50 protein-coding genes, 1 other RNA gene and 3 pseudogenes (1 of these 54 only partly in view) are annotated in these 56772 nt (G+C 64.2%); 26 read left to right on the top strand and 28 right to left on the bottom strand.

Features of this window, described 5'->3' with window-relative positions; translation table 11 throughout:
* Positions 1 to 116: the 5' portion of a TauD/TfdA dioxygenase family protein gene (locus ABIA96_RS17235; protein WP_354138248.1), read on the bottom strand. 772 nt of this gene lie to the left of the window's left edge; the window shows 116 of its 888 coding nt (coding positions 1-116); the start codon lies at positions 114 to 116; its stop codon lies off the left edge, out of view.
* Between the two features lie 112 nt (positions 117 to 228).
* Entirely contained in the window at positions 229 to 1008 is a 780-nt protein-coding gene (locus ABIA96_RS17230; protein ID WP_354138247.1) for an SDR family NAD(P)-dependent oxidoreductase, read from the bottom strand.
* Positions 1009 to 1107: 99 nt separating this feature from the next.
* Between ABIA96_RS17230 and ABIA96_RS17225 the strand changes: the two genes are divergently transcribed.
* Positions 1108 to 1845, top strand: coding sequence for an SDR family NAD(P)-dependent oxidoreductase (locus ABIA96_RS17225; RefSeq protein ID WP_354138246.1), 738 nt, complete (start codon positions 1108 to 1110; stop codon positions 1843 to 1845).
* Between the two features lie 60 nt (positions 1846 to 1905).
* Positions 1906 to 2280: a CsbD family protein gene (locus tag ABIA96_RS17220; RefSeq protein WP_354138245.1), complete on the top strand. Its 375-nt coding sequence runs from the start codon at positions 1906 to 1908 to the stop codon at positions 2278 to 2280.
* Positions 2281 to 2430: 150 nt separating this feature from the next.
* Here the strand turns inward: ABIA96_RS17220 and ABIA96_RS17215 are convergent, their stop codons facing one another.
* Positions 2431 to 4089: an SGNH/GDSL hydrolase family protein gene (locus ABIA96_RS17215; protein ID WP_354138244.1), complete on the bottom strand. Its 1659-nt coding sequence runs from the start codon at positions 4087 to 4089 to the stop codon at positions 2431 to 2433.
* A 149-nt stretch (positions 4090 to 4238) separates the two neighbouring features.
* The gene (locus tag ABIA96_RS17210; RefSeq protein ID WP_502918830.1) at positions 4239 to 5642 is read right to left on the bottom strand and encodes a lytic murein transglycosylase; all 1404 of its coding nucleotides are present in this window, start codon (positions 5640 to 5642) and stop codon (positions 4239 to 4241) included.
* 220 nt (positions 5643 to 5862) lie between these two features.
* On the opposite strand from ABIA96_RS17210, the gene ABIA96_RS17205 reads away from it, so the two are divergent.
* The gene (locus ABIA96_RS17205; protein WP_354138243.1) at positions 5863 to 6738 is read left to right on the top strand and encodes a UTP--glucose-1-phosphate uridylyltransferase; all 876 of its coding nucleotides are present in this window, start codon (positions 5863 to 5865) and stop codon (positions 6736 to 6738) included.
* Between the two features lie 38 nt (positions 6739 to 6776).
* Here the strand turns inward: ABIA96_RS17205 and ABIA96_RS17200 are convergent, their stop codons facing one another.
* Positions 6777 to 8273: a GGDEF domain-containing protein gene (locus tag ABIA96_RS17200; RefSeq protein ID WP_354138242.1), complete on the bottom strand. Its 1497-nt coding sequence runs from the start codon at positions 8271 to 8273 to the stop codon at positions 6777 to 6779.
* A gap of 144 nt (positions 8274 to 8417) precedes the next feature.
* Here ABIA96_RS17200 and ABIA96_RS17195 point away from each other — a divergent pair, with 144 nt between their 5' ends.
* Entirely contained in the window at positions 8418 to 8681 is a 264-nt protein-coding gene (locus tag ABIA96_RS17195; RefSeq protein WP_354138241.1) for a DUF7662 domain-containing protein, read from the top strand.
* A 150-nt stretch (positions 8682 to 8831) separates the two neighbouring features.
* Here the strand turns inward: ABIA96_RS17195 and ABIA96_RS17190 are convergent, their stop codons facing one another.
* Together ABIA96_RS17190 and ABIA96_RS17185 are read right to left on the bottom strand one after the other, a co-directional pair.
* The gene (locus ABIA96_RS17190) at positions 8832 to 11708 is read right to left on the bottom strand and encodes an EAL domain-containing protein (protein WP_354138240.1); all 2877 of its coding nucleotides are present in this window, start codon (positions 11706 to 11708) and stop codon (positions 8832 to 8834) included.
* 153 nt (positions 11709 to 11861) lie between these two features.
* Positions 11862 to 12860: an NAD(P)H-quinone oxidoreductase gene (locus ABIA96_RS17185; protein WP_354138239.1), complete on the bottom strand. Its 999-nt coding sequence runs from the start codon at positions 12858 to 12860 to the stop codon at positions 11862 to 11864.
* 117 nt (positions 12861 to 12977) lie between these two features.
* Here ABIA96_RS17185 and ABIA96_RS17180 point away from each other — a divergent pair, with 117 nt between their 5' ends.
* A complete protein-coding gene (locus ABIA96_RS17180) occupies positions 12978 to 13169 on the top strand; it encodes a DUF1192 domain-containing protein (RefSeq protein ID WP_354138238.1) in 192 nt (63 codons plus the stop codon).
* A 498-nt stretch (positions 13170 to 13667) separates the two neighbouring features.
* Positions 13668 to 14177, top strand: a complete 510-nt coding sequence (rcdA, locus tag ABIA96_RS17175) for a protease adaptor protein RcdA (protein ID WP_354138237.1) — start codon at positions 13668 to 13670, stop codon at positions 14175 to 14177.
* Positions 14178 to 14575: 398 nt separating this feature from the next.
* Here rcdA and rpmE read toward each other — a convergent pair whose 3' ends face one another.
* A complete protein-coding gene (gene rpmE, locus ABIA96_RS17170; protein WP_007599895.1) occupies positions 14576 to 14803 on the bottom strand; it encodes a 50S ribosomal protein L31 in 228 nt (75 codons plus the stop codon).
* Between the two features lie 202 nt (positions 14804 to 15005).
* On the opposite strand from rpmE, the gene ABIA96_RS17165 reads away from it, so the two are divergent.
* Positions 15006 to 16832, top strand: coding sequence for an ABC transporter ATP-binding protein/permease (locus tag ABIA96_RS17165; RefSeq protein ID WP_354138236.1), 1827 nt, complete (start codon positions 15006 to 15008; stop codon positions 16830 to 16832).
* A gap of 16 nt (positions 16833 to 16848) precedes the next feature.
* On the opposite strand, the gene ABIA96_RS17160 is transcribed toward ABIA96_RS17165, so the two are convergent.
* The 4 genes from ABIA96_RS17160 to ABIA96_RS17145 all read right to left on the bottom strand — a co-directional run bounded on the left by ABIA96_RS17160 (position 16849) and on the right by ABIA96_RS17145 (position 19671).
* Complete coding sequence (locus ABIA96_RS17160; RefSeq protein ID WP_354138235.1) at positions 16849 to 17085, bottom strand: hypothetical protein; 237 nt, start codon at positions 17083 to 17085, stop codon at positions 16849 to 16851.
* Positions 17086 to 17152: 67 nt separating this feature from the next.
* Positions 17153 to 17599, bottom strand: coding sequence for a GNAT family N-acetyltransferase (locus tag ABIA96_RS17155; RefSeq protein ID WP_354138234.1), 447 nt, complete (start codon positions 17597 to 17599; stop codon positions 17153 to 17155).
* Entirely contained in the window at positions 17599 to 18627 is a 1029-nt protein-coding gene (locus tag ABIA96_RS17150; RefSeq protein ID WP_354138233.1) for a peptidoglycan -binding protein, read from the bottom strand. The genes ABIA96_RS17155 and ABIA96_RS17150 overlap by 1 nt, the downstream gene beginning before the upstream one ends.
* A 24-nt stretch (positions 18628 to 18651) precedes the next feature.
* Positions 18652 to 19671, bottom strand: coding sequence for a flagellar motor protein MotA (locus tag ABIA96_RS17145; protein ID WP_354138232.1), 1020 nt, complete (start codon positions 19669 to 19671; stop codon positions 18652 to 18654).
* Positions 19672 to 19854: 183 nt separating this feature from the next.
* Between ABIA96_RS17145 and ABIA96_RS17140 the strand changes: the two genes are divergently transcribed.
* Positions 19855 to 20664 carry a DUF1295 domain-containing protein gene (locus ABIA96_RS17140; RefSeq protein WP_354138231.1) on the top strand — a complete coding sequence of 270 codons (810 nt, stop codon included), beginning with the start codon at positions 19855 to 19857 and terminating at the stop codon, positions 20662 to 20664.
* Positions 20661 to 21697: pseudogene (locus ABIA96_RS17135) on the top strand (SAM-dependent methyltransferase). Before ABIA96_RS17140 ends, ABIA96_RS17135 begins: the two are co-directional and overlap by 4 nt.
* Here ABIA96_RS17135 and ABIA96_RS17130 read toward each other — a convergent pair.
* Together ABIA96_RS17130 and ABIA96_RS17125 are read right to left on the bottom strand one after the other, a co-directional pair.
* Positions 21694 to 22053 (bottom strand): addiction module antidote protein, encoded by a 360-nt coding sequence (locus tag ABIA96_RS17130; RefSeq protein ID WP_354138230.1) that lies wholly within the window; start codon positions 22051 to 22053, stop codon positions 21694 to 21696. The pseudogene ABIA96_RS17135 and the gene ABIA96_RS17130 sit on opposite strands and share 4 nt — an antisense overlap.
* 4 nt (positions 22054 to 22057) lie before the next feature.
* Complete coding sequence (locus ABIA96_RS17125) at positions 22058 to 22279, bottom strand: type II toxin-antitoxin system RelE/ParE family toxin (RefSeq protein WP_354138229.1); 222 nt, start codon at positions 22277 to 22279, stop codon at positions 22058 to 22060.
* Between the two features lie 300 nt (positions 22280 to 22579).
* Between ABIA96_RS17125 and ABIA96_RS17120 the strand changes: the two genes are divergently transcribed.
* The 4 genes and pseudogenes from ABIA96_RS17120 to ABIA96_RS17105 all read left to right on the top strand — a co-directional run bounded on the left by ABIA96_RS17120 (position 22580) and on the right by ABIA96_RS17105 (position 28689).
* Positions 22580 to 23770 (top strand): efflux RND transporter periplasmic adaptor subunit, encoded by a 1191-nt coding sequence (locus ABIA96_RS17120; protein WP_354138228.1) that lies wholly within the window; start codon positions 22580 to 22582, stop codon positions 23768 to 23770.
* A gap of 6 nt (positions 23771 to 23776) precedes the next feature.
* On the top strand, positions 23777 to 26932 hold the full coding sequence (locus tag ABIA96_RS17115; protein ID WP_354138227.1) for a multidrug efflux RND transporter permease subunit: 3156 nt from the start codon (positions 23777 to 23779) through the stop codon (positions 26930 to 26932).
* A gap of 253 nt (positions 26933 to 27185) precedes the next feature.
* Positions 27186 to 28305 (top strand): annotated as a pseudogene (locus tag ABIA96_RS17110) (AAA family ATPase).
* A 132-nt stretch (positions 28306 to 28437) separates the two neighbouring features.
* The gene (locus ABIA96_RS17105) at positions 28438 to 28689 is read left to right on the top strand and encodes a hypothetical protein (protein ID WP_354138226.1); all 252 of its coding nucleotides are present in this window, start codon (positions 28438 to 28440) and stop codon (positions 28687 to 28689) included.
* 78 nt (positions 28690 to 28767) lie between these two features.
* Here ABIA96_RS17105 and ABIA96_RS17100 read toward each other — a convergent pair whose 3' ends face one another.
* The 8 genes from ABIA96_RS17100 to tkt all read right to left on the bottom strand — a co-directional run bounded on the left by ABIA96_RS17100 (position 28768) and on the right by tkt (position 38363).
* Positions 28768 to 29553 carry an inositol monophosphatase family protein gene (locus tag ABIA96_RS17100; protein ID WP_354138225.1) on the bottom strand — a complete coding sequence of 262 codons (786 nt, stop codon included), beginning with the start codon at positions 29551 to 29553 and terminating at the stop codon, positions 28768 to 28770.
* A 107-nt stretch (positions 29554 to 29660) separates the two neighbouring features.
* On the bottom strand, positions 29661 to 30767 hold the full coding sequence (locus ABIA96_RS17095; protein ID WP_354138224.1) for a tetratricopeptide repeat protein: 1107 nt from the start codon (positions 30765 to 30767) through the stop codon (positions 29661 to 29663).
* A gap of 8 nt (positions 30768 to 30775) precedes the next feature.
* Positions 30776 to 31444 carry a thiamine phosphate synthase gene (locus ABIA96_RS17090; protein ID WP_354138223.1) on the bottom strand — a complete coding sequence of 223 codons (669 nt, stop codon included), beginning with the start codon at positions 31442 to 31444 and terminating at the stop codon, positions 30776 to 30778.
* 3 nt (positions 31445 to 31447) lie between these two features.
* Complete coding sequence (locus ABIA96_RS17085; RefSeq protein WP_354138222.1) at positions 31448 to 32473, bottom strand: class I fructose-bisphosphate aldolase; 1026 nt, start codon at positions 32471 to 32473, stop codon at positions 31448 to 31450.
* Positions 32474 to 32735: 262 nt separating this feature from the next.
* A complete protein-coding gene (gene fba, locus ABIA96_RS17080; protein ID WP_354138221.1) occupies positions 32736 to 33803 on the bottom strand; it encodes a class II fructose-bisphosphate aldolase in 1068 nt (355 codons plus the stop codon).
* Between the two features lie 48 nt (positions 33804 to 33851).
* Positions 33852 to 35048, bottom strand: a complete 1197-nt coding sequence (locus ABIA96_RS17075; protein ID WP_354138220.1) for a phosphoglycerate kinase — start codon at positions 35046 to 35048, stop codon at positions 33852 to 33854.
* A gap of 152 nt (positions 35049 to 35200) precedes the next feature.
* Entirely contained in the window at positions 35201 to 36208 is a 1008-nt protein-coding gene (gap, locus tag ABIA96_RS17070) for a type I glyceraldehyde-3-phosphate dehydrogenase (protein ID WP_354138219.1), read from the bottom strand.
* A 169-nt stretch (positions 36209 to 36377) separates the two neighbouring features.
* Positions 36378 to 38363 carry a transketolase gene (tkt, locus tag ABIA96_RS17065; protein WP_354138218.1) on the bottom strand — a complete coding sequence of 662 codons (1986 nt, stop codon included), beginning with the start codon at positions 38361 to 38363 and terminating at the stop codon, positions 36378 to 36380.
* Between the two features lie 412 nt (positions 38364 to 38775).
* Here tkt and ABIA96_RS17060 point away from each other — a divergent pair, with 412 nt between their 5' ends.
* The 5 genes from ABIA96_RS17060 to ABIA96_RS17040 all read left to right on the top strand — a co-directional run bounded on the left by ABIA96_RS17060 (position 38776) and on the right by ABIA96_RS17040 (position 41479).
* Positions 38776 to 39096: a DUF4164 domain-containing protein gene (locus ABIA96_RS17060; RefSeq protein WP_502918824.1), complete on the top strand. Its 321-nt coding sequence runs from the start codon at positions 38776 to 38778 to the stop codon at positions 39094 to 39096.
* Entirely contained in the window at positions 39093 to 39476 is a 384-nt protein-coding gene (locus tag ABIA96_RS17055; RefSeq protein ID WP_354138216.1) for a cell division protein ZapA, read from the top strand. The genes ABIA96_RS17060 and ABIA96_RS17055 overlap by 4 nt, the downstream gene beginning before the upstream one ends.
* 344 nt (positions 39477 to 39820) lie before the next feature.
* A non-coding RNA gene (gene ssrS, locus ABIA96_RS17050) (6S RNA) lies at positions 39821 to 39981 on the top strand.
* Between the two features lie 99 nt (positions 39982 to 40080).
* Positions 40081 to 40677: a 5-formyltetrahydrofolate cyclo-ligase gene (locus ABIA96_RS17045; RefSeq protein WP_354138215.1), complete on the top strand. Its 597-nt coding sequence runs from the start codon at positions 40081 to 40083 to the stop codon at positions 40675 to 40677.
* A complete protein-coding gene (locus ABIA96_RS17040; protein WP_354138214.1) occupies positions 40655 to 41479 on the top strand; it encodes a TIGR00282 family metallophosphoesterase in 825 nt (274 codons plus the stop codon). The genes ABIA96_RS17045 and ABIA96_RS17040 overlap by 23 nt, the downstream gene beginning before the upstream one ends.
* A 289-nt stretch (positions 41480 to 41768) precedes the next feature.
* On the opposite strand, the gene ABIA96_RS17035 is transcribed toward ABIA96_RS17040, so the two are convergent.
* The 5 genes from ABIA96_RS17035 to ABIA96_RS17015 form a co-directional block, all read right to left on the bottom strand.
* Positions 41769 to 43112 carry a c-type cytochrome gene (locus ABIA96_RS17035; RefSeq protein WP_354138213.1) on the bottom strand — a complete coding sequence of 448 codons (1344 nt, stop codon included), beginning with the start codon at positions 43110 to 43112 and terminating at the stop codon, positions 41769 to 41771.
* Positions 43109 to 45286 carry a xanthine dehydrogenase family protein molybdopterin-binding subunit gene (locus ABIA96_RS17030; protein WP_354138212.1) on the bottom strand — a complete coding sequence of 726 codons (2178 nt, stop codon included), beginning with the start codon at positions 45284 to 45286 and terminating at the stop codon, positions 43109 to 43111. Before ABIA96_RS17030 ends, ABIA96_RS17035 begins: the two co-directional genes overlap by 4 nt.
* Positions 45287 to 45294: 8 nt before the next feature.
* Complete coding sequence (locus ABIA96_RS17025; RefSeq protein WP_354138211.1) at positions 45295 to 45759, bottom strand: (2Fe-2S)-binding protein; 465 nt, start codon at positions 45757 to 45759, stop codon at positions 45295 to 45297.
* Between the two features lie 690 nt (positions 45760 to 46449).
* A complete protein-coding gene (locus ABIA96_RS17020) occupies positions 46450 to 47874 on the bottom strand; it encodes a methyl-accepting chemotaxis protein (RefSeq protein ID WP_354138210.1) in 1425 nt (474 codons plus the stop codon).
* 106 nt (positions 47875 to 47980) lie between these two features.
* Positions 47981 to 49723, bottom strand: a complete 1743-nt coding sequence (locus tag ABIA96_RS17015; protein WP_354138209.1) for a methyl-accepting chemotaxis protein — start codon at positions 49721 to 49723, stop codon at positions 47981 to 47983.
* Between the two features lie 207 nt (positions 49724 to 49930).
* On the opposite strand from ABIA96_RS17015, the gene ABIA96_RS17010 reads away from it, so the two are divergent.
* From ABIA96_RS17010 to ABIA96_RS16975, 8 genes and pseudogenes are all read left to right on the top strand, one after another.
* Positions 49931 to 50677 (top strand): YebC/PmpR family DNA-binding transcriptional regulator, encoded by a 747-nt coding sequence (locus tag ABIA96_RS17010; RefSeq protein ID WP_354138208.1) that lies wholly within the window; start codon positions 49931 to 49933, stop codon positions 50675 to 50677.
* Positions 50678 to 50755: 78 nt separating this feature from the next.
* Complete coding sequence (ruvC, locus tag ABIA96_RS17005) at positions 50756 to 51283, top strand: crossover junction endodeoxyribonuclease RuvC (protein ID WP_354138207.1); 528 nt, start codon at positions 50756 to 50758, stop codon at positions 51281 to 51283.
* The gene (gene ruvA, locus ABIA96_RS17000; protein WP_354138206.1) at positions 51280 to 51897 is read left to right on the top strand and encodes a Holliday junction branch migration protein RuvA; all 618 of its coding nucleotides are present in this window, start codon (positions 51280 to 51282) and stop codon (positions 51895 to 51897) included. The genes ruvC and ruvA overlap by 4 nt, the downstream gene beginning before the upstream one ends.
* Positions 51898 to 52022: 125 nt before the next feature.
* The gene (gene ruvB / locus ABIA96_RS16995) at positions 52023 to 53081 is read left to right on the top strand and encodes a Holliday junction branch migration DNA helicase RuvB (RefSeq protein WP_354138205.1); all 1059 of its coding nucleotides are present in this window, start codon (positions 52023 to 52025) and stop codon (positions 53079 to 53081) included.
* A gap of 129 nt (positions 53082 to 53210) precedes the next feature.
* A complete protein-coding gene (locus ABIA96_RS16990) occupies positions 53211 to 54128 on the top strand; it encodes a metallophosphoesterase (RefSeq protein ID WP_354138204.1) in 918 nt (305 codons plus the stop codon).
* A 51-nt stretch (positions 54129 to 54179) separates the two neighbouring features.
* Positions 54180 to 54371, top strand: coding sequence for a type II toxin-antitoxin system VapB family antitoxin (locus tag ABIA96_RS16985; RefSeq protein ID WP_354138203.1), 192 nt, complete (start codon positions 54180 to 54182; stop codon positions 54369 to 54371).
* Positions 54368 to 54739, top strand: coding sequence for a type II toxin-antitoxin system VapC family toxin (locus ABIA96_RS16980; RefSeq protein ID WP_354138202.1), 372 nt, complete (start codon positions 54368 to 54370; stop codon positions 54737 to 54739). The genes ABIA96_RS16985 and ABIA96_RS16980 overlap by 4 nt, the downstream gene beginning before the upstream one ends.
* 8 nt (positions 54740 to 54747) lie before the next feature.
* Positions 54748 to 54828, top strand: a pseudogene (locus tag ABIA96_RS16975) (acyl-CoA thioester hydrolase); the annotation flags it as partial.
* Here the strand turns inward: ABIA96_RS16975 and ABIA96_RS16970 are convergent.
* Complete coding sequence (locus ABIA96_RS16970; protein WP_354138201.1) at positions 54807 to 56510, bottom strand: recombinase family protein; 1704 nt, start codon at positions 56508 to 56510, stop codon at positions 54807 to 54809. The pseudogene ABIA96_RS16975 and the gene ABIA96_RS16970 overlap by 22 nt on opposite strands.
* Positions 56511 to 56772 lie beyond the last annotated feature (262 nt).

The raw sequence follows: 56772 nt of genomic DNA, 5'->3' as shown, positions 1-56772 counted from the left end.
TTGTCCATGGCGGCTTCGACTTCGCGCGCCTCATCCGGTGTGAGAGGCTTTCGCAGGTCGAGGCCCGAAACCTCGCCGACAAAATGCTTCTGAAGTTGCCGGATGGCGATCGTCATGGCGTCTCTCCCGCGAACCGCGAGCGGTTGGTCCGCTCTGCTGGTGAAAAAGCTACTCCGGCATTCGGCGTTGTCAACGCTCGCCGCGCATATCTCTTGAGCGTTATGACACTCACGCGTTCCTCGCCATCAACCCACCATCGACCGGAATCACCGCGCCGGTGAGGAAGGATGCCGCCGGCAGGCACAGGCTCAGCGTGATATGCGCGACTTCCTCGGGATCGCCGTAACGACCGAGTGCGGTGCGGCGCTTGGCGTAGATGGTCTTGTGCTCCTCGGAGATGCGGTCGGTGATGGCGGTGCGGATCGGCCCGGGGCAAATGCAGTTGACGGTAATGCCCTCGCGGCCGAGCTCGACCGCGAGCGAGCGGGTGAGGCTGGCGACGCCGCCTTTCGCGGCCGAATAGGGGCTGTGCAAGGCAGTGGCACCGAGTGCCTCGGTCGAGGCGACGTTCACAATGCGCGGAGACTTCGATTTGCGCAGATGCGGCAGCGCGGCGCGGATGATGCGCGGATGCGCCGTCAGCATCACGGCGATGCCCTTGGCCCAGGCGTCCTCGTAAGCCTCGTCATCGATCGCAACGCGCACGGAGATACCGGCATTGTTGATGACGATATCAAGTCCACCGAAATGCGCGGCGACATCGCCAACCACGCGCTTGATCTCGCCGCCGTCGGCGACGTCCAGCTTCCAGGCCTTCGCAGAAGCTCCGCTTGCCGCGATCTCCTTCGCGACCGCATGCGCGCCTTGCTCGTCATAGTCGGTGACGGCGACGTTCGCGCCCTCAGACGCGAACACGCGCGCAGTGGCGCGGCCCATGCCGCTGGCCGCGCCGGTGACGAGAGCGGTCAGGCCCTTCACCGAGCGACTGAGCTGCTTGAATTCGGACATGCTGTTTCCTCGCGGTCGGTTGTTTCTTGTTATGAGATTGACAAGGCTGGCATCGATCCGCAGACAGGTCAAACAAGCAAAATAAAATGGGAGGTCGCGATGGCGAACGAGCTCGATTTCACTGGCAGGCAGGTTCTTGTCGTCGGTGGTTCCAGCGGTATCGGCAACGGCATTGCGCAAGCCTTTCGTGCGAAAGGCGCAGCTGTTGCGGTGTGTGGCACGCGCGCTCGTGCAACGGAATATTTGGCGGAGGAGGGCTCCGATCTCACCGGTCTTGCTTACGCGCAGCTCGACGTCAGCAATGCCGGTGCCATCGAAGCGTTCAAGCCGTCGTTCGACCGGCTCGATATCCTGGTGCTCGCGCAAGGCGCGGTGCTCTATCGTCGCGGCGAATTCGAGATGAGCGGCTTCCGCAAAGTCGTCGAGGTCAATCTGATGAGCCTGATGGCGTGCGGGACGCGATTTCATTCCATGTTGCGGGATTCCAAGGGCGCGCTGATCATGGTGTCCTCGACTGCGGCCTATCATTCCACCATGGGCAATCCCGCCTACAATGCCTCGAAGACCGGCGCGGTCGGATTGACGCGGACCTTGGGCGAAGCCTGGGCGGAAGACGGTATCCGCGTCAACGGTATCGCGCCCGGTCTGGTCGACACCAAGATGACGAAAGTGACGACCGACAATCCCAAGCGGCTCGAAGGCGCATTGTCGCGCATTCCGCTGCGGCGATTGGGCACGCCGGCCGACATGGCGGGCGCGGCGCTGTTCCTGGCGTCACCTCTGTCGTCGTACATTATTGGGCAAACGCTGGTCGTCGATGGTGGACTCATTCTCTAGGCGATTGGAACTGCGCTGCTCCTGATCGGTTACTTGGGCAGACCCCCGAGGAGGAGCATCATGGACAAGGACAGGATCGTCGGATCGGCCAAGGAATTCGCTGGACGTGCGGAAGGCGCGGTCGGTGATCTCGCTGGCGATACACAGACACAGGCGTCAGGCAAGGCGCGGGAAGCCGCCGGCACCGTGCAGAATCTCTACGGCCAGGCCAAGGATGCCGTGCGTGACGCCACGGACACCGCCACGAGCTACGCCAAGGATGCGTATGACAACAGCGGCGACACCTTTCGTGACGGTACGCAGGCGATTTCGAAGAAAGTGCAGGACAATCCGCTCGGCGCGCTGCTTGTTGCCGGCGGTATCGGCTTCGCGCTTGCGCTGCTGATGTCGCGCCCCGGGCGTCGCCCGCCTCCGCGCTGGCGCTATTACGGCTAAACGAGCGAGCTGCAAAGTTCGTGCCCCGGACGCAATGCGGCGTGAAACGCGGCGTTGCAGAGCCGGGGCACATTATTGTGAAGCACGAACTGGGTCCCGGCTCGGCGCATCAGTGTTACGCGCTGCAGCGCGTCCGGGACACGAGGCCAACTACCGCACCACCTCCGCCGCGCGCCCGACATTGCCGGGCGGACGCAGAATCGCGGGATTGCGCGGGGTGGGCGCCAGTTGACGCGGCGCCGGCTGCGGCGAGCCGAAGCCGAAGAAATCGCGAATTGACGGCGTGGCCTGTGCGGGCTGCTGCGGCGGCGCCGGCCTCTTCGGCGCGAGCTTTGGCGGTGCGATGGCAGCGGCCGCACCGGGCATGCCGGGAGCAGCAGCGCCACCGCTAGGTGTGGTCGCCGCCACCGGCGTATCGCCCTTGGCCTGCTCGCGACCGACTTCGCGGCGCGGCCAGGAATAATCATCGGCACGGCCCGCAGGCGCTGCCAGCGGCTCGCCGTTGACCAGCGTCCTAGCTGCGAGTGCATCGACGGCGGCAGGGCGCGTGCCCGGTCCACCCAGCAATTGATCGGTCGAGATCGAGGCCGCAACCAGCGGCACGATCGGGCCGGCCAGCGGCCGCGGCGCGGGCTTGCCGGGCTCGGCATTGGTGTCGGGCGTCGCCGGCTCGCTCGGCAGCGCGATCGGGCCGGAGCGGCCCGCCAGCAGGCGCGTGATCTCGCGCTCGACATAATGCGCGAGTTTTCGCGCGCCGGCCTTCGTGAAATAGACGCCGTCACCGCTGCGCAGCTGGCGGATCTGGCCTTCGAAATCCGGACCCTTCTGCAGGAAGCGGCCGGCTTCGTCGACAAAGCCGTCCCAGACGTCGACATAGGTGATGCCGGCCTTCGCTGCGCCCTCGCGATAGAGCGAATCCAGGAACAGCATGTCCGCGGTGCCCTTCGGGCCGCGGATTGCGGGCAGGCCGACCCAGAGCACCGGCACGCCCTTGGATTTGAGGACATTGGCGAGCTCCTCGATCTTCTTGCCGTAGAGCTCGACCCAGTGGTCGTCGCGGAATTCATAGAGGCCGTTCGGGTTGCGCGCGGTCTTTTCAGGCGCGGCCGCCGGCGTATCGGCGTTATCGGCGTCGTCCTGCGGCAGATCGGTGTCCGCCGGCTTGTCATCGGGCTTGGCGGCGGTGTCGGGCTTGGCGTCGCCCGGCTTTCCCGCGGGCTTGGCGCGCGCGCCCTTCTCGTTCTTCTTGTCCTTGTCGGATTTGTCGGGCGCAGCTTCGCGGATCGCGATGCGATCGTTGAGGCCGAGCATGACGACGATCACGTCGGGCTTCTCGGTCTCGAGAATGCCTTTCGCCGCGGCGGCCCAGTCCGAGGGCTCACCCTTCGGCTGGTACTTGATCAGGCCGGACGTCGTCCTGTGCTTGCGGATCACGCCCATGTCGGGCTGCTCGGTGTAGGCGTCTTCCAGACCATAGGCGAGCCAGTCGGCCATGGCGTCGCCGATCACCAGCACGGTCTTGTCCGGAATGGTCTCGCGCTTGGCCGGCGAAGGCGCGCGCGAAAAATCCTGGCGCGGGGCCTGCTGCTGTTGCTGCTGCTGGAATGGCGCGAAGAAATCGCCGCCGAACCATCCGCCGCCACTGCGTTGAGGGGCCTGGCGCTGCGGCGGGCCGCCGAAGCCGGGGAAGTTGAAAAACTGCGCCGAAGCCGGCCCCGCGATCGAGATCAGGATCGCAAGCGCTGTCCCCAGCGCGATCAGCGGGCCGGTCTCGGTCAGCGCCTTGAAAAAGGATTTTGGCTTCGACATGCGATCTCGGGCGCGCGCAACAGGGTCTGGATTTGCCTCAATATAATAACGGAATCGGGCGCCAAACGGGCAAATTCTCTTGCAGATTCGTGAGGCAATGCACCGGGGATCGGCCAGAATCCCGGGTCAGGGTTACTTTCGGCGCGATTTTACCGCCCGCGAAGCCGTTCCAGCACGTCGGAGGAGGCAAATCCGTCTGCGGGGACCCCGATCGAGGCCTGGAAGCTGCGGAGCGCCTCCCGGGTCTGGCCGCCGAACTGGCCGTCCGGGGTGCCCTTGTAGAAGCCGCGCTGCACCAGCAACTGCTGGAATTCAAGCCGCTCACCCCGCGACAACTCCCGCTCCTGCCGCGGCCAGGGCTGCACGAAGGGCTGGCCGCCGCGCAGGCGGTCGGCGAAATGACCGATCGCCATCGCATAGGCCTCGGCCGGATTGTATTTCATGATGACGCGGAAATTCTGCAGCATCAGGAAGCCGGGTCCCTGCGCGCCGGCGGGCGCCAGCAAATAGGCCTTTTCCGCCGGATGCGGGAAGGGCTGGTTGGTTGCGCGCTTGAGCCCGAGCTTCTCCCATTGCGCGATCGTCATCGCCTTGGCGCGATCGGCCAGCATGTAGTTGAAGCCCTGCGGCACTGCGACCTCGTAACCCCAGGTCTGGCCGCTCTGCCAGCCGTCCTTCTTCAGATTGTTGGCGGTCGACGCGATCAAGTCGGTGGGATTGTCGACGACGTCGCGCCGTCCGTCGCCGTCGCCGTCCACGGCGAAGCGCTTGAATGCGGTCGGCATGAACTGCGTCGGGCCGAACGCGCCGGCCCAGGAGCCGCGCATTTGCTCAGGCCTGAGATCGCCGCGATTGAGGATTTCCAGCGCCGAGAGGAACTCGTCCTTGAAATAAGCCTGGCGGCGGCCGACGCAGGCGAGCGTCGCAGTCGATTGCAGCACGCTGCGGTCGCCCATCTGCGTCGAGTAATTGGATTCGATGCCCCAGATCGCCGCGATGATGTAGCGGTCGACGCCAGTGGCCTTCTCGGTGGCGTCGAACTGCGCCTTGTATTTGGCGAGGACTTCCTTGCCCTTGGCCAACCGATTGTCGTTCACGAGAATGTCGAGATAGTCCCAGATCGACTTGGTGAATTCGGGCTGCGAATCCATCAGGTCCATGATGCGCAGATCGGGCGAAAGGCCTGCGGTGAAGCGCTGGAAGTTCTCCCGTGTGATGTTGCGGCGTGCGGCATCGGGCCACATCCCCGCGACACAATTGTCGAAATTGGACGCGGCTTCGCGGATCGCGGCCGCCGTCATCAGCGGATGGCCGGAGGCGCCGTCCTCGCCGCTCCACGGCTGAACTCCCGTCTGCGCACCACCGGGGCCGGGCGGGGCTTGCGAGGGCGCGGGGTTCGAGCCGGAAAAAATTCCGCCGAACAGGTTCGACAGGCCGTTTTGCCCTTGTTGCCCTTGGGCCTGCGCGGACACAGGGAACAGGAGCGCGGCCGCAAGCATTGTTGCGCCGGCTACAGATCCACCGCGTTTTGCCACTCCTGCCACCGATTGCATCATGTCCCACCCGTCCAGCCAAAAATCAGCCATCAGGAGGCCTCGTTACGGTTGCCAATATCTTAACAAAGGTGAAATTTCGGTGGCGGCCTTTTCTCAATTCCAGGTTTTCTCAGTTCCAGGGGCCGAGCCCTACATCCGCCTTTGTTACCGGCTGCAAACCGGCTAGCAAGATGCCATTGCTTCTTTCACGTGCGCCCCAAGGTATTCGATCAATCACATGAAAATCCGCAAAGCCGTATTCCCCGTCGCCGGCCTCGGCACCCGCGTTTTGCCCGCCACCAAGGCAATGCCGAAGGAAATGCTCACCATCGTCGACAAGCCGCTGATCCAGTACGTCTATGACGAGGCGAGGGAGGCCGGCATCGAGCACTTCATCTTCGTCACCGGCCGCAACAAAAATGTCATCGAGGATCATTTCGACCGGATGTTCGAGCTCGACTCGACGCTGGCCGCGCGCGGCAAGAAGGCCGAGCAGGACGTTCTGGCGCAGAACCAGCCGGAAGCCGGCGCCGTCAGCTTCACCCGCCAGCAGGCGCCGCTCGGTCTTGGACATGCGGTCTGGTGTGCGCGCGACATCGTCGGCAACGAACCGTTCGCGGTGGTGCTGCCCGACGAACTGGTGCTCAATTCGCCCGGCTGCCTGAAGCAGATGGTCGAGACCGCCGGCAAGCTCGGCGAGAAATCCAACGTCATCGCGGTCGAGGCGGTGCCCGACCATCTCACCCATCAATACGGCATCTGCGGCGTGGGCAAGCGCACCGGCAAGATGTTCGAGGTCGACGGCATGGTCGAGAAGCCGGCCAAGGGCACCGCGCCCTCCAACCTCTCGATCACCGGCCGCTACATTCTCCAGCCGGAGATCTTCAAGATCCTGGAGACCCAGGAGCGCGGCGCTGGCGGCGAAATCCAGCTCACCGACGCCATGATCGGCCTCGCCAAATCGCAAAAGTTCTACGGCGTCGAGTTCGAGGGCGAGCGCCATGATTGCGGCTCCAAGCCCGGCTTCCTCCGCGCCAACATCGCCTACGCGCTGCAGCGGCCGGAATTGCGCGAGGGGCTGATCGCCGAGATGAAGAAGTATCTGGGGCAGTAGCGCCCCTCGTCATTGCTGACGGCGGCGAGCGTCGCTCCTCACGCCACCAGCGACAGCTTCGGCAAGCTTGCCACCACCGACTGATTACGCCCGCCGGCTTTCGCCGCATAGAGCGCCTTGTCGGCGGCGGCGACCAGCACGGCCCAGTCCATGCCGCTGGCAGGCGCGAGGCTGGCGATGCCGCAGGAGACGGTCGATCCGGCCCCGCCGTCGGACCAGCCCAGCACCTTGGCCCGGATGGTCTCGGCGATCTTGAAGGCGTCGGTGGCGGATGTGTTCGGCAGCAGTACGGCGAACTCCTCGCCGCCATAGCGCGCGGCGCAGTCGCCGGCGCGCTGCACCGAATCGGAGATGCAGATGGCGATGCCGACCAGCACCTGGTCGCCGGCCTGGTGGCCGAAGGTGTCATTGTAGGCCTTGAAGTGATCGGCATCGATCATCAGCAGCGCGACCTGCGTCTTCTGGCGCATGGCGCGGCGCCATTCGATGTCGATGACATGATCAAACTTGCGGCGGTTGCGCAGGCCCGTGAGCGCGTCCGTCGTCGCCATCTCCTCGAGCCTGCTTTCGGCATCCGCACGGCGGCCGATCTCGCGGGCGAGCACGATGGCCGAGCCCAGCACGAACAGAGCGAGCACCAGAACCACGGCGCCGATGCGATAGGCTTCCTTCTGCCAGAGCGCGAATACCGCGCCGAGCGGCTTGCCCGCCACGACGAACAGCGGACCGGAGCCGCTGCTGCGCACGTAGAGACGCGGCGTTACGTCCACCGGCCCTCGACCGGCATAGGATCCGCCGGCCTTGAGATTGTCGGCCTTCCAGTCCTGCTGCGTCCCCAGGTTCTTGCCGATGATGTCCAGATCGAACGGTCGCCGCATCATGATGGTGCGGTCGCGCTTGAGCACGGTGATGGTGTCCTCGGGGTCGAGGCTCAGCCGCTCGAACAATTCGTGGAAATAGGTGAAGCGGATCGAGCCGGCGACGACACCCATGAAGCCGCCATCGGTATCGCTGAGACGCCGGCTCAACACGATGGCGTAGGCGCCCCGGAACAGCATCGGGCGGCTGATGAAGAGGCCGGCGTTGGAATTATCGCGGTGGACCCTGAAATATTCCTCACTGCCACGATTTTCCGGAACCGGATCGAGCGTGGAAGCATCGATCGTCAGATCGCCGTCGGCATCGAACACCTGGATGGCGCCGAAATGCTTTGCGGTCGTGGCGTGGTCGAACAGGATGAGCTGGCGGATCGGCTTCGAGACCGTGTTGATCTCGGGCAGCAGCACGTTGCTGGCGACCGCCTTCAGGGCCAGGTCGTAGATATCGATGTTGCGGCTGATGTCGGCGTCGATCGACGTGGCGAGGTTTTCCAGCGTCTGGCGGGCGAGCGCCTCCTCGCCGCGGCGCATGTCGAGCATGACGTTGACGCAAATGGCCGAAAAGCCGATCACGGTCACGACGGACGAAATGATCAGCAGCTTCGCCGAAATACGCCAGGGCCGGCGGGCCGTGGCTTCGCGCCATCCAGACAGCATCTTTTGCTCCCGACCCTAACGGATGCGCCTGAAATCTTGCGTAGTGTTTAAGCCGCGACGGCGCCGCTGCAATGAGTTAAGGATTGGTTTCCGTTCGCCTCGCTTTTGCGCAGATCAGGCCGCGGACAAATGTAGAGGACGGCGGTGAACGATTACGACGCGTTACGCGATTACCTGCTGAGGCAGAAGCAGATGGAATTCCTGCTGAGCTTTGAAGAGATCGAGGAGATCATCGGCGCAGCCCTGCCGCGGGCGGCGAATCGCGCCTCATGGTGGGACACCTCGCGCAGCCCGGATATCAAGATGCCGCAGCGCGAAGCCTGCCTCGCCGCGGGCTTCAAGGCCATGCGGATGCCGGACGGCCAGACGGTGCGATTTACGAAGCAGAAGAAGGACGGGCGGAGATAGCGCAGCGAGTGGCGGTCTCTCCCTATCCAACAGTCTCGTAGGGTGGGCAAAGCGGAGCCTGCCCACGACTTCTGTTGGTGTGTCGGATAGATGGTGGGCACGGCGCAAGTGCGCCTTTGCCCACCCTACGATACCGGATTCGCGACGAGATCAGCTCGCCGCCTCGAGCCGCACTTCCGTCAGCAGCCGCATCGCCGCGTCCGCATCCATCGGCTCGCCGAAGGCGAAGCCCTGCGCGTATTCGCAGCCCAATTGATACAGCTCGACCGCGTCGGAATCGGTCTCGGCGCCTTCCGCCACCACGTCCATGCCGAGATCATGCGCGAGCGCGATGATCGACTTCAGGATCACCGGCCGCGTGCCGCGATTGGTGGTGCGGACGAAGGACTGGTCGATCTTGATGGTGTCGAACGGGAAGCGCTGGAGATAGGCGAGCGACGAATGGCCGGTGCCGAAATCGTCGAGCGATAATCCGGTGCCGAGCTCGCGGATCCGCGTCAGCATTTGCGCCGCGTGCTCCGGATTCTCCATCACCAGCGATTCCGTCAATTCCAACTTCAGCGTGCCGCGCGCCACCGAGGAGCGCGACAGCACGGTGCGGATGTCGTGGATCAGGTCGTGGCGCAGCAACTGCCGCGAGGAGACGTTGACGCTGGCGAAGATCGGCTCGCGCGAGCGCATCGCGCGCTGCCAGATCGAGAGCTGCTTTGCGGTCTGGTCGAGCACGAACATGCCGAGATCGATGATCAGGCCGGTCTCTTCCGCGATGGTGATGAATTCCGACGGCGCCATGCGGCCGAGCTTCGGGTGATCCCAGCGCACCAGCGCCTCGAAGCCGGCGACTGAACGGTCCTCCAGCCGCACGATCGGCTGGTACAGGATGGTGAGCTCCTGCCGCTCGATGGCGCGGCGCAGTTCGCTCTCCAACGTCAGGCGATCGGTTTTGCGAGCGCGCATCGCGGGCTTGTAGACGTCGATACGGTCGCCGCCGATGCGCTTGGAGTGATACATCGCAAGCTCGGCGTCCTTGATGATCTCGTCAGTCAGTTGAACTTGCGGATCAGAAAGGGCGAGACCGATCGAGGCGGTCAGGAAGATCTCGCGATCGTTGAAGGCGATCGGGGCGCGGATGGTCTTGCGGATGGTTTCGGCGAAGGCGGTGATGCGGGCCGGGTCCTGCTCCGACAACAGGATCAGGCCGAACTGGTCGCCGGCAAGCCGCGCCAGCGTATCCTGCGGCTTCAGGATGCGGGTGAGGCGGCGGGCGAGCGTCAGCAGGATGGAATCGCCGACGGCGATGCCGACGGAATCGTTGACCTGCTTGAAGCGGTCGAGGTCGATCACCATCAGCGTCGGCCGCAGCGTCGGCATGGTCTTGGCGAAATGCGCGACGGCGCCGAGCCGGTCCATGAACAGCTTGCGGTTGGGCAGGCCGGTCAAATTATCATGCACGGAATCGTGCAGCAGGCGTTCCTCGGCGTTGCGCAGCTCGGTGACGTCGGTGAGCGTGCCGACCACGCGCGAGACCTCGCCGTCGGAGCCGACCACCGGGCGCGCCTTCAGCGCGAACCACATGAAATGGCCGTCAGGGGTGCGCAGGCGGAAATCCTGCACCAGGCGGCCACGGCGCTGGTCGAGCACGCTGTCGAGCGCGGCACGGAAACGGTCCTGGTCGAGCGGATGCAGCACTTCGAGCCAGGATGCCGCCGGGCCTTCCAGCGTGCCGCGCTTGAGGCCGAGCAGGGCTTCGGTCTCGGGGCTGGTGAAGACCTTGTCGGCGGAGACGTCCCAGTCCCAGATCAGATCGCCGGAACCGGCCAGGGCCAGGGCGCGCCGCTCGATGTCGGAGACGACGCCGGTGGTGGCGCCGCCGCCGGCGAAGGCGTGCTGCATCACCGTGAAGCCGATCAGCATCACGATCAGCACGAGGCCGCCGAGCAGCGCCGGGCCGACGATGTCGTTGGTGACGGAACCGGCGACCGTCATGCCGGCCGCGACCACCCAGACCACGAGGAGGAACCAGGTCGGGATCAGCAGCACCGCGCGGTCGAAGCCGTGGGTGGAGAGATAGACGATCAGCGCGAAGCCGGCGAAGGCGATCAGCACCAGCGAGATGCGTGCGATGCCGGAGGCGACAGCCGGATCGAATAAAGCGAGCGCCACCAGTGACCCTAGGAACGCAAGCCAGCCCACCGTGATGTGGGAATAGCGCACATGCCATCGACTGAGATTGAGATAGGCGAACAGAAACACGAGCAGCGTTGCCGCCAAGATCGCTTCACCCGCCGCGCGCCAGATGCGCTCGGCGTTGTTCGACATGTCGAGCACCTTGCCCCAGAAGCCGAAATCGACGCCGATATAGACCAGCACCGCCCAGGCCAGCGCCGCGGCCGCCGGGAACATGATGCTGCCCTTGACGACAAAGAGGATGGTGAGCACCAGCGCCAGCAGGCCTGAGATGCCGATCACGATGCCCTGGTACAGCGTGAACGAGTTGACCTTGTCCTTGTAGGCTTCGGGCTCCCAAAGATAGAGCTGCGGCAGCTTGTCGGTGCGCAGTTCCGCGACGAAGGTGACGACCGCGCCGGGGTCGATCGTGATCCGGAACACGTCGGCGGTCGGGCTTTCCTGCCGCTCGGGCCGGTCGCCGGTCGAGGGCGTGATGGTCGCGATGCGCGACAGGCCGAGGTCGGGCCACAACAGGCCTGAGGACACGATACGGTAATGCGGAGCGACGATCAGACGGTCGAGCTGGTCGTCGGTGTTGTTGGCGAGTGCGAACACCACCCAGTTCTGGCCGCCTTCGCGGGCGCGCACCTCGATGCGGCGAACGATGCCGTCGGTGCCTGGCGCGGTGGAAACCTGGATGCGGTCGGCGTCGCTGCGCTGATGCTCGAGCACGCCGGTGAGGTCGATCGCCGGCGCGTCGCTGCGGACGCTGACGGCGTCAAGCGCGCGTGCAGGGGACGCGGCGACAAGAATCATGAGGCCCAGCGCGATGGGCGCGAGGCACCTGATCAGACGCAAGGTCAGTTCTCCGCGTTCGACGCAAACTTCGTGTGCAAGGCTGGCTCGTAAAGACGATTTCATACCGAACAGATGTGGTTCGGCGCGTCGCGATAGATGCCACGAAAGCGAGGAAAATCAAAGGGTTTCCGCCTGGCTTGGTAGGCCAGCGGCCTAGACCTCCAACACAATTTTGCCAATATGTGCGGAGGTCTCCATGCGCCGGTGGGCGTCGAATGCCTTTTCCAGCGGGAAAGCGCTGTCCATCAGCGGCTTGACGCGGCCTTCGCGCAGGAGCGGCATCACTTTCGCCTCGATCGCGGCGACCATCGCCGCCTTGTCCGCATTACTACGGGGACGCAGGGTCGAGCCGGTATGGGTCAACCGCTTCACCATCACCTTGGCGATGTTGACGCTGATCTTGGGGCCGTTGAGGGTCGCGATCTGCACGATGCGGCCGTCGACCGCGGCGGCGTCATAGTTGCGGTCGACATAGTCGCCGGCGACCATGTCGAGGATCAGATTGACGCCGACCTTGTCGGTCTCTTCCTTCACCACCGCGACGAAATCCTCGGTCTTGTAGTTGATGGCGCGGTCGGCACCGAGCTTGAGGCAGGCGTCGATCTTGTCCTGCGATCCCACGGTGACGAACACTTTTGCGCCGAACGCCTTGGCGAGCTGGATCGCCATGGTGCCGATGCCGGAGGAGCCGCCATGGATCAGCAGCGTCTCGCCGGCCTTCAGGCCGCCGCGCTCGAACACATTGTGCCAGACCGTCATCAGGGTTTCCGGCAGCGCGCCGGCTTCCGTGATCGACAGGGCCGGCGGCACGCTCATGGCCTGGGCGTCCTGCGCGATGCAATACTGCGCATAGCCACCGCCGGCGACGAGCGACATGACCTTGTCGCCGATCTTGTGGCGCTTGGCATTGCTGCCGACGGCGACCACTTCACCGGCGATCTCGAGGCCGGGCAGGTCGCTGGCGCCGGGGGGCGGCGGATAGGCGCCGGAGCGCTGCGCCACGTCGGGCCGGTTGACGCCGGCGGCCTGCACCTTGACCAGGATTTCGTCGGGACCGGGCTGCGGCAGCGCGCGTTGTTCCGGCACCAGCACCTCCGGTCCGCCGGGCTTGGAGATGGCGACCACGGTCATTTGCGCGGGCAGCTTGTCCATGATGTGTCCTTGAGCAAAGGTGCGAGAGGGAAACGGGGCCTTTGCTTAGCCAGCGCGGTCGGGGCTGGCAACCGCCTCAGCCGTGTGGTCCGGTCCGCGAACGCAGGAGGAACGACGATGCCGATGGAAGACGACGACCGCCCGCGCAAGAAGGTCACCCATGAGATCGGACAGGATCTCTCACTGTTGTCGGTCGAGGAACTGACCGAGCGCGTCGCCCTGCTCAAGATCGAGATCGTGCGATTGGAGGACGCCGCCAACAAGAAGCGCGCCTCGCGCGATGCGGCGGATAGTTTTTTCAAGTCGTAGCCGCTGGACTTTCCACTCGTGTCCCGGACGCGGTGCGGCGTGCGACGCTGCGCCGGGACCCATGTCTCTCCAGGCAGCCTCCATCAAAAGTGCTGGGCCCCGGCTCAGCAGTGCAGGACTTCGTGCCACACCGCGTCCGGAGCACGAGACACGGCTCGGCCGCTGACCGACACGGCTAACGAACCCTCAAAATAATCGCTCATTTACTCGCTATTAAGCTTTCCGGTTTATGACTGGAACTGTCCTCGTTTGGACACCGAGTGGCTCCTGTCCACTCTGTTTGACGCCTCCCTGTTATCAACTTTAAAAGCCGCCGGTCTTCCGGCGGCTCTTTTTTCGTTCTTTTGGCTCTCACTCAAGTTGAATTTCGAGGAATGACCCGCGGAAACCATATCCGCGCTTGTCGCTGGACTCCGCGATCCCAGCGCGCAATGATTTGTTCATCATAAGCCGGCGTCCAAGCCGGACAGGTAAACAGTTGCGTAAGGGGCGTTAACCATGGAACGTTTGCAGGCCGACGGCGCTCTCGTTCAACTCAGCGAGCGGTTCACCAATTCCGCCGCGTTCGGCGTCCTGTTCCGCGAGGGCATGGATCTCGTCGAGGAGACCGCGGCCTATCTCGACGGCGACGGCCGCAACGAGGCCAAGGCGCTCGATCGCGCGGTCAGCCTCACCTATGCGACCGAGAGCATGCGGCTGACCACGCGCCTGATGCAGCTCGCCTCCTGGCTGCTGCTGCACCGCGCGGTGAAAGAAGGCGAGATGACGCTGGTCCAGGCCAGTCGCGAGAAGACCAAGGTCAAGCTCACCGCCGCCGATCCCGGTGCTTCTGACACCATCGAGAAGTTGCCGCCGCAGCTCCAGGACCTGATCCATCGTTCGATGAGCCTCCAGACCCGCGTGCGCCGCCTCGACACCACCATCCACACCCCGCCGGCCGATATGCCCGCGATCGGCAACCCGCTGGTGCCGCATCTCAACGCGCTGAAGGCCGCGTTCGAGCGATAAGGTCCAGCCTCCCGTCATTGCGAGCGCAGTCTTGTAGGGTGGGCAAAGGCGCAACGCGCCGTGCCCACCATCTCTCTTTCAGATTGCGATAAAAGTTGGTGGGCACGCTTCGGCCGTCGCTCTTCGAGCTATGGCGGATCAGTCGCTTTGCCTACCCTACGGGACCTTGGTCTCGTTCAACGACACGCCCACAAAACCAACACCGTCACCCTGAGGTGGCCGCTTCTTCAGCGGCCCTCGAAGGGCGACGCCCCGGCTGCGGCCGTTCATCCTTCGAGGCCTCCGCTCCGCTTCGGCACCTCAGGATGACGGGGCAGAGAGCGGCGCGGATAGCCCCACAAACAAAAACGCCCCCGGTCTCCCGGGGGCGTTTTTCGTCTCCAGCCTCGAGGGCCGGATCAATCCTTTTTGAGGAAGCCCGAAAACTTCTTCTGGAAGCGCGAGACGCGGCCGCCGCGATCCATCAGCTGGGCATTGCCGCCGGTCCAGGCCGGGTGCGACTTCGGGTCGATGTCGAGATTCAGCGTGTCACCTTCCTTGCCCCAGGTGGAGCGGGTCAGGTACTCGGTTCCGTCGGTCATCACGACCTTAATCGTATGATAATTCGGGTGAATCTCGGCTTTCATGGCAATTCCTAGGGCGACCGGCGCCGCGCGCTTGAGTGATGATCGATGACGGATTTGGCGGCTCTATAACCCACGGAGCCCCCTAAAACAAGCCATTGTGGGGACAGGAGAACCGGGCGGTCCCCTGAGGGACATCCCGGATTTGCCACGACCGATCCGCCGGCCTATCTGGAGCACACTTATCTCTTTTTGGTCGGATCTCATGAGCGCAGTAGAACGGCTTGAAACCGGGCCTGTAGAAGACGCGTCGATCGAAGTCGAGCTGATCGAGCAGCCTGAGAAAGGCCGCGCCAGGCTGCGGCCGCTGATGGCGCTTGCGCCTTACGTGGCCCGCTATCGCGGCCGGGCGGCGCTCGCCTTTGTCGCGCTGACGGTTGCCGCATTGACCACGCTGCTGGTGCCGGTCGCGGTCCGCCGGATGATCGATTTCGGCCTGACGCCGGAAGGCATCGCGCTGATCAACAGCTACTTCTCGGTGATGATCGCTGTTGTCGCCGTGCTCGCGCTCGCGAGTGCGTCGCGCTATTACCTCGTGATGACGATCGGCGAACGCATCGTCGCCGATCTCAGGCGCGACGTGTTTGCGCATCTGCTCTCGCTGTCGCCGGCGTTCTTCGATTCCGCGCGCAGTGGCGAATTGGTGTCGCGGCTCACCGCCGACACCACGCAGATCAAGTCCGCAGTCGGCGCCTCCGTCTCGATCGCGCTGCGCAATCTCATGATGTTCTTCGGCGCGGCAGCCATGATGGTGATTACCAGTCCCCGTCTCTCGGGCTTCGTGCTGCTTGCGATCCCGCTGATCGTGCTGCCGCTGGTCGCCTTCGGGCGCTGGGTGCGGCGCCTGTCGCGCAATGCGCAGGATACGCTTGCCGATGCGTCCGCCTATGCCGGCGAGCTGGTCGGCGCGATCCGCACCGTGCAGGCCTATACCAGCGAAGGGCTCGCCACGAAGCGCTTTGGCGGCGAGGTCGAGCAGGCCTATGAGGCGGCGCGCACCTCGACCCAGGCGCGCGCGGTTCTCACCGCCATTGTCATCTTCATCGTGTTCGCAAGCGTGGTCGGGATCCTCTGGATCGGCTCGCATGACGTGCTCACCGGCGCGATCACGCCGGGCCGGCTCGGCCAGTTCGTGCTCTATGCGGCCTTCGCGGCGGCAGGCCTCGGCCAGCTCAGCGAAGTCTGGGGCGAGGTGTCGGCTGCGTCCGGCGCCGCCGAACGCCTGTTCGAGATCTTGCACGTGCAGCCGGACATCAAGCCGCCGGCGTCGCCGCGCGCGCTGCCAATGCCCGGCCGCGGCGAGGTCGGCTTCGATCACGTCAGCTTCGCCTATCCCGCGCGTCCCGATGTCAACGTGCTCGACGCCGTGTCGTTTGCGGTGCGGCCCGGCGAGAAGGTCGCGATCGTCGGCCCGTCCGGCGCGGGCAAGAGCACGATCTTCCATCTGCTGCTGCGCTTCTACGATCCGCGCAATGGCGCGATCTCGCTCGACGGCGTTCCCGTCAAGTCCGCCGACCCGCGCGATTTCCGCTCCCGTATCGCGCTGGTGCCGCAGGAATCCAACGTGTTCGCGGCGAGTGCGCGCGAAAACATCCGCTTCGGCCGGCCCGATGCGAGCGATGCCGAGGTCGAGCGTGCCGCCGAGCTCGCGCATGCCGCCGAGTTCATCCGCCGCCTGCCCGAAGGTTTCGAGACCCCGCTCGGCGAGCGCGGCGTGATGCTCTCCGGCGGCCAGCGCCAGCGCATCGCGATCGCGCGCGCGATCCTGCGCGATGCACCGCTGTTGCTGCTCGATGAAGCGACCTCCGCGCTCGACGCCGAAAGCGAGACGCTGGTGCAGACCGCGCTGGAGGAACTGATGAGCCACCGCACCACGCTGGTGATCGCGCACCGCCTCGCCACCGTGCTCTCCTGCGACCGCATCCTGGTAATGGACCAGGGCAAGATCGTCGAGCAGGGCACGCATGCGGAGCTCGTCGCTGCAAACGGGCTTTATGCGCGGTTGGCGAGGTTGCAGTTCGAGGGGGCGTGAGGCAATTCGCCGGATCTCACTGGCACTTCGGCGAGCCCATCGGCACGTTCGGCCAAGGCCAGTTCTTCCAGCTCCCGCCCTCGCCGATACAGGCTGACGACGCAGGGTCCTTTGCTGGAGCCGGACTTTCCGTCGGAGCAGGGGGATTCGGTGGCGGCGCGAGGCGCCGGTCGACATAGATCGTCGACACATAGCCGGCGAGGATGACGCCGAGAAACACCGAAGACCCCTTGGCCAGATCGCTCAGCCGCATCGATCCTCTCCATCTGCTTGCCTGATATCACGCTAGCAAACCGCGCCACGCTTTTACGTAGTTGAAGTCACGGCCGCCACGCCATCTTCAGCACAGGCCGTCCCGATGTCGGGTTCACATCCTCGCCGGCATGGGCAAACCCGTTGCGCTCGTAGAAGCGGACGGCGCGGGCGTTGTCCTTATTGACCAGCAGTGTGACGCTCGATGGTGACAAGCGCTTGGCTTCGTCGACCAAAAGTCTCGCAGCATCCGAGCCCCAATGATCGGGATCGACCACGAGCTGGTCGAGATAGCCGTCGCCATCGATGGTGACGAAACCGGTCAGCGCGCCGTTTTGTTCCGCAACCACGATCGACGCCTTCGGCACCAGATCCTTGCGCCAGCGCTCGCGCCACCAGTCGAGCCGCGCGGCAAAATCGATCTGCGGATAGGCCTGCTGCCAGGTGCGATGCCAGAGGTCGATCGTCGCCGCTTCGTCGGCGTCCACGTAGGGGCGGAGGCGGAGCGCGCTCACTACCGCTCCGTCAGCTTCAGCTCGATGCGGCGGTTGCGCTTGTAGGCGTCCTCGGTGTTGGCGGTGTCGAGCGGCTGGAATTCGGCAAAGCCCGCGGCGACCAGGCGCTGGGCGGGCACGCCGAGCGTGATCAGATATTGCACCACCGAGATCGCGCGCGCCGACGACAGGTCCCAGTTCGACTTGAAGTTCGCGCCGCTCACGGGACGCACGTCGGTGTGGCCGTCGACGCGCAGCACCCAGGCGATCTCGTTCGGAATCTTCTTGTCGAGCTCGATCAGCGCGGCCGCCACGGTGTCGAGCTCGGCGCGGCCCTCCGGCAGCAGCGTTGCCTGTCCGGTGTCGAAGAACACTTCGGACTGGAACACGAAGCGGTCGCCGACCACGCGGATGTCGGGGCGGTCGCCGAGGATCTTGCGCAGCCGGCCGAAGAATTCAGAGCGGTAACGCGACAATTCCTGCACCCGCTGCGCCAGCGCGACGTTCAGGCGTGAGCCGAGATCGGCAATGCGATTTTGCGATTCCTTGTCGCGCTTCTCGGAAGCGTCGAGCGCCTCTTCGAGTGCCGCCAATTGCCGGCGCAGCGCGCTGATCTGCTGGTTCAGCACCTCGATCTGCGCCAGCGCCCGCGCCGAGACCGCCTTCTCCGAGTCGAGCGCCTTGCCGAGCTCGGAGATCTTGCCCTGCGCGTCGTTGCCGGCGGCAGCCAAGCCGTCATAGAGGCCCTTGATGCGATCGCGTTCGCTCTCGGCCGAAGCGAGGCCCGCTTTGAGCGACGAGACCTGGTCGTCGAGCGTCAGCTTGCCGAGCTTCTCCAGCGAGAGCAGCTCGTTGAGCTGGGCGATCTTGGCGTTGAGCTGCTCGAGCGCCTTGTCCTTGCCGGTCACCTCCTGCGACAGGAAGAACTGTACGACCAGGAACACCGACAGCAGGAACACGATCGACAGCACCAGCGTCGACAGCGCGTCGACGAATCCGGGCCAGTAGTTGAAGGCGCCTTCGCTGCGGCGGCCGCGGGCTAGAGCCATGCTCGCCTCTCAAATGCTGATTGCTTAACTCTTCTCGGGCTGGCGCGCGATGCGCTCCAGCAGGCGGCGGATCTCGCGGTTCTGTTCGCCCTGGCCGTCGGCCCATTCGCGGATCATCTGCTGCTCGGTCCGCATATGCGAGACCAGCGCCTGGATCGCTTCCGCAAGGCTTGCCATCGACGCGGTGGTGCTGCGGCTTGCGGTGCCTTCCTCGAGCACGGAACGCAGCCGCTCGACCGCGGCCTGGAGCTCACCGCTCGCAACACTGCTGCCGCTCGACGCGACGGCCATCTCGCCGCTGCCGTATTCGCGTACGGTGGTGGCGAGCCAGTCTTCGAGGTCGGTGTAGAAGCGGTTCTGGGCCTGGCTCGATTGCAGATCGAGGAAACCGAGGATCAGCGAGCCGGCGAGGCCGAACAGGGAGCTCGAGAACGAGATGCCCATGCCGCCGAGCGGGGCGGCCAGGCCCTCCTTCAGCGTGTCGAACAGCGCGCCGGCATCGCCGCCGACCTTGAGGCCGTCGATCACCTTGCCGACCGAGCCGACCGTCTCGATCAGGCCCCAGAAGGTGCCGAGCAGGCCGAGGAAGACCAGCAGGCCGGTCATGTAGCGGGAGATATCGCGGGCCTCGTCGAGGCGGGTTGCGATCGAATCGAGCAGATGCCGCATGGTTGTTTGCGTGATGGTCATCCGCCCGGTGCGCTCGCCGCCCAGGATCATCGCCATCGGCGCCAGCAGCTTTGGGTGCCGGGCCGGCGCCAGGCCCGGGTCGGCGATGCGGAAATTATTGACCCAGGACACTTCAGGATAGAGCCGGATGACCTGGCGGAAGGCCAGCACGATGCCGATGAACAGCACGGCCCCGATCAGCGCGTTCAGCCCGGGATTGGCGAAGAAGGCCTGGATGATCTGCTTGTAGAGCACCACGCCGACCAGCGCGCACAGCACCAGAAAGACCAGCATCCGCACCAGGAAGACGCTGGGGGACGACAGTTTTGTATACTCGATGTCGAGGGAAGAGCGGGGCGAGGCGCCTGACGGCATGGCCGGTATCATCCGTTACGAAAGCTTGCTTGCCTCCGCACTATGGCACAGCGCCGGGCCAAAAAAAGCGCTGGATGTGCGGATTTCGGGACGTGCGCGGGAACCCAACACTGAAACCCGGCTTTGATATCCACGTATTTTGCAAAAGTTCAGTATTCCACAGACTTAGCTCGGATTTTTTGCATGGCGATGTTTCTCGGGGCACTGGCGGCCATCGCGCTCTCGCTTGCGGTCCTGATGGCGCTCGCCTGGGTGGTGCAGCAGCGCACCGGCAATTCCGGCTGGGTCGATACGATCTGGACCTTTTCGGTCGGGCTGGTCGGCGCAGGCAGCGCCCTGTGGCCGATGGCGGGCGAGGTGCCCAATGCCCGGCAATGGCTGGTCACTGGCCTCGTCGCGGTCTGGTCGATCCGGCTGGGATCGCATATCGCGATCCGCACCGCAGGGATCACCGATGACCCCCGCTATGCCGCTTTTGCCGCGGAGTGGGGGCTGAATGCCCCCTGGCGGATGTTCATCTTCCTGCAAAACCAGGCGCTGGGTTCGGTGCCGCTGGTGTTTGCGATTTTCGTCGCTGCGCATGTTCCCGTATCAGCCCTGCGCATTCAGGACGTCCTTGGTGCGGCGATCCTGCTGATCGGAATCGCCGGCGAGGCGCTGGCGGATGCGCAGTTGCGCCGCTTCCGGCACGACCCTGACAATCACGGCAAGGTCTGCGATGCCGGACTGTGGCGCTGGTCGCGCCATCCCAATTATTTCTTCGAATGGCTTGGCTGGCTCGCCTATCCCGTGATCGGCCTTGCGGCCGGATATGCGTGGGGCTGGGCCAGCCTGCTTGCGCCGGTCTTCATGTACTGGATCCTTGTCCACGTCACCGGCATCCCGCCTCTGGAGGCGCAGATGCTGCGATCGCGCGGCGAGCGCTACCGCGCCTATCAATCCAGAACCAGCATGTTCTTTCCGCTGCCGCCCAGAGAGGGAATGGCCGCATGAGCGTCGTGTCCACGATCATCGGGACTGCCGAACGCGTGCCGCTGCCGGATCTCGTGGTCCGCGCCGCCATCCAGCGCCTGTGTTCGCGCACCGCAACGCGCCTCGCCACGCATACCGCGACCGACGATGCCGCCTTCGCCGGGCGGATGATGATAAGGCCGATCGCCGAGCACACCAGCGCGGCCAACACCCAGCATTACGAAGTGCCGCAGAGCTTTTTCGCGCAGGTGCTGGGTCCGAACCGCAAATACTCCTCCTGCTTCTACAAGACCGATGCGACGACGTTCCAGGAGGCCGAGGAGGAAGCGCTGCGCCAGACCGTCGAGCATGCCGGTCTGGCCGACGGGCAGACCATCCTCGAACTCGGCTGCGGCTGGGGCTCGCTGTCGCTGTGGATCGCGCGGCAGTTTCCGCATGCCAGGGTCACCGCGGTGTCGAACTGGCAATCGCAGCGCGCCTATATCGAGGACATTGCGCAGAGCCGTGGCCTGCTCAATTTGCGCGTCGTCACCGCCGACATGAACGTGTTCGCGCCGGAGGGCCAGTTCGACCGCATCGTCTCGATCGAGATGTTCGAGCACATGATGAACTGGCGCAAGCTGATGACGCGCGTGCGCGCTTGGCTTGCGCCGGAGGGGCGCTTCTTCATGCACATCTTCACCCATCGCGCCGGCTCCTATGCGTTCGACCGCGCCAATCGCGAAGACTGGTCGCGCAGCACTTCTTCACCGGCGGCGTGATGCCGAGCCATCAACTCGTTCGTCAATATGCCGATATCTTCGCCATCGAGAAGGAATGGCGTTGGAGCGGCTCGCATTATCAGCGCACCGCAATGGACTGGCTCGCTAATTTCGATGCGCATCGCGACGCGATCGAAGCCTCCTTGCGCAATGTCTATGGCGAGGACACCGCATTGTGGATGCGGCGCTGGCGCTGGTTCTTTCTCGCCACCGCCGGCCTGTTCGGCTACGCCGACGGAACCGAGTGGGGCGTGAGCCACTACCGGATGAAGGAAGCTGACTGTCGAGCCTAAGCGGCCTTGCGGGCTCGCGTCTTCGCTGACCTCCGCGGCTTGCCGAGCTTGCCGAGCTTGCCGGGCTGTCTGGGCAAAGGGCGTGCAGTCAGGCCTAAGCCAAGCGCGCGCAATACCCCCAGCATTGTTGAGAACTCCGGATTTCCGGCCTCGCCGAGTGCCTTGTACAGCCCCTCGCGGCTCAGCCCCGTAGATTTTGCGATCTCGCTCATGCCGCGGGCACGCGCAACCGTATTCACAGAGTCACGGATGAATGCCGCGTCGCCAGTCTCCAGCGCTGCTGTAATGAATTCGGCTTGTGCTTCCGGCGTATCCAAATATTCCGCCGCATCAAATGGTGTTGTTCTCAGCGCCATTGCACTACTCCAGTTCCGCAAGCATCGCCCGTGCTCGCTTGATGTCCGCATGTTGCTTTCGCTTGTCGCCACCGCAGAGCAGGATGACCGTCGCAGTTCCGCGTTGCACCGCATAGAGACGATACCCCGGGCCGTAGTCTATTTTGAATTCAACATCGACCACGATGGCGCTGTAATCCATAGTTAACAGCGAGGCAAGACTGGGTGAGCGGACGTCAAACGCCATATGTGATGGCACTGTCCAAATGCTGAGTAGAGAGAGTGTGCAGCTCACCGATTCAACCTGAAGCCATTCCGCTCTCGGTTGCGATGTTCTGTCGCAGCGCGGCGCGATGGAACCCGACTCACAATCCGGTGAATCCTGGAAAGCTCTGTTGTTAAAGTGCGGTAGCCTGATGTGACATAGGGCCGCCGCCGCGCTCATTGCATTGCAGCAACTACCATTTATTTTCGATTTCAAATCAGACTCTCCGAAGCAATTCGAGAGTCGAGATCAATGTGCAATTCAACCGGGGCAACTTTACTCATGTCAGGACTTCGTGCGCGATCCGCTTTCGTAGCAGTGATGCTGGCGGCCGCGGCGCCGCTTCTTGCGGCCTGCGATGAATCGAATTCCGCGATCGTCCAGGCCCAGCCCACTGACCCCGATGTGAGCATTGTCACGATCAGGCCGCAGCCGCGCGCTGTGGTCCGGGAGCTGCCCGGTCGGATTGCTCCGACTCGCGTTGCCGAGGTTCGGCCGCGAATTTCCGGTGTCGTGGTCGAGCGCCTGTTCCACCAGGGCAGCGAAGTGAAAGCGGGTGAGCCGCTCTACCGCATCGATTCGCGGCCATTCGAGGTCGAGGTGATGTCGAACGAGGCGGCGCTGGCCAAGGCGCAAGCGCAGCTTCACCAGGCTCAACAGCATGCCCGCCGTATCGCGACCCTGACGAGCCAGCGTGCAGCCCCCGAGGCCGAGAACGAGAAAGCCGTCGCATCCGAGCGGCAGGCCCAGGCCGAGGTCGAGGGACGCAAGGCCGATCTTGCGCGAGCCAAGCTCAATCTCGACTATGCGACCGTGCGGGCGCCGATCGACGGCGTAGTCGGAGCGGCGCTGGTCACCGAAGGCGCGCTGGTCGTACAGAACGAGACCAATCTCGCCACCATCCAGCAGCTCGATCCGGTTTACGCCGACTTCACCCAGTCGGTCACGGAACTCAATCAGCTTCGTCGTGCCTTCGAAAGCGGCGACCTCGAGCGCATCGAAGCGGGCGCCGCCAAGGTGCGGCTCGTGCTCGACGACAATTCGGCCTATGCGCTGAACGGCAAACTCCTGTTCTCCGACGCCAGGGTCGAAGCCAATACCGGTCAGGTGACGCTGCGCGGCGAGTTCCCCAATCCCAAACGTGAATTGCTGCCGGGCATGTATGTGCGCGTGCGCATCGATCAGGGTCTCGACTCCGACGCGATCGCAGTGCCGCAGCAGGCGGTCCAGCGCAATGGCGGCGGCGGTAGCGAGGTGTTCGTGGTCAAGGACGACAACCGCGTCGCCGTGCAGCCGGTGCGTACCGGCTCGGTGCAGGACGGAATCTGGTTCGTCACGGAAGGGTTGAAGGCCGGCGACAAGGTCGTGGTCGAAGGATTCCAGAAATTCGCGGCCGGCGACAAGGTCAGGCCGCAATCCTGGGCCGAGGCCGACGCGACCGTGGAAAGCCAACGCGCGCAACTCGTGCAGTAACGCGCCATGGCGAGCTTCTTCATCGACAGGCCGATCTTCGCCTGGGTGGTTGCGCTGTTCATTTGCTTGATCGGCGCGATCTCGGTCCCGCTATTGCCGATCGCGCAATATCCGATCATCGCGCCGCCCTCGATCTCGATCTCGACGAGCTACCCGGGCGCGTCGCCGGAAAATCTCTACAACAGCGTCACGCGCCTGATCGAGGAGGAGCTCAACGGCGCCTCCGGCATCCTCAACTTCGAATCGACCAGCGACTCGCTCGGCCAGGTCGAGATCATCGCCAATTTCCAGCCCGGCACCGATACAAGCGCGGCGTCCGTCGAAGTGCAGAACCGCATCAAGCGCGTCGAGGCGCGGCTGCCGCGCGCGGTGATCCAGCAGGGCATCCTGATCGAGGAAGCATCCAGTGCGGTCCTTCAGATCATCACGCTGAATTCGACCGATGGCAGCCTCGACGAGGTTGGGCTGGGCGACTTCATGATCCGCAACGTGCTCGGTGAAATCCGCCGCATCCCCGGCGTCGGCCGTGCCACACTGTATTCGACCGAACGCAGTCTTCGCGTCTGGGTCGATCCGGCCAAGCTCGTCGGCTATGGCCTGACCGCTGACGACGTCAACAAGGCGATCGCCGCGCAGAATGCGCAGGTGGCCTCGGGCAGCATCGGCGCCGAGCCGTCGACCGCGAGCCAGCGCACCTCCGCGCTGGTGCTGGTCAAGGGCCAGTTGTCTTCGCCGGATGAATTCGGCGCCATCATCCTGCGCGCCAATGCCGACGGCTCGACCGTGCGGCTGCGCGACGTCGCGCGCATCGAGGTCGGCGGCCTCAGCTATCAGTTCAACACGCGCCTGAACGGCAAGCCGACCGCAGGTCTTTCCGTGCTGATGTCGCCGACCGGCAACGCGCTGGCGACCGCGAGCGCGGTCGAGGAGAAGATGAAGGAGCTGTCGCGCTTCTTCCCGGCCAACATCTCCTACGAGATTCCCTACAACATCACGCCGGTGGTCGAGGCCTCGATCAAGAAGGTGCTGACGACGCTGGTCGAAGCCGTGGTGCTGGTGTTCGTGGTGATGTTCCTGTTTCTCCAGAACATCCGCTACACCATCATTCCGACCATCGTGGTGCCGGTGGCGCTGCTGGGCGCCTGTACCACGCTGCTGCTTGCGGGCTACTCCATCAACATGCTTTCGATGTTCGGCATGGTGCTCGCGGTCGGCATCCTCGTCGACGATGCCATCGTCGTGGTCGAGAATGTCGAGCGCATCATGACGGAGGAAGGCCTGCCGCCGAAGGAAGCGACGCGGAAAGCGATGTCGCAGATATCGGGCGCCATCATCGGCATCACGCTGGTGCTGATGGCGGTGTTCGTGCCGATGGCGTTCTTCCCGGGCTCGGTCGGCATCATCTACCGCCAGTTCTCGGTGACCATGGTTGCGGCGATCGGCTTCTCCGCGTTCCTGGCGCTGTCGCTGACGCCGGCACTGTGCGCGACGCTGCTCAAACCCGTCGCGGCCGGCCACGGTCATGCGAAGAAGGGCGTATTCGGCTGGTTCAACCGCATGCTCGAAGGCGGCAAGGAAGGCTATTCGCGCACCGTCGGCTTCTCGCTGAAGCGCACCGGCCGCTTGATGCTGGTCTATGTCGCGCTGCTCGCCGGCCTGTCCTGGGCTTTCGTCAATCTTCCGGGCGGCTTCCTGCCGGTCGACGACCAGGGTTTTGTCACCACCGACGTCCAGACGCCGTCGGATTCGTCCTACGGCCGCACCGAGGCCGTGATCGAAAAGGTTGAAAAATATCTGGCGCAGCGACCCGGTGTCGACAACGTCACCTTCCTCACCGGGTTCAGCTTCTCCGGACAGGGCATGAACACCGCGCAGGCCTTCATCACCTTGAAGGACTGGTCGGAGCGCGGGCCCAAGGAGTCCGCTGCTGCTGTTGTCGCCGACATCAACCGCGATTTGTCGTCGTCGGTTCGCGACGCAAAGATCTCGGCGCTGCAGCCGCCGCCGATCGACAATCTCGGCAACTCGTCGGGCTTCTCGTTCCGTCTCCAGGATCGCGGCCAGAAGGGCTATCCGGCCATGATGCGCGCCGCCGACCAACTGATCGCGGAGGCCAATGCGAGCGCGGTGTTGCAGAAGGTTTATATCGAAGGCCTGCCCGAGGCCGGCGTGGTCAATCTCGTGATCGACCGCGAAAAGGCCGGTGCCTTCGGCGTCACCTTCGAGGACATCAACAACACGATCTCGACCAATCTCGGCTCGAACTACATCAACGACTTCCCGAACCGCGGCCGCATGCAGCGCGTCGTGGTGCAGGCCGACGCCCGCGACCGCATGCGGACCGAGGACATCCTCAATTACAACGTCAAGAACAGCCGCGGCCAGCTCGTGCCGTTCTCGTCCTTTGCCACGGTGGAATGGGCGCGCGGGCCGACGCAGATCGCCGGCTTCAACTATTATCCGGCGGTGCGCATCTCCGGCGAAGCCAAGCCCGGCTTCACCTCGGGCGATGCGATTGCCGAGATGGAGCGGCTCGCCGGCAAGCTGCCGCGCGGCTTCGGCTATGAATGGACCGGGCAGTCGCTCCAGGAAAAACTGTCGGGCTCGCAGGCGCCGTTCCTGCTCGCACTCTCCGTGTTCGTGGTGTTCCTGTGTCTGGCCGCACTCTATGAGAGCTGGACCATTCCGCTCGCGGTGCTGCTCACCGTGCCGCTCGGCATCGTCGGCGCGGTCGGTGCGGCCATGCTGCGCGGCCTGCCCAACGACGTCTATTTCACCGTCGGCTTGATCACCATCATCGGCCTCGCCGCGAAGGACGCGATCCTGATCATCGAGTTCGCCAAGGACCTGCGCAAGGAAGGCAAGCCGCTGGTGGAGGCCACCTTGGAGGCTTGCCGCCTGCGCTTCCGCCCGATCCTGATGACCGGCCTTGCCTTCATCTGCGGCGTGCTGCCGATGGCGATTGCCCACGGCGCCGGCGGCGCCAGCCAGCAAGCGCTCGGCTCCGTCGTGATGGGCGGCATGATCGCGGTGGTGATCCTGGCGCTGCTGATGGTGCCGGTGTTCTTCGTCTCGGTGCAGCGCGTGCTGGGGGGCGACCGGGAGAAGACGAAGGAGAAGGCCGAGGCGTATGGGCCGGCCGCTCCAGCGGCCGGCCACTGACACTTCTCCCGTCATTCCGGGGCGCGTGCAGCGCGGACCCGGAATCCATCGGGCCGCAAGCACAGTCGATGAATGGATTCTCAGGTGCGCAATTGCGCACCATAGCTCGCGCCAAGAGGCGCGCCCCGGAATGACAAGCAGAAAGGTTGCTTTCCCTGAAATGTCAATCCAGACTACACCTCTGGATTGAAGGATGTGCATTCGCCCCTAAACCGCGAACGCACACATACACCCTGCCGATTGAGAGCATGTGATGCGTCCGACCGACATTGCGATCTCCAACTATCGCTCGATTCGGCGGCTCTCCATCCCAATCCATCCCCTGTCCGTCTTTGTGGGGGAGAATGGTGTCGGCAAATCCAATCCCTACAAGTCCTTGTCGCTGTTGCGCGACGCGGCGACCGGTCGGATCACGCGCACGATCGCCGACGAAGGCGGATTGAATTCGGTCTGCTGGTCGGGCATCCGCAAACGCGGCGAGGATGGACGCCTGCAACTGTCGGCCAGATTCGATCGCCTGAAATATTCCATTGAGATCGGATTTCCCAGCCCCATCGCGGCGGCGTTTGCCGGCGAGCCGATGATCAAGGCCGAAAGTATCGAGGCGACGCAGGGCAAACGGACGGTCCTATTGATGGAGCGGAAGAATTCGCTCGTCAGCGTTCGTGGCGAGAGTGGCGCATGGAGCAGCCACAAGGACGCGGTGCTGCCGTCCGAGCCGGCGCTTGCAGGTTTTTTCGATGGCAAGGAATGCGCCGAAATCGATTTGATCAATGCTGGGCTGGCGATTTTACCACGACTTTCGCACCGATCCGGCGTCACCGATACGAAAGCCCTGTCTGGCGATCACGACGCCCTCGCTCAGTGCCGATGGAAGCGATTTGGCTGCAGCGCTGGCGACCCTCTACACCATTCGGGAAGACGCCACCGATCTGCAGGACGCAATCCAGGATGCATTCCCGGGCGCCGAACTCCGCGCATGGGAAGCGAACGGCCTGTGTGAATTTGATCTGCAACTGGAAGATATGCCCCGGCCGTTCAAGGCGCATGAATTATCCGATGGGACGCTGAAATACATTTGCCTGCTCGCGGTGTTCATGGGCTATCGGCTTCCGCCGTTCATCGCGCTGAACGAGCCCGAGACCAGCCTGCATCCGTCGCTGCTGGCGCCATTGGCCCGGCTGATCGCCAAGGCATCGAGCCGCGCCGACATCTGGATCGTCACCCATTCGGAACAGCTGATGGAGGCATTGCGAAGCGAGAGTTCGGTCCCGCTTCGCCGGGTGATCAAGTCGAAAGGCGCCACGACAATCGAGGGCCTGACCCTCGGCGGTGAGTATCGTGACGAGGAACCGGAAGATGACGACTCTTAGCTAGTTCGCGGATCGAGCAGCCGCGCTGCGCCGCGCGGGAATCCTTACGAAAGCTTCACATTCTCTGACGGAACCGCGCGCCGGCAAATATGTTTGCACGCGGGTTTGGGGTTCCACGGAGAAGTCGTCCAAATGTTGAAGAAGATTCTTTCCGCTGTCGCTGTCGGCACCGGCGTGCTGATGATGTCGACGTTCACCGCATCGGCAGCGATTGTCTGCCAGGGCCACACCTGCTGGCACACGCATGAGGCCTACGACTTTCCGCATGGAGCGGGCGTCGTCGTTCATGAGGACAATTGGCGCGCGGGACCGCGCGAAAAGTTTGCTTTCCGCGAGCACGAGGGCCGGGGCTATTGGCACGGCCGCAAATGGGTGGCGTGGTAATCCGCTGGCATGACGCGAGACCGGAGGCCGCGATTCAGCGGCCTCCATTCGTTCGGCTCACGCGAGGAGAGCCTTCCCCTACTTCCGCAAAATCTTCACCAGTTCGCCGTGCACGAACTCGTTTCCGCATACGACGTTGCCGGTGACCAGCGCATCGCCCGGCGTGCTGATGTCGCTCACGGTACCACCGGCTTCGCGCACCATCAGCATGCCGGCGGCGATGTCCCAGGATTGCAGGTTGCGCTCCCAGTAGCCGTCGAGGCGGCCGGCGGCGACGAAGGCGAGGTCGAGGGAGGCGGCGCCGAAGCGTCGCAGGCCTGCGACGCGGTCCTGGATCGCGGTCATCTCGCGGCGGAATTCCTCATGGTCGCCGCGGCCGATATGGGGCAGGCCGCAGGCCACCACGCATTCGTTGAGCTGGCGGCGGCCGGCCACGCGCAGGCGCTGGTCGTTGAGGAAGACGCCCTTGCCGCGCTCGGCGATGTAGAGCTCGTCATTGGCGGGGTTGTAGATCACGCCGGCGATGATGGTGCCCTCGCGCACGAGTCCGATCGAGATCGCGAATTGCGGAATGCCGTGCAGGAAGTTGGTGGTGCCGTCGAGCGGGTCGACGATCCAGGTGTGGCTCTTGTCGGAGCCTTCCCGCGTGCCGCCTTCCTCGCCGATGAAGCCATAACCGGGCCGGGCCTTTGAGAGGTCCTGGTAGAGCATCTCCTCGGCGCGCTTGTCGGCGAGCGAGACGAAGTTCGCCGGTCCCTTCAGCGAGACCTGGAGATGCTCGATCTCGCCGAGATCGCGCTTGAGGCTGCGGCCGGCGCGGCGCGCGGCTTTGACCATGACATTGATAGTGGCGGAATACAGCATGAGCTCTGGTCTTGATCGGGGGAGCGACGCGAAACCGCGCCATTTGAGCGGATTGGGTGCCCCGCGAGGGGCCAAACGTCAAGTCATTCACGTCATTTGGCGTCAGGTCATTTGTTCCCGAGCCATTTCTTGGCGGCAGCCTCCGCCTTGGCACGGTCGTCGGCAGGCAGGTCGGCCAACTGCTTGTCGAGCTCCGGATCGCCCTTGCCGGAGGTTTTGGCCACCAGATGCCATTTGAACCCCTCGACCTTGTCCACGGGTGTGCCCATGCCGTTGATCAGGACCCAGGCGAGGCGGTTCTGCGCGATCGCGCTGCCCTGGCGGGACGCCTTGCGCAGCAACGCCACAGCCGCCGGCTCATTCTTCGGCGTGCCGGTGCCGTTGAACATGGCGATGGCATATTCGACCTCGGCATCGACATTGTCGGCCAGTGAGGCCGCCTGGAGCAACCGCACCGACCTTTCGATGTCCTTTGGCACCCCGGTGCCTTCCTTGTAGAAAGTCGCAAGCGCGTATTGCGCCTCGGGCACGCCGGCATCGGCCGCCTGGCGCAACAGCTCGGCGGAGCGCTTGAGGTCCTGAGGCAGGGTCTGGCCGTCCAGATAAAGCAGAGCGAGGTTATAGGCCGCCTTGGGCTCGCCGAGCTTGGCGGCGGAGGCCATCAGCTTGACCGCCTCGCCCTTGTCGACGGGGCCGCCGCGGCCGGAGATGCGCAGCATGGCGAGCGCAAACATCGCCTCGCGGTCCCCGGCGTCGGACGCGCGCTTGTACCACTCGACTGCCTTGGCGTAGTCGCGCCGGATGCCCATGGCGTTGGAATAGAGCTCGCCCAGCATGGTCATGGCCTTGGCGTCGCCGGTCTTGGCGCGCGCGCTCGCGAGGTCGAAGGCGGTCTTGTACTGGCCGCGCTGATAGGCACCGAACACCAGATCGACATTGGAATTGTCGGTCGCCGGCGCGGGAATCACGGTTGCCGGCAGCGTCGGGCTCGGCGAGGCTGACGGCTTTGGCGCCGGTCCCGCCTCCTTTTTCCTGGTGATCGTGTGCGGTGCGACCTTCGGCTTTTCCTTTGCTGGCGCCTTTGTTGCTTCCTTGGGCTTCTGCTTTTCGGGCGCAGGGCTCGGGATCGTCGCCGGCGGGGTGATCTGGAGCTGCGCGGCCGCAGGCGCCGCCAGCAGCAGCGTGGCGAGAGGGATGATGCGCGCGAGCGTCATGGCGGGCGCTAGCCCTGGCCCGCGGCAACGGCCGCGAAGGCCTTCTTGATCGCGGCATCGGCCTCGATCAGCGCGGCCTTGGGTCCGCGCGGGTCGGCCCAGACGAGGTCGCCGACCAGCACGAAATCGGCGCCGCTGGCCGCGAAGTCGTGGGCCTCCTCGAACGACATGGCGAAGCCGACACAGGGCGGCTCGAACAACTCGGCCCACCAGTCCAGCCGCTCGGCAATGGCTTGCGCCGACGGCCGTTGGCCGTTCGCATCGGGCTCGCCGAACAGCAGGTAATCCGCGCCCAGCTCGCCCGCGTCCATCGAATGGTGTCGCGTCGTCAGCCCGCCGACGCCGGCGATGCGATCGGGCTTGAGCGACGGCATCGCCTCTTTCAATGCAGCGATGCCCGGCAGGTGTGCGCCGTCGGCGCCGCCGCGTGCGACGATTTCGGGGTGGCCGTCGACCAGCAGGGCCGCGCCCGCGTTCTGCACGATCGGCGCCAGGGCCTTGATCCGCGAGATCATGGTGCGCTGGTCGGTCTCCTTCAGCCGCACCAGCACGGCTGCGACATCGGCCGCTGCGAGCAGCGCCGGCAATTCGGCGAGGAGCGAGGCGGGATCATCGACAACAGGCGTCGCGAGATAGAGGCGCGGCGTCGGGCGCGGCGGAGGCGATTTGTTCGACAAGATCTAGGCTGCCTTCTTTTCCAGGCTGCTTTGCCATTCGCCTTTGGAGGCGAGGCCGTTCATGCGGGCGCGATGACTGAATGCGTTTTGTCCGGCCGCGACGTTCTCGGTCTTGCCCGACCAGGCCTTCTGCGGCGCGGCCTGCAGCGCGCGGCCGTAGGAGAACGTCAGGCCCCAGGGCAGCGGGCCGAGCTTGTGCATGGCGTTGAGGTGCGCGGTCGCCTCCTCATCCGACTGGCCGCCGGAGAGGAAGGCGATGCCGGGCACCGCCGCCGGCACGCACGCCTTCAGCAGCCGGATCGTCTTCTCCGCGACCTCCTCGACGGAAGCCTGCTTCGCGCATTTTTTGCCTGAGATCGCCATGTTCGGCTTCAGTACCATGCCTTCGAGCGCGACGCGCTGCACGCGCAATTCCTGGAACGTCTTGTTGAGCACGCGGCTCGTGACCTCATAGCAGCGGTCGATGTCGTGATCGCCGTCCATCAGCACCTCCGGCTCGACGATCGGCACGATCTGCGCGGCCTGGCACAGCGCGGCATAGCGCGCCAGTGCATGGGCATTGACGCTGATCGCGGTCATCGAGGGGATTCCACCGGCAATATCGATCACCGCACGCCATTTGGCGAAGCGCGCGCCGCGCTCGTAATATGCCTTCAGGCGTTCGGCGAGCTTGTCGAGCCCGACGGTGACTGTTTCACCCGGGCACATCGGGAGCGCTTGCGTGCCCTCGTCGACCTTGATGCCGGGGATGGCGCCGCTTTGCTCGATCAGCTTCACCAGCGGCGTGCCGTCTTTCGCATCCTGCCAGATCGTCTCGTCATAGAGGATCACGCCGGAGATGTACTGGCTCATGGCCTCTTTCGAGCGGAACAGCATCTCGCGATAGTCGCGGCGGTTGCCTTCCGTGGATTCCACCCCGATCGCGTCAAAGCGCTTCTTGATGGTGCCGGAGGATTCGTCGGCGGCAAGGATGCCCTTGCCGGGTGCGACCATGGCAGTCGCGATTCCATTGAGCTCAGTCAGATTCATCGAGAGGTCCTCCCAAAACGATTCTGCCCTTGCCTGTGAAGTTAGACCGTTCTCGGGCAATTGCCGAATTAACGTTCGTCGCAGGGTAAAGGGGGCGGGAGGTCTTGTTCGCCTCGCCCCGCTTGCGGGGAGAGGTCGGATCGCCCTTGCGATCCGGGTGAGGGGGTACAGGTCCCGTAGCCATCTCATTCGCGGATAGAGCCCCTCACCCCGCCTCTCCCCGCGAAGAGCGGGGCGAGGGAGACGATAGAGCGTGCCGGCCTTACGCGACGCGGGGGTCGAGCTCGCCCTTGGCGTAACGCTTGGCCATGTCGGCGGGGGTCAGGATCTTCTTGAACTTGGAGGCCTGGCCTGCGGTGTTGAACTCCTGGAGCCGCTGCTTGCACAGCTTGGTCATGGCTTCCATCGCCGGCTTCAGGTATTTGCGCGGATCGAACTCTTCCGGATTGTCCTTGAGCACCTTGCGGATCTGGCCGGTCATGGCCATGCGGTTGTCGGTGTCGATGTTGATCTTGCGGACGCCGTGCTTGATACCGCGCTGGATCTCGGCGACCGGCACGCCCCAGGTCGGCTTCATCTTGCCGCCATAGGCGTTGATGATGTCCTGGAGGTCCTGCGGCACCGAGGAGGAGCCGTGCATCACCAGATGCGTGTTCGGCAGCTTGCGGTGGATCTCCTCGATCACGTTCATGGCGAGGATGTCGCCGTCCGGCTTGCGGGTGAATTTGTAGGCGCCGTGAGAAGTCCCCATCGCGATCGCGAGCGCGTCGACCCTGGTCTCCTGGACGAACTTCACGGCCTCGTCCGGATTGGTCAGGAGCTGGTCGTGGCTCAGCTTGCCTTCGGCGCCGTGGCCGTCTTCCTTGTCGCCCATGCCGGTCTCGAGCGAACCGAGCACGCCGAGTTCACCTTCGACCGAGATGCCGCCGAGATGGGCCATATCAGTCACGGTCTTGGTGACGCCGACATTGTAGGTCCAGTCGCCGGGGGTCTTGCCGTCGGCCTTGAGCGAGCCGTCCATCATCACCGAGGTGAAGCCGGCCTGGATCGCCGTCATGCAGGTGGCGGCCTCGTTGCCGTGGTCGAGATGCACGCAGACCGGAATGTGCGGGTAGATCTCGGTCACCGCGTCCATCATGTGCTTGAGCATGACGTCGTTGGCGTAGGAGCGCGCACCGCGCGAGGCCTGGATGATGACGGGCGCGTCGACCTGGTTGGCCGCGTCCATGATCGCCAGCGCCTGCTCCATGTTGTTGATGTTGAAGGCCGGTACGCCGTAATCGTTCTCCGCAGCATGGTCGAGCAATTGACGCAACGTGATCCGGGCCATCTGTCTTCTCCGTTTGGGCCTAACGGCCGCTTGTTTCTTGTCGACTAATTACTTAGTGCGAAGCACTTCGACGCCGGGCAGGGGCTTGCCCTCCATCCATTCAAGAAATGCGCCACCGGCGGTCGAAACATAGGTGAATTGACCGGCCACATGGGCCTGGTTGAGGGCCGCAACGGTGTCGCCGCCGCCCGCGATCGAGATCAGCTTCTTGGCCTTGGTGCGCTCGGCGGCATGCTTGGCGGCGGCCATCGTGCCGCGGTCGAACGGCTGCATCTCGAAGGCGCCGAGCGGTCCGTTCCAGACCAGCGTGGCCGCGTCGTCGATGGCGGCATGGACGCGCGCGATCGACTGCGGACCGACGTCCAGGATCATGCCGTCGGCGGGGATCGCATCGAGGCCGTAGGCGTGCGACGGCGCGTTGGCGGCGAAATGGTAGGCGACGATGGCGTCAACCGGCAGGATGATGGCGCAGTTGGCGGCTTCGGCCTTCTCCATGATGCGCAGTGCCGTGGGCGCGAGATCCTTCTCGGCCAGCGATTTGCCGATTCCGACGCCCTGGGCGTGCAGGAAGGTGTTGGCCATGCCGCCGCCGATCACCAGCGCATCGACCTTGCTGACGAGGTTTTCGAGCAGGTCGATCTTGGTCGAGACTTTTGCGCCGCCGATGATCGCGATGACGGGCTTGGTCGGCGAACCCAGCGCCTTCTCCAGCGCGTCGAGTTCGGCCTGCATGGTGCGTCCGGCATAGGCCGGCAGCCTGTGGCCGAGGCCTTCGGTCGAGGCGTGAGCGCGGTGTGCGGCCGAGAAGGCGTCGTTGACCCAGATGTCGCCGAGCTTCGCCAATTCCGCGACGAAGGCGGGATCGTTCTTTTCCTCTTCCTTGTGGAAGCGGGTGTTTTCCAGGCAGAGGATGTCGCCATCCTTCAAGCCAGCCACGGCTTTTGCCGCGGGCTCGCCGATGCAGTCGTCGGCGAAGGCGACGGGCTTCTTCACGACCTGCGACAGCGCCTCAGCGACGGGCTTGAGCGAGTCCTTGGCGTCGCGTCCCTTCGGCCGGCCGAAATGCGCAAGCAGGATGACCCTGCCGCCCTTGTCCGAGATTTCGGTGATGGTCGGCGCGACGCGCTCGAGCCGGGTCGCGTCACTGACGCGCCCGTTGTCCATGGGCACGTTGAGATCGACGCGCAGCAGCACGCGTTTGCCCTTCACGTCGACGTCGTCGAGGGTGCGGAATTTGTTTGCCATCGGATGCTTCCTTGTCCCGGGCGCTACCAGCGGCGCGAAGCGCTGCTGTGCGGAACCGAGACCCACATTGCAGCGAGTTCCGCGGTTGAATGGGGCCCGGATCTGCGAAGCAACGTTTCACGCTGCATCGCGTCCGGGACACGAGAGCGGAGTTAGATGACCTTCGCGATCGCGACGGCGGTGTCCGCCATGCGGTTCGAGAAGCCCCACTCGTTGTCGTACCAGGACATCACGCGCACCAGCGTGCCGTTCTGCACCTTGGTCTGGTCCTCGTGGAAGGTCGAGGAGTGCGGATCGTGATTGAAGTCGATCGAGACGTTCGGCGCGGTGGTGTAGCCCAGGATCCCCTTGAGCTGCTGCTCGGAAGCACGCTTCATCGCGGCGTTGATTTCCTTGGCGTCGGTGGCGCGCTTGGCGACGATCTTGAGATCGATGACCGAGACGTTCGGGGTCGGCACGCGGATCGCGACGCCGTCGAGCTTGCCCTTCAGTTCGGGCAGCACGAGGCCGATGGCTTTGGCGGCGCCGGTCGAGGTCGGGATCATCGACATCGCAGCCGCGCGGCCGCGATAGAGATCCTTGTGCATCGTATCGAGCGTCGGCTGGTCGCCGGTATAGGCGTGGATCGTGGTCATGAAGCCGGTCTCGATGCCGACGAGGTCGTTCAGGACCTTGGCAACCGGCGCGAGGCAGTTGGTGGTGCAGGAGCCGTTGGAGACGACCAGGTGATCCTTGGTCAGCGTCTCGTGGTTCACGCCGTAGACGATGGTCGCGTCGGCGCCGTCAGCCGGAGCGGAGACCAGCACGCGCTTGGCGCCGGCGGTCAGATGCGCGGCGGCCTTGTCCCTGGCGGTGAAGATGCCGGTGCATTCCAGCGCGATGTCGACGCCGAGATCCTTCCAGGGCAGCTTCGAGGGATCGCGCTCGGCGGTCACCTTGATCTTGCCGTTGCCGAGGTTGATCGAGTCGCCATCGACGGTCACTGTGCCGGGAAAGCGGCCATGAACGCTGTCGAAGCGGAGGAGATGAGCGTTGGTCTCGACCGGGCCGAGGTCGTTGATGCCGACGACCTCGATGTCCTTGCGGCCGGACTCTGCGATAGCCCGCAGCACGTTGCGGCCGATGCGGCCAAAACCGTTAATTCCGATGCGGACTGCCATGTTTCATCTCCTTATGACCGTTCAATGACGCGTTCAATAACCCCGATCATCCCGCACAACGCGCTTGGCGCGCCTGCGAGGGTTTTTTTAGGGCGGACGCCCGGTTCGGCCGGGCGGTGCTTGATCATATGAGACGTTACGTAGTCCTTTTTTTTGGCAAGCTCAACTCTTAGGAAACGCGCTTCAGCACAGCGTTAACCGCGGCCTCGGCGGTAATGCCGAAATGCTTGAAAAGGTCCTTCGCCGGCGCGCTCGCGCCGAACGAATGCATGCCGATAAATTCGCCATCCTGGCCGATCACGGCGTCCCAGCCCCAACGCACCGCGGCCTCGATCGCGACCTTCACCGGCGCGTTGCCGATGATGGCGGCGCGCTTGGCTTCTGGTTGCGCTAACAACAGCTCGAGCGAGGGCACCGAGACCACCCGCGACGGGATGCCGCGCTCGGCAAGCTGCTTCTGGGCGGCCACCGCGATCTCGACCTCGGAGCCGGAAGCGAACAGCGTCGCCTTGGCTTCGCCCTGGGCTGCGACCAGCTCGTAGGCGCCGGTTTGGCAGGACGGTTCGTTCGGCGCATTGGTGCGGAGCTGCGGCAGGTTCTGGCGCGTCAGCGCCAGCACCGTCGGACCGTCGATGCGGTTTAGCGCAAGCTCCCAGCACTCGGCGACCTCGATGGAGTCGCACGGGCGGAACACGCGCATGTTCGGAATGGCGCGAAGTGCGGCGAGGTGCTCGACCGGCTGATGGGTCGGGCCGTCTTCGCCGAGACCGATGGAGTCGTGCGTCATCACGTAGACGACGCCGGTGCCCATCAACGCGGCCAAGCGCATCGCAGGACGCGCGTAATCGGTGAACACCAGGAAGGTCGCGCCGTTGGGTGCGAAGCCGCCGTGCAGGAAGATGCCGTTCATCGCGGCACACATGCCGTGCTCGCGGATTCCGTAATGGATGAAGCGGCCCTTCGGCGTCTTGGCGGAGAAGGCGGTCGCCGACTTTGCCTTGTTGTTGTTGGAGCCGGTGAGGTCGGCCGAGCCGGCGAGGAATTCCATCGGCATCGCGCCGGCGATCACCTCGATCACGGCTTCCGACGATTTGCGGGTGGCCGCGTTCATCGGCTTTTCCAGCAGCTCCTTCTTGTACGCGCGCACGGCCTTGGCGAGCGAAGCCGGACGCTCATGGCGCAGGCGGCGCTCGAACTCGGCGCGCTTGCGGCTGCCGAGCTCACCGAGCCGGCCTTCCCATTCCTGGCGCGCCGTGACGCCGCGCGAGCCGGCTGCGCGCCAGGCCTTCAGCACGTCATCCGGCACCGAGAACGGCTCCAGCGAGATGCCGAGATTTTCCTTGGCGGCCCTGAGCTCGTCGGCGCCGAGCGCTTCGCCGTGCGCCTTCGCCGTGCCGGCCTTATGCGGCGCGCCAAAGCCGATGGTGGTGCGGCAGGCGATCAGGGTCGGCTTGTTGGATTTTTGCGCGCGGGTGATGGCAGCCGCGATGGCGGCCTGGTCATGGCCGTCGATCTTCTCGGCGGCCCAGCCGGCCGACTTGAAGCGCTTCACCTGGTCGACGGAATCGGCGATCGAGGTCGGGCCGTCGATCGAGATGCCGTTGTCGTCGTAGAGCACGATCATCTTGCTGAGCTTCCAGTGCCCGGCCATCGCGATCGCTTCCTGCGACACGCCTTCCATCAGGTCGCCGTCGGAGGCGAGCACATAGGTGTGGTGGTCGACGATCTTCTTGCCGAACTCCGCGGCGAGCATCTTCTCGGCGAGCGCCATGCCGACCGCGGTCGAGATGCCCTGGCCGAGCGGACCGGTGGTGGTCTCGATGCCCTTGGTGTGGAAGTTCTCGGGATGACCCGGCGTCAGTCCGCCGAGCTGGCGGAATTGCTTGAGCTGGTCCAGCGTCATGTCGGCATTGCCGGTCAAGTACAGCAGCGAATAGAGCAGCATCGAGCCGTGGCCGGCCGAGAGCACGAAGCGATCGCGGTCGGGCCAGTCGGTGACGGCAGCGTCGAATTTCAGGAATTGCGTGAACAGCACCGTGGCCATGTCGGCGGCGCCCATCGGCAGGCCGGGATGACCCGACTTCGCCTTCTCGACAGCGTCCATCGAGAGGCCGCGGATCGCGTTGGCCATGCGGTTGGGATCGACCTGCGTCATGTCTGAAATCCGTCTGAAATGAGGCGCTTGGCGGCGAACTGCGCCCGCGCGGAAGGAGCCTTTCGGCCATTGAAGGTCGGGGCTGGGATAGCACCTCGGTTCCGACAGGCCAAGGCAGTCAAACGCCGGTTTGGCCGTAAAAGTTGCTTACGGCATGATCCGGACCCGAAGGGCCGCGTTAGCGCAAAGTGGAGGACCGGTTTTCCGATAAGATCATGCCCAAGCGGAACTGCTAGGTCGGGACGAATCTCGTCCCGATCTAGCAGTGCATAGTTTCGCGGCGGCGTTGCGCTTCCCTAGCTTGCCACGTAAATTTCTGCTTCTAACCGCTTGCCGAACCGAGTCTTTTGCCGGACGGCAAGCCCCAGGGTAACGGCCACGGGCAAGGCCACCAAGGTCCGCCGCTGACTGCATGAACGATCGCGTATTCAACAGTTCCGCCATGACGGAGTCGTCTGCCGTCGAGATCGAGATCGCGACGCGCAGACTCACCGCGGCACTCGACGCGCTCGAAAGCGCGGTCGAGCGAAGGCGCGATGCCGATCGCGACGAGAACGAGCTCGCGACGCGAATCCAGGCGCTGGGCGCCGACCGCTCGCGGCTTGCCGACGAGCTCGACGGCGCATTGGTGAAGGCGCGCAAGCTCGAGCGCATCAACCGCGATATCTCCGACAGGCTGGATTCCGCGATCGTCACGATACGCTCGGTGCTCGATACCGGAGAGGACGGATGAGCCACATCAACGTCACCATCAACGCCCGGCAATACCGCATGGCCTGCGAAGAAGGCCAGGAGGTGCGGTTGTTGAAGCTCGCCGAAGGCCTGGAGACGCGGATCCAGTCGCTGCGCGGAAAATTCGGCGAGATCGGCGATGCGCGTCTCACCGTGATGGCGGCACTGACCGTTTGCGACGAACTGGTCGACGCGGGCAACCGCATCCGCACCATGGAGCAGGAGTTGACCGAACTGCGGGATTTCCGCAACGCCGCCGTCGAGCGCGCCCGGATGACCCAGACCGCCGTCGTCAATGCACTGAATTCCGCAGCCGAGCGCATCGAGAAGTCGGCCAAGGTCTTGAACCGGACCGTCGGCAACGGGATTGCGATCGGCTGATGTCCACCCTCCCCTGGAGGGGGCCCTCCAGGCAGGGCTATCGCATATGAGGAAAACGCGGCGGGAAGCTCGCTTGTGGCCATCCTTCGAGACGCCCGCCTCCGGCGGGCCCTCAGGATGAGGACGGAGTACGTGGCAGCAATTTCGACACGCAAAGCTGCGTTCAGCCTCATCCTGAGGAGACCGCGGAGCGGTCGTCTCGAAGGACGAGGCGCTCGCTCAGGCCTCGCGAAGCCCATATGCGATAGCCCTGCCCCTCCAGGGGAGGGTGAGACTGTGAACGCCGCGCGAGTGCGACCGTCGCCGGGCTGGTGATTCGTCAGCATCGTTGTTACATTGCCGAGGCGAGGCTGCGACGCGCGTCCGGAGCCACATATCCCCGGGGCCTTATCGATCCTTTAGGGAACTGTCCCTGGCCGGGCCCGTGGGCTCGGTCACATGGTGCCCACCTACTTTCGTAGGGAACTCCGGGATCGAGCGCTTCAACGGCGTCTGCGGCTTCGCACTTTTGTTTCCTTCTGGTCGTGCCTACCGAAATCGCGTGCTCTGGCGTTTCTGGACTATCGGATCGCCTCGCGTTTGCGGGCGACCTTTGGGGGGAGGCATGACCAATTCGAAATCCGAACTCCGCGCCAAAGCCCTCGCGGCGCGGGACGCGCTCAGCGAGAAGAAGCGCATCGCGGCCGCTGCAAAACTCGCCAAGCGCGGGCTGCCGTTCGAGCTGCTGCCCGGCAGCATCGTCTCCGGCTATTCGCCGATCCGCAGCGAGATTGATCCCATACCGTTGATGAAGAAGCTCGCCGAACAGGGCGTCAGGCTGGCGCTGCCTTGCGTCACCGCGCGCGGCCAGTCGCTGATCTTCCGCATCTGGAATCCGAATGACCGCCTGATGCTCGGCCCGCTCGGCATTCCCGAGCCGTCGCCCGCGGCGGCTGAAGTCATTCCCGACATCATGCTGACCCCGCTCGCGGCCTTCGACCGTCTCGGCCATCGTATCGGCTATGGTGCGGGGCATTACGACCACACCTTCGCGCATCTGCGCAAGGCCAAGAATATCGTCGGCATCGGGCTCGCTTTTGCAGCGCAGGAGATCAAGGCGGTTCCGGCACTATCCCACGACGTGGCGCTGGATTATGTGCTAACGGAATCGGACCTTTTTGATTTCCGGAGTTCTGAAGTTGCGCATTCTCTTCGTGGGTGATGTCGTCGGCCGTAGCGGCCGCAACGCCATCGCCGAATATCTTCCCGGCATGGTCAAGGACTGGTCGCTCGATTTCGTCGTCGTCAATGGCGAGAACTCGGCCGGAGGCTTCGGCATCACCGAAGCGATCTATCAGGAATTTCTCGATGCCGGCGCCGATGCGGTGACGCTCGGCAATCATTCCTGGGACCAGCGCGAGGCGCTTGTCTTCATCGAGCGCGCCGAGCGCCTGGTGCGGCCTGCGAACTATCCGCGCGGCACGCCCGGCCGCGGTGCCGCTTTGGTCGAGACCAAGAACGGCAAGCATGCGCTCGTCGTCAATGCTTTGGGGCGTGTCTTCATGACCCCGTTCGACGATCCCTTTGCCGCGCTCGAGCGCGAGCTCGGCGCCTGTCCGCTCGGCGTTGCCGCGGACGCCATCGTCGTCGACTTCCATTGCGAGGCGAGCAGCGAGAAGCAGGGCGTCGGTTTCTTCTGCGACGGCCGCGCCAGCCTCGTTGTCGGCACGCACACGCATGTGCCGACCGCCGATCACCAGATCCTCACCGGCGGCACCGCCTACATGACCGACGCCGGCATGACCGGCGATTACGATTCCATCATCGGCATGCAGAAGGAAGAACCGCTGCGACGGTTTACATCGGGAATTCCATCTGGCCGCTTTGAGCCGGCGGTGGGCGTGGCGACGTTGAGCGGTGTGGCGATCGAAACGGATGATGCAACGGGGCTGGCGCTGAAGATCGCACCAGTCCGTGTGGGTGGAAGGCTGGAGCCGGCGACGCCGAAGTTCTGGTTGAGCTGAATTTTCGAGCGGCATTGTCGGTGCACCCTCGCCCCTTGCGGGAGAGGGTGGCTCGCCGCGTAAGCGGCGAGACGGGTGAGGGGTGTCTCTCCAAGAATCGGGAATCGCAGGGTGGGCAAAGGCGCATTTGCGCCGTGCCCACGATTGATTCAAGACGGCAAGAACTGGTGGGCACGCTGCGCTTTGCCCACCCTACGATACTGCGTTCGTGGATAGATACCCCTCATCCGGCGCTTCGCGCCACCTTCTCCCACAAGGGGAGAAGGGGCATTGGAGTTCGCGGCGAGACCTACTCCGCCGTCTGCTCCCTTAGCTCGGCCACATCCTTCGCCGTCAGCTTCGAGCCCTTGGTCCCGAACCGCGCGGTGACGTAATTCGCCACCGCCGCGATCTCGTCGTCGCTATACGCATTGCCGAACGCCGGCATCGACAGCGCGCCGTCGGGCGTGTGGCGCTTGGTGCCTGAGAGCACGATCTGCGCGACGTTGGTAGCGGCGGGGTCGTTGACGGCCCAGGTGCCGGTCAGCGTCGCCATCGGCGACACCGGGCTCTCGCCGCTCCAGCCATGGCAGCTGGCGCAGGCGCCGGCGAACAGCATCTTGCCACGTGCATCCGCCGTCACACCTTCCTTGTGCGAGGCGGGTGCGACGGGCGCTGTGGTGGCGGGAAGATCGGGTGAGGGCACCCCCGGTACGCTGCGCAAGTAAGCAACGATGGAGCGGATGTCCTCCGGCGCAAACTGGCTAAAGCTGTGGTCGACCGCTTCGCCCATCGGACCCGAGGCCGAGCCATGGCCCGGCGCGTGGCCGAGCGAGAGATACGCGATCAGATCCTCATCACGCCAATTGCCGAGACCGGTGGCCTTGTCGGAGGAGATGTTGAAGGCGTGCCAGCCGGCCGTGATGGCGCCCGCGAACTTCTTGCGGTTGTCCAACGCAAAGCCGAGATTGCGCGGCGTGTGGCACTCGCCGCAATGCGCCAGCGCTTCGGCCAGATACGCACCGCGATTCCACTCCGGGCTCTTCGAAATATCAGGCGCAAAGCGCGTGTCCGGATTGAACACGGCCGACCAGAACATCATCGCCCAGCGCTGGTTGAACGGGAACGACAGCGTGTTGTCCGGTGTCTTGGCGCGCACCGCCGGCAGGCTGAACAGATAGGCCTTCACCGCCAGCACGTCCTCGTCGCTCATGTAGGTGTAGGACGTGTAGGGCATCGCCGGATAGAGCCAGGCGCCGTCATGCCGCTTGCCGCGCTGGACGGCGTTGAGGAAATCCTGGTCGCTGTAATTGCCGATGCCGGTGTCCTTGTCCGGCGTGATGTTGGTGGAATAGAGCGTGCCGAACGGCAGCTTGAAGCCGAGACCGCCGGAATACTCCTTCCCGCCGGGACTGGTGTGGCAGACCATGCAGTCAGCCGCCTTCGCCAGATACTCGCCGCGCTCGATCAGGCTTGCCTTCTCGAGTTTGGCAGGCGCGCCGGTCGGTTTGCCGGCGCGATAGTCCGCCAGCGCCACTTTCGTGCCGCCAGCGAAGTCGAGCGGGCCGGGCCCGCGGATGATCCAGACGCCGAGCGCCACGACGACGATGGCGATCACGACGAGGCTTGCGAGGATGCGCATTGTCCGGCTCATGCTTTCCTCCCGGCAGCCAGCAGTTTCCGGTCGATCGGCAGGCGCCGCAGCGTCACGCCTGTTGCCGCAAGAATCGCGTTGCGCAGCGCGGGCGGTCCGGCGTTGACGCCGGCCTCGCCGATGCCGCCGGGTGCCTCACCGCTCTTGACGACGATGACCTCGATCTTCGGCGTCTCGTTGATGCGCATCATGCGGTAGTCGTGGAAGTTCGACTGCTGAACGCGGCCCTTCTCGATGGTGATCTCGCCATAGAGCGCGGCGGTGAGACCGAAGATCAAGCCGCCCTCGATCTGCGCCTTCACCGTATCAGGGTTGACCGCAATGCCGGTATCGACCACCGAGGTGACGCGGCGGAGCGTGATCTCGCCGATGTCGTCGATCTCCGCTTCGACCACGGTCGCGATGAAGCTCGCGAATGACGGTTGCACGCAGACGCCGCGGCCGACGCGCGGCGGCAGCGGCTGGCCCCAACCGGATTTTTCCACGACGAGGTTGAGCACCGCAAGCATGCGCGGGTTTTTGGTCAGCATGGACTTCCGGAATTCGATGGGGTCCTTGCCGGCCTTGCGCGCGAGCTCGTCCATGGCGCATTCGACCGCGAACACGTTGTTGTTCGGACCGACGCCGCGCCAGAAGCCCGTGGGCACCGCCGGCGGCTCGACTTGAACGTATTCAACATGGAAATTGGCGAAGTCGTAGGGCGCATCGACCGCGGCATCGATCGCGTCGATGTCGATGCCCTTCTGGAACGCCGCCGGAAACCAGCGTGCCATGATCGCGGAGCCCGCAACCTTGTACTTCCAGGCCGCGACCTTGCCATCGACCAGGGAGGCCGTGATCTGGTCGCGATAGACCGGACGGTAGACGTCGTGCTGGATGTCTTCCTCGCGGGTCCAGATCACCTTGACTGGGTAGTCGACCTGCTTGGCGATCTTCACCGCCGCGATCACCATGTCCGGCTCGAGCTTGCGGCCAAAGCCGCCGCCGAGCAGGTGGTTGTTGACGATCACCTTGTCGACCGGGAGGCCGGCGGCCTTCGCCGCTTCCGACTGCACCCGCGTCATGATCTGCGTGCCGGTCCAGATCTCGCAGGAGTCCTTCGTGATCCGCACGGTGGCGTTGATCGGCTCCATCGAGGCATGCGCCAGGAACGGCAGTTCGTAAGCCGCCTCGAATTTGTCGCCGGTTGCGAGCGCCTTGGCGATGTCGCCGGTGGATTTCGCGACCGCGCCGTCCTTGGCGCTGGCATCGCGCAGGTTTTGCCAGATGTCCCTGGTGTTGATCCCTGCGTTCGGGCCCTCGTTCCACTCGATCTTGAGTGCTTCGAGACCTTTCTTCGCCGCCCACATGTGATCGCCGATCACGGCGACGGCGTCGTCGAGTACGACGACCTTGCGTACGCCGGCGACCTTCAACGCCGCGCTGTCGTCGACCTTGCCGACCTTGCCGCCGAACACCGGGCAATTGGCGATCGCCGCGATCTTCATGTCGGGCAGGATCGCGTCGATGCCGTAGACAGCCTTGCCGTTGACCTTGTCGGGCGTATCGAGCCGCTTCAAGGGCTGGCCGATGAGGACGAAGTCCCTGGGGTCCTTGACCGCGACGTCCTTGGGCGGCGTCTGGCCCTGCGCGGCAAGCGCCAGTTCGCCATAGCCGAGCTTGCGGCCGCTCGCGGCATGCGCGACCTCGCCCTTCGAGGCCGTGCAGCTTGCGGGCTCAACACCCCATTCGCTGGCCGCGGCTTGCACCAGCATCGCGCGCGCGGTGGCGCCCGCCTTGCGCAGCGGCGTCCACCAGGAGCGGATTGAGTTGGAGTTACCGGTCACCTGGATGCCGAACAGGGGATTGCCGTAAAGCTTATCGTTAGGCGGTGCATGCTGGACCTCGACCTTGCTCCAGTCTGCGTCGAGCTCTTCGGCCAGTACGGCCGAGATCGAGGTGTAGGTGCCCTGGCCCATCTCGACCTGCGGCATCATCAGCACGGTGTGGCCGGTCTCGTCGATGCGGATGAGGGCGTTGGGCGCGAACTTGCCGTCAGTCGCATCGCGCGGCTGTACCGGCTCGTTGACGGCGGCGCGCAGCGGCAGATGGAAGGCGAGCAGGAAGCCCGTGGCGAGACCGCCGGTCAGAAGCGCGCGGCGGGAGACGTTGGGAAGAGTCTTGTCGGTGATCATGGCGGACCTCACGATTGACGGCCGGAGACGGCCAGCTTGATGGCCTCGCGGATGCGCACATAGGTGCCGCAGCGGCAGATGTTGCCGGCCATCGCCGCATCGATGTCGGCATCGTCAGGGTTGGGCGTTGCCGCCAGCAGAGCCGCAGCCGACATGATCTGGCCGGACTGGCAATAGCCGCACTGGATCACTTCGGCATCAAGCCAGGCTTTCTGCACCTTCGCGCCTGACGGCGTGCTGCCGACATGTTCGATGGTGGTGATGGCGCGGTTTTCGACCGCGCTAACTGGCAGCACGCAGGAGCGCACTGCCTTGCCGTCGACATGCACCGTGCAGGCGCCGCATTGCGCGATGCCGCAGCCGAATTTGGTGCCGGTCATTCCGAGGATGTCGCGCAACACCCACAGCAGCGGCATTTCCGGTGGCGCGTCGAAGGATTTCGTTTCGCCGTTAATGGTGAGAACTGTGGCCATATGCATCCCCTTCTTCGCCAGATCGCTTGCGGCGATCTAGTCAGCGAATTCGCGCGCGACAATAATCATACGAGTGTGAAACGATGAAGCGCCGTTATTTCTGGCAATGCAGATTTGCGCTGCCGGCGCGTCAGGCCATGACGTTCACGAATTTGTGCGGCGATCCGTGCGGCGCTTTTGGGCTAATTGATATGATAAGCATCATTTTCTGACGCATTTTCGTCATGCGCGTCATCGATCGCCGCAGATGATCGTGCGAATGCGCAATGCCGTGCAAAGACGAAAGTCGTGCGATTGTGAAAGTCGGGTGAGGGCACGTTCTCGCCTGCAGCCATCCTTCGAGACGCCCGCCTGCGGCGGGCCCTCAGGATGAGGGCGGAGCGCGCGGCAGCAATCTCGAACGGTGCTTAGCAGCAATCTCGAACGGTGCTTACGTTGCTCAGCCTCATCCTGAGGAGACCGCGAAGCGGTCGTCTCGAAGGACGAGGCGCTTGCTCTGGCAGTCGTCACAACCGCGACAGTTCCATCCTGCTGGCGCTATTTCGGAATAATAGCATTCTGCGCCTGTTTTGCCCGACGAGTCAAGCTGCGTCGTGACCTGCGGGCGTAAATCGTTGATGACCCACGTCCCGGCTACTGTGCATGGGGTTGTTTTCGACGTTTTGATCCGGAGTGGCGTCGCGACGGTCGTCAGCCCTGCCGAAAACCCATCCGGAATGCGCCCCAGTGCTTGCCGCGGACCATGATCGGCGACGACAGGTCCTTCATCAGCACGAACTGCCCGCCGCCCATGTCGCGGCGATAGGTTTGCAGCAGGAAGGGTTTTGTGTTGGCTGCGACCTTCTTCACCGCGCGATCGGTGAACAGGCGGCGGTTGCGGCAGTTGGCGTTGTTCCAGACCGGGTCCTTGCCCTGCGGCAGCCGGTAGTTCGGATTGTGCGTCGGCAGATAGCCGCCCCTGGCCCAGGCGACGCAGAACACGATGCGGGGATCGGACTTCTGGATCGGATCCTGGATGGCGGGCAGCACGCGGTCGGTGAAGTCGACATAGGCGGTGTTGAACTGCTTGGGGTCGGTGCCGGCGATCTCCCGGTAGCTCTCGTCCATGAGCTGGTCGAGCGTGATCTCGCCGCGATCGACCGCGGCCTCGAACTCGGCCGAGATCCGCTTGGCGGTGTCGACGACGATTCGGATCAGCGGCGCATCCGACGTCTCCACCCCGCTGTCGGCGATCAGCGCGATCAGCCCCTCGGAAGTATCGAGCAGCTTCGTCACGCGCTGGTCGGCGTTCCTGAGATCGCGCGAGGAAAGGTCGACGCCCTTGGCGAGCTCGTTGAGCTCGTTGATGACGGTGTCGCAATGGCCGAGATTGGAGGTCGCCGCCCGCGTGACGCTGTCGATCTCGGCTTCCACCGAGGCAAAGCCCTGTTGCACGCGCGAGATGATGCCGGAGATCTGCTGGGCGCCTTCGCCGGCCGTCTTCGCGCGCTGGGATGCATCGCTGCTCTCGCCGATCAGGCCTTCGATCTGGCCGTCGAGATCGCGCACGGTGTCGGAGATCTGGTGCGTGGCCTGGCGGGTGGCCTCCGCGAGATTTTTGACTTCGCTTGCAACCACGGCGAACCCGCGTCCGGCATTGCCGGCGCGCGCTGCTTCGATCGTCGCGTTGAGCGCAAGCAGATTGGTCTGCTTGGCGATCGCTTCGATCGAGCCGGAGACTTTTGCGACCTGTGTCAGCGCCGAGCCGACAGCGCTCAGCCGCGCCTCGATCCGCTCCACCGCCGCGACGAGCTCGGAGATGTGGCTGACTGCGGCATCGACCGCGCCGCGCGATTGCGCGATCTCGCCGACCGCCGCTGACGTGGTCGACTGCACGGCTTGCGATGCGTTGGCGATATCGTGGTTGGCCGAGACCATGGTCTCCGCCGTCTTCTGCAGGTGATGGAACCGTTCCGACTGGTTGGCGACGCGGTTGGCGACCTCCTGGACGTTGCCGGTGATGTCGGCGAGCTCGACCCCGAGACCACCGATCCGGTCCGCTAGCTGGTCGATCAGCCGCTCGGCGAGCGTCCGGTTTGATCCGGTGTCCATGACTGCAAGCTGGGCGAGGGACATTTACGGGCTTCCTTCAGTCGGAGCCGTCCGCCGGCCCTCCGCGGCATTCCCATTCCAATTTCACTTAAAGACGTGATTCGCGCCGGGCGTCTTGCCTGAGCGTGCACTAAAGTTTGTAGGCGGTGCGAAATCCGCCCCAGTGCCGACCTTGCACGCGGATCGGAACATCGATCTCGCGCATCATCACCGTGTTGCCGTTCCCCATGTCGCGCGCATAGCTCTGGATCAAATACGAGCGCAGATTGTGCGCCGCCGCCAACCCTGCCGGATCGTTGAAGATGCGCCGGTTGCGGCAGTTGGCCGTGTTCCAGGCGGCATCGCCCGGCCGCTGCGGATGCGAATAGATCTTGTTGTGGACCGGCAGGAAGCCATTGCGGTCGACCATGGCGCAGAACGCCATGCGCGGTTCCTTGGCGAGAAAGGCTTCCTGGAAGGGCGGCAGGGCGCGGTCGGCCCAGTCCAGATATTTGGTGCGGTATTGCTGCGGATTGGTGCCGGCGATCTCGGCGTAATCCGCGTCGAAGAGGTCGTTGATCCCAACCTCGCCGCGCGCGACCGCCTGCTCGAAAATCCTGGCAAGCGCGGTGCCCGCCTCCATCGCGCGGGTGACCAACTCCGTATTCTCCTCGTGGATCGACCAGAGCTTGTCCTCGATCTTCTCGCGGAGTGCGGCATTGAGGCCGACGAATTGCGCGCGGGCGCCGGCCTTGGACTGCTCGACCACACGCAGGCGGCAGGCGCCGACGTCTTCGAGGGTGCCGTCGATGATTGCCTGCGGCGCGAACCGGCTTGCTTCCGCACCGCCGACCAGCACGCCGTCCATCGCGATCTCGTAGATCGGCAACACGCCGCGCGGGCTCTCGAATTTGAGGTGGCAGGGCAGTCGTTCGGTCTTGCGGCGGTCGTCGTGCTCGCTCTGGCGGAGCAGCACGGCGCAGCGCGATTTCAGTTTCTGGGCGAAGGTCGTCACGGCCTTGCCGGCGCTGGCGACGTTCTCGCCGTGGGTCTCGGCCGCCTTGGTCGCTGCGTCGATCTCGGCCGCGCTCTCGCCGACCGAGATGATGAATTGCGATGCGCTGCTCGCGTTGCCGGAGACCTCGCTGGTGGTGGCGTTCTGCTCGGCCACTGCGCCGTTGACGGTGTCAAACACCGGGCGGATCGCCTCGATCGCCTGCGAGATACGATGCACCGCGTCCGCGGAACCTGCGGCATCGCGCTGGAGCGCGTCGATCTTTTTGGAGATCTCTTCGGTCGCACCCTGGGTCTGCACCGCGAGCGCCTTGACCTCGGTGGCAACGACCGCAAAGCCCTTGCCGGCGGCACCGGCGCGCGCGGCCTCGATGGTGGAGTTGAGCGCGAGCAGCGTGGTCTGTCGCGCGATCTGGGCGATCAGATTGACGACATTGCCGATTGCCGCGGAGGATTCGCGCAGGCGGTCGACATTGGCGCGGGCTTCCTGCGCCGCGGCGCTGGCCTGATCGGCAAGCTTGCCGGCCTCGCGGACCTGCGCGCCGATGCCGAGCGCGGATTGGGTGAATTTGTCGGCGGCATGCGCAAAGCCCGAGGCGTTCGACTGCGCGGCGTTGGTCCGCCCGGTCAGCGCGTCGGTGCGCTGGCGGATGTCCGAGAGCGTCGCCGCGGTTGCCTCCGCACCACCCGCCACCGAATTGGCGGCCCGCTCGAGCTGCCGGATCATGGCGCCGAGCTCGAGTTCCAGCAGTTCCAGGATTTCCCGGGCCGAATCGACCTCGGCTGCCGGGGCGGGCCCGGCCGCCGGCTGCGCGGCCTGCGGGGCTGCCGCCGGTGCGGTCATGTCCGGCAGGCGCTTCCGAAATAATGCGAACGCCATTGGGTGTACTCTTGTCGGGAGATGGGCGGACGCTATTTTCGCAGGCCGGAATGAAATCGGGGTTAACGATGCCTGACTTCTGGGCACGGCCACTACGTTATTACCTTAAAGTATGAGAGGCTCTTTCATTCCGGTGGGTTGGCGGCCTATAAGGCCGCGCTTCCCCACGCTCACCTTTGGCGCACGATTCCCTAGAGAAAATCACGCATGGCTGGACATTCCCAATTCAAGAACATCATGCACCGCAAGGGGCGGCAGGATGCCCAGAAGTCGAAGCTGTTCGGCAAGCTGGCGCGCGAAATCACCGTTGCCGCCAAGCTGGGGACGCCCGATCCCAACATGAACCCGCGCCTGCGCGCGGCCATCATCGCGGCGCGCCAGGAAAACATGCCGAAGGACAATATCGACCGTGCCGTCAAGAAGGCGCTCGGCAATGACGGCGAGAATTATGACGAGATCCGCTACGAGGGCTACGGCCCCGGTGGCGTCGCCGTCATCGTCGAGGCGCTGACCGACAACCGCAACCGCGCTGCCTCCGACATCCGCTCCTTCTTCACCAAATCCGGCGGCAATCTCGGCGAAACCGGCTCCGTCTCCTTCATGTTCGACCGCACCGGCATCATCGAATATGACCGCAGCGTCGCCGATGACGATTCGGTGCTCGATGCCGCGATCGAGGCCGGCGCAGACGACGTGGTCTCGGGCGAAGGCGGCCACGAGATTTACGCTTCGACCGAAGGCTATCGCGACGTCGCCAAGGCGCTGGAAGCCAGGTTCGGCGAGCCACGCAAGGCCGCGCTGATCTGGAAGCCGCAGAACACGGTCGCGGTCGATGACGAGACCGGCGAGAAGCTGCTGAAGCTGATGGACCTGCTCAACGAGCACGACGACGTCCAGAACGTCTACGCCAATTTCGAGGTGTCGGACGCGCTGATCGCGAAGATGGGCGGATAGGGCACGAGCCCGCCTTTCCCCGGGGACTTCTGTTCTGTTTCTGTTTCGCTATGATGGGCCAACCGCTATCACTGGCCCATGACCGCGCTCCCGATTCGCCAACCCGTTCGCATCATCGGCATCGACCCCGGCCTGCGCCGAACCGGCTGGGGCGTGATCGAGGCCGACGGCAATCGCCTGATCTATGTCGCCTGCGGTTCGGTGGAACCGCCGGACGATTTGCCGCTGTCGAGCCGGCTGCTGGCGATCCATGAGGGGCTCGCGGCAGTTCTCTCCAATCACAATCCGATGGAAGCCGCGGTCGAGCAGACCTTCGTCAACAAGGACGGCGTCGCGACGCTGAAGCTCGGCCAGGCTCGCGGCGTCGCCATGCTGGCGCCTGCGATGTTCGGCATCAGTGTCGCCGAATACGCGCCGAACCAGGTGAAGAAGACTGTGGTCGGCGCCGGCCATGCCGACAAGCAACAGATTGCGATGATGCTGAAGATATTGCTGCCCAAGGCCGAGCCGCCGTCGGCGGATGCCGCGGATGCGCTCGCCATCGCCATCACCCATGCCCATCACCGCCAGAGCGCGGCGCTGCGGCTGAAAGTGGCGGGACTATGATCGGCAAGCTCAAGGGCCTGATCGATTCCTATGGCGAGGATTATGTCGTCCTCGACGTCGGTGGCGTTGGTTACCAAGTGCATTGCTCGGCGCGCACGCTGCAGCATCTGCCTTCGCCGGGCGAAGCCGCCGTGCTGTCGATCGAGACTTATGTCCGCGAGGACCAGATCAAGCTGTTCGGCTTCCGCACCGACCAGGAGCGCGAATGGTTTCGCCTGCTCCAGACCGTGCAGGGCGTGGGGGCAAAAGTCGCGCTTGCCGTGCTCGGTACGCTGGCGCCCTCCGATCTCGCCAACGCGATTGCCTTGCGCGACAAGGCTGCGGTGGCGCGCACCCCCGGCGTCGGGCCCAAGGTGGCCGAGCGCATCGTCACCGAATTGAAGGACAAGGCGCCGGCCTTCGCCAATGTCGATCCCGCCGTCGTGCATCTCGCCGGCGCCGTCGACGAACAGCGCGCGCCGCGCCCCGTTGCTGACGCGATCTCGGCGCTGGTCAATCTCGGCTACGGCCAGCCGCAGGCGGCTGCAGCCATCGCGTCAGCCTCGCGCAACGCGGGTGAGAACGCGGAAACGGCGCAGCTCATTCGTCTCGGTCTAAAGGAGCTCGCGAAGTGAGCGCGGCAATGTTCGATCTCGTAGGGTGGGCAAAGCGAAGCGTGCCCGCCACCTTTGGAGCGATCGGAGACATGGTGGGCACGGCGCGAAGGGCGCCTTTGCCCACCCTACGAGGAGTTCGCTAGGTGAGCGATCCCAAAGCCAACCGCATGGTGTCGCCCGAGCGCCGCAGCGACGATGTCGGCGACACCGCGCTGCGTCCGCAGTCGCTGTCCGACTTCGTCGGCCAGCAGCAGGCGCGCAAGAATCTATCGATTTTCATCGAGGCGGCGCGCAAGCGCGGCGAGGCGCTGGATCACGTGCTGTTCGTCGGCCCGCCCGGCCTCGGCAAGACCACGCTGGCGCAGATCGTGGCCAAGGAGCTCGGCGTCGGTTTTCGCGCCACGTCGGGCCCCGTGATCGCCAAGGCCGGCGATCTCGCCGCGCTTCTCACCAATCTCGAAGAGCGCGACGTACTGTTCATCGACGAGATCCATCGCCTCAGCCCGGCAGTAGAAGAGGTGCTGTATCCCGCGATGGAGGATTTTCAGCTCGACCTCATCATCGGCGAAGGCCCGGCCGCACGCTCAGTCAAGATCGAGCTGTCGAAATTCACCCTCGTCGGCGCCACCACGCGCGCCGGCCTGCTCACCAATCCCCTGCGCGATCGCTTCGGCATTCCGGTTCGCCTCAACTTCTATACGATCGAGGAGCTGGAGAGCATCGTCACCCGCGGCGCGCGCGTGCTCAATGTCGGCATGAGCGCCGACGGCGCCAACGAGATCGCGCGCCGCGCCCGCGGCACGCCGCGCATCGCCGGCCGTCTGTTGCGTCGCGTGCGCGATTTTGCTTCGGCGGCGGACGCCGACAAGATCGACCGCAAGATCGCCGACCATGCGCTGAGTGCGCTCGAGGTCGACGCTGCCGGTCTCGACGCCATGGACCGCCGCTACCTCACGACCATTGCGATGAATTATGGTGGCGGCCCGGTCGGCGTCGAGACGATGGCCGCCGCGCTGTCCGAGCCGCGCGATGCGATCGAGGACATCATCGAACCGTATCTGATCCAGTGCGGCTACCTTCAGCGCACGCCGCGCGGCCGCCTGCTCACCTCGCATGCCTTCCGCCATCTCGGCATCGCCGAGCCGTCGCGCGATGCGGCAGCCCAGTTCGGCCTGTTCGGGACCGACGACAGCGACGAGTGATCCGTGCAAGCGCACATTGCCCCGGTGTCATGAACTTGCGGTAATCTCCGTGCAAATGATCTGCACAAGTACACCCCAATTCCGCTCAAATCAGGCCGCATCACGGAAGCGCATCACAAGCAGGCTTCCATGATTTCTCGGCGTCATCTCATCCGTTCTGTCGGCGGTCTTTCCGCGCTCGGCATCTCGACGGCGGCCTATGGCGTCGGCGTCGAGCCGGAGTTGCGGCCGCGCATCACCCGCTATCATCCGAGTCCGCGACAATGGCCGGCTGATTTTCCGCTCAAGATCGCCGTGATCGCCGACATCCACGCCTGCGATCCCTGGATGTCGCTGCAGCGGATCGAAGCCATCGTCGACCAGGCCAATGCGCTCAAGCCCGATCTCATCGTCCTGCTCGGCGACTATGTTGCCGGCCATCACCATGTGACGCGCATCATCCCGGCCGATGAATGGGCGAGGGTGCTGGCCGGCCTGAAAGCGCCGCTTGGCGTTCATGCCGTCATGGGCAATCACGACTATTGGGACGACAAGGTTGTGCAGCGGATCGGGCACGGGCCGACGGTCGCCCATCGGGCGCTGGAGGCGGCCGGCATTCCCGTCTACGAGAACGACGTCGTGCGTCTCACCAGGGATGGCCGCCCGTTCTGGCTCGCCGGCCTCGGCGATCAGCTCGCTTATGCCCCGTCGCAGCGTTACGGCCGCGCGCTGCGCTTCGGTGCCGACGATCTCAGTGCGACGCTGACAAAAATCACCGACGACGCGCCAATCATCCTGCTCGCGCATGAGCCCTATATCGCAACGCGCGTCCCCGCGCGCGTCGCGCTGCAGCTCTCCGGCCACACCCATGGCGGCCAGGTCCGCCTGTTCGGTTGGTCGCCGGCGCTACCGCCGCAGCATGGCGTCCAGCTCGTCTATGGCCATTTGCGCCTGAAATGCGATGTCATCATCTCCGGCGGCCTCGGTTGCAGCATCGTGCCGGTTCGCGTCGGCATGCCGCCGGAGATCGTCGAGGTAACGCTGGGGCGGGCGCCCGTGGTGGCGTAAGGCATGGAATCCCACATCAAATGATGTTATATTTGATGCGGAGGTGCCACCATGAGAACCACGATTGCGATCGACGACGAGCTATTTGCCAAAGCGCAGGAGTTCGCCGGCGTTAGTGAAAAATCGGCTGTTATCAGGGAAGCCTTGAAGGCCTTCGTTGAGCGGGAGGCCGCACGGCGTCTCGCCCGAATGGGAGGGACTGCACCCAACACCAAGGCTCCGCCGCGCCGCAGGCCCAAATGAAAGTCCTGGCGGACACGTCGATCTGGGTCGACCATTTCCGCCGCGCGGATGCGCAGCTGGCTAGCCTACTCGATCATGGGGATATCGTCATTCATCCGTTCGTGATCGGCGAATTGTTCCTGGGAGGCGTGCCGACGGCATCCGACATGCTTGGCGATCTGAATACTCTTCCCAAGACTGCCATTGCCAGCAATGACGAAGTCCTCAAGTTCATCGTCAAGCGAAAGCTGTCCGGGCTGGGCATTGGATACGTCGGTGTCCATCTGCTGGCATCGACGATGTTGACGGTCGAGGCCTCGATCTGGACGCGTGACAAGCGATTGCTGGCGGCAGCCAGGTCGTTAAGATTGGCTGCGGACATCCTGTGAGTGCCCATATGTCTCATCTCGACGGCGAGATCCGCGACGGCCGCCACCACATGCAGGTCCGCGTCTATTACGAGGACACGGATTTCTCTGACTGGACGTTGTCGTAGTAGCCAAACGGGCTGATCTTCCCTGTTTTAGCGCGGTTTTCCGAGAAAAATTTCATGCTGAAAAGGGCAGCGGCGTTGAGGTACGGTGTATATTCGTAGGGCTTCCGCTTGCGCACCGGATGCACTATAATGCAGTCAACCAAGTTGCGGAAACCGATGCGGGTTTCGATAGCCTTCGGATTTATCTTGAGCGCGGTGACCAGTCTCTTAGCCTCCGAGCGGTACCGGTCCCCGAAATTCGGATTATCGAAAGAGATCACGTTTTCGCCGCCATTGCCGAGCAACCGCAATCGCTCTTCGACAGTTTCCCGCTCCACGTCGCATTCATCTATCCGCTTCAGCAACTCATCCGGCTTACGACGGCTGTTTGCGATCGCATACGACAAGCGCTCTATCTCGGTATTCAACACATGGCGTCGACGCTCTAGGTTAGAGCGTTCGCTGTTCTTTCGCTGATCGCTCTTCCGCTCCTCCTTCCAAGCACGCATCGCCTCTTCAATGGCTTTCGGCGAAAGCAATCTTTGTTCCATTTTGTCGGCAACATCCTTCAGCAGAACGTCCATATCAAAGCTGCGCGTATGCTCGCAGGTGGCTCGCTGATGCGCATTGGCGCATGCGGCGCGTGGCCCGCCATTCCTTGATGATTGAGCGATTCGCATATGGCCGCTGCAGACGCCGCACCGGAGGACCCCGGCAAGCGGGTGCTCATTGTTACGCGGGACCACGGGTCGGCGCCGCGGCTTGCCGGTCGGCCCGAACATATGGATGGCGCGCTCACTGCGAACCTTCTGCGCGCGATCCCAGAGCTCTTGCGGAATGATCCGTAGCTCGGCTTTTTTAACGACGATGTGGCGTTCTTCCGGATTGCGGCGCTTCTGCTTCTTCTGCGTTTCCGGATTGAGAATTGTTGAGCGAACATTCCAATGTATCTCGCCGATATACAGCTCGTTGCCGATAATACCGCGACCGTGGCGACCGCCCGTGATGCACTGATGATTCCAGGTGGTACGACCAGCCTTGTTCTTGTGACGGGTGGCCCCAGGCGAGGGCACGTCTTCGCGGGTGAGATCGGCGGCGATATCTCGCGTTGAACGGCCCGACGTATACTCGATGAAGATGCGGCGCACGATCCCCGCTTCGCTCTCATCGATCATCCGCTCTCCAGGCGCGCCCGGCCTCGGCCGATAACCATAGGCGTATGAGCCAGGAATTCTTCCGTTGGCGACGGCGTTATCATGCCCGCGCCGAACCTTGTCGGCGAGCTGCGGCTTGTAGATTGTATTGTAGAGACTTGCGATGCTGATGTCAGTTGCGGTCGCATAAACGCCTTTCTGATCCATCAGCTCAACGCGGTTGAACTCAAACACCTGCTTGAGGCGCTGAATGGTTGCGGGATCGCGCGACAAGCGGTCAAAATGCTCGACGATGATCACGTCAAAGTCATGCTTTCGCACACCATTGAGCAATCGCTGATAGCCATCGCGCGCATCTTCGGTAAGGCCAGACTTTGCAGCGTCGACAAATTCACCCACGACATCCAGGTCATTGCGCGCGGCGACCTTCCGGCAGAGCAATAACTGACCGTCAATCGAGGTCGCTTTTTGCATGTCGCTCGAATACCGGGCGTACAGCACGGCCCTCTTTTTCGGTGACGCTGTCGCCATCACACTCCCCTATCGGCTGCCCCAAACCGTCATTTTCGTCCCGCGCAAGCTGCCGTCCGATAGCGCGCGCCAGCTCAAGCCAAATTTCCTCATTGTCAGGATTGTCCCAACTTTGAGGGTGCGAAGGATCAGGCGGTCGGATAATCGCCTTTTGCCCCCGAGGCGATCTGAGCTGGTCCCGCAAATCTGAACAGCGCGATAAGTGGAGTTTCTGCCTGACGGCGGGCAAGATTGACCCGCGAATCAGGAGAGACGATGAGCA

Origin of the sequence: Bradyrhizobium sp. LB11.1 (genome assembly GCF_040549385.1) — a bacterium.
In the GTDB taxonomy this organism is placed as follows: Bacteria; Pseudomonadota; Alphaproteobacteria; order Rhizobiales; family Xanthobacteraceae; genus Bradyrhizobium.
Note: the sequence above shows the minus strand (reverse complement) of the source record. Positions and strands in the feature narration are given on the sequence as shown.

Coding starts and splice junctions, on each gene's coding strand:
- ABIA96_RS17230 (WP_354138247.1), bottom strand. CDS start 1,008: ATGTCCGAATTCAAGCAGCTCAGTCGCTCGGTGAAGGGCCTGACCGCT.
- ABIA96_RS17225 (WP_354138246.1), top strand. CDS start 1,108: ATGGCGAACGAGCTCGATTTCACTGGCAGGCAGGTTCTTGTCGTCGGT.
- ABIA96_RS17220 (WP_354138245.1), top strand. CDS start 1,906: ATGGACAAGGACAGGATCGTCGGATCGGCCAAGGAATTCGCTGGACGT.
- ABIA96_RS17215 (WP_354138244.1), bottom strand. CDS start 4,089: ATGTCGAAGCCAAAATCCTTTTTCAAGGCGCTGACCGAGACCGGCCCG.
- ABIA96_RS17210 (WP_502918830.1), bottom strand. CDS start 5,642: ATGCAATCGGTGGCAGGAGTGGCAAAACGCGGTGGATCTGTAGCCGGC.
- ABIA96_RS17205 (WP_354138243.1), top strand. CDS start 5,863: ATGAAAATCCGCAAAGCCGTATTCCCCGTCGCCGGCCTCGGCACCCGC.
- ABIA96_RS17200 (WP_354138242.1), bottom strand. CDS start 8,273: ATGCTGTCTGGATGGCGCGAAGCCACGGCCCGCCGGCCCTGGCGTATT.
- ABIA96_RS17185 (WP_354138239.1), bottom strand. CDS start 12,860: ATGGACAAGCTGCCCGCGCAAATGACCGTGGTCGCCATCTCCAAGCCC.
- ABIA96_RS17180 (WP_354138238.1), top strand. CDS start 12,978: ATGCCGATGGAAGACGACGACCGCCCGCGCAAGAAGGTCACCCATGAG.
- rcdA (WP_354138237.1), top strand. CDS start 13,668: ATGGAACGTTTGCAGGCCGACGGCGCTCTCGTTCAACTCAGCGAGCGG.
- rpmE (WP_007599895.1), bottom strand. CDS start 14,803: ATGAAAGCCGAGATTCACCCGAATTATCATACGATTAAGGTCGTGATG.
- ABIA96_RS17165 (WP_354138236.1), top strand. CDS start 15,006: ATGAGCGCAGTAGAACGGCTTGAAACCGGGCCTGTAGAAGACGCGTCG.
- ABIA96_RS17160 (WP_354138235.1), bottom strand. CDS start 17,085: ATGCGGCTGAGCGATCTGGCCAAGGGGTCTTCGGTGTTTCTCGGCGTC.
- ABIA96_RS17150 (WP_354138233.1), bottom strand. CDS start 18,627: ATGGCTCTAGCCCGCGGCCGCCGCAGCGAAGGCGCCTTCAACTACTGG.
- ABIA96_RS17145 (WP_354138232.1), bottom strand. CDS start 19,671: ATGCCGTCAGGCGCCTCGCCCCGCTCTTCCCTCGACATCGAGTATACA.
- ABIA96_RS17140 (WP_354138231.1), top strand. CDS start 19,855: ATGGCGATGTTTCTCGGGGCACTGGCGGCCATCGCGCTCTCGCTTGCG.
- ABIA96_RS17130 (WP_354138230.1), bottom strand. CDS start 22,053: ATGGCGCTGAGAACAACACCATTTGATGCGGCGGAATATTTGGATACG.
- ABIA96_RS17125 (WP_354138229.1), bottom strand. CDS start 22,279: ATGGCGTTTGACGTCCGCTCACCCAGTCTTGCCTCGCTGTTAACTATG.
- ABIA96_RS17120 (WP_354138228.1), top strand. CDS start 22,580: ATGTCAGGACTTCGTGCGCGATCCGCTTTCGTAGCAGTGATGCTGGCG.
- ABIA96_RS17115 (WP_354138227.1), top strand. CDS start 23,777: ATGGCGAGCTTCTTCATCGACAGGCCGATCTTCGCCTGGGTGGTTGCG.
- ABIA96_RS17105 (WP_354138226.1), top strand. CDS start 28,438: ATGTTGAAGAAGATTCTTTCCGCTGTCGCTGTCGGCACCGGCGTGCTG.
- ABIA96_RS17100 (WP_354138225.1), bottom strand. CDS start 29,553: ATGCTGTATTCCGCCACTATCAATGTCATGGTCAAAGCCGCGCGCCGC.
- ABIA96_RS17095 (WP_354138224.1), bottom strand. CDS start 30,767: ATGACGCTCGCGCGCATCATCCCTCTCGCCACGCTGCTGCTGGCGGCG.
- ABIA96_RS17085 (WP_354138222.1), bottom strand. CDS start 32,473: ATGAATCTGACTGAGCTCAATGGAATCGCGACTGCCATGGTCGCACCC.
- fba (WP_354138221.1), bottom strand. CDS start 33,803: ATGGCCCGGATCACGTTGCGTCAATTGCTCGACCATGCTGCGGAGAAC.
- ABIA96_RS17075 (WP_354138220.1), bottom strand. CDS start 35,048: ATGGCAAACAAATTCCGCACCCTCGACGACGTCGACGTGAAGGGCAAA.
- gap (WP_354138219.1), bottom strand. CDS start 36,208: ATGGCAGTCCGCATCGGAATTAACGGTTTTGGCCGCATCGGCCGCAAC.
- tkt (WP_354138218.1), bottom strand. CDS start 38,363: ATGACGCAGGTCGATCCCAACCGCATGGCCAACGCGATCCGCGGCCTC.
- ABIA96_RS17060 (WP_502918824.1), top strand. CDS start 38,776: ATGAACGATCGCGTATTCAACAGTTCCGCCATGACGGAGTCGTCTGCC.
- ABIA96_RS17055 (WP_354138216.1), top strand. CDS start 39,093: ATGAGCCACATCAACGTCACCATCAACGCCCGGCAATACCGCATGGCC.
- ABIA96_RS17045 (WP_354138215.1), top strand. CDS start 40,081: ATGACCAATTCGAAATCCGAACTCCGCGCCAAAGCCCTCGCGGCGCGG.
- ABIA96_RS17035 (WP_354138213.1), bottom strand. CDS start 43,112: ATGAGCCGGACAATGCGCATCCTCGCAAGCCTCGTCGTGATCGCCATC.
- ABIA96_RS17030 (WP_354138212.1), bottom strand. CDS start 45,286: ATGATCACCGACAAGACTCTTCCCAACGTCTCCCGCCGCGCGCTTCTG.
- ABIA96_RS17025 (WP_354138211.1), bottom strand. CDS start 45,759: ATGGCCACAGTTCTCACCATTAACGGCGAAACGAAATCCTTCGACGCG.
- ABIA96_RS17020 (WP_354138210.1), bottom strand. CDS start 47,874: ATGTCCCTCGCCCAGCTTGCAGTCATGGACACCGGATCAAACCGGACG.
- ABIA96_RS17015 (WP_354138209.1), bottom strand. CDS start 49,723: ATGGCGTTCGCATTATTTCGGAAGCGCCTGCCGGACATGACCGCACCG.
- ABIA96_RS17010 (WP_354138208.1), top strand. CDS start 49,931: ATGGCTGGACATTCCCAATTCAAGAACATCATGCACCGCAAGGGGCGG.
- ruvC (WP_354138207.1), top strand. CDS start 50,756: ATGACCGCGCTCCCGATTCGCCAACCCGTTCGCATCATCGGCATCGAC.
- ruvA (WP_354138206.1), top strand. CDS start 51,280: ATGATCGGCAAGCTCAAGGGCCTGATCGATTCCTATGGCGAGGATTAT.
- ABIA96_RS16990 (WP_354138204.1), top strand. CDS start 53,211: ATGATTTCTCGGCGTCATCTCATCCGTTCTGTCGGCGGTCTTTCCGCG.
- ABIA96_RS16985 (WP_354138203.1), top strand. CDS start 54,180: ATGAGAACCACGATTGCGATCGACGACGAGCTATTTGCCAAAGCGCAG.
- ABIA96_RS16980 (WP_354138202.1), top strand. CDS start 54,368: ATGAAAGTCCTGGCGGACACGTCGATCTGGGTCGACCATTTCCGCCGC.
- ABIA96_RS16970 (WP_354138201.1), bottom strand. CDS start 56,510: ATGGCGACAGCGTCACCGAAAAAGAGGGCCGTGCTGTACGCCCGGTAT.